This window comes from Cellulomonas uda (genome assembly GCF_006538705.1).
GTDB lineage: Bacteria > Actinomycetota > Actinomycetes > Actinomycetales > Cellulomonadaceae > Cellulomonas > Cellulomonas uda.
The window spans coordinates 1-57671 of sequence record NZ_BJLP01000012.1; the positions used below are offsets into that span (position 1 = coordinate 1).

Annotated in this window: 52 protein-coding genes, 4 tRNA genes and 2 pseudogenes (1 of these 58 running past the window's edge); 41 read left to right on the forward strand and 17 right to left on the reverse strand. The window is 74.2% G+C overall.

Going from position 1 to position 57671, the window contains the following annotated elements; translation table 11 throughout:
- Window positions 1–155: 155 nt before the first annotated feature.
- The 4 genes from treZ to CUD01_RS04805 form a co-directional block, all read right to left on the reverse strand.
- Window positions 156–1958 carry a malto-oligosyltrehalose trehalohydrolase gene (gene treZ / locus CUD01_RS04790; protein ID WP_141319171.1) on the reverse strand — a complete coding sequence of 601 codons (1803 nt, stop codon included), beginning with the start codon at window positions 1956–1958 and terminating at the stop codon, window positions 156–158.
- 1 nt (window position 1959) lies between these two features.
- Window positions 1960–4467 carry a malto-oligosyltrehalose synthase gene (gene treY / locus CUD01_RS04795; protein ID WP_141319173.1) on the reverse strand — a complete coding sequence of 836 codons (2508 nt, stop codon included), beginning with the start codon at window positions 4465–4467 and terminating at the stop codon, window positions 1960–1962.
- On the reverse strand, window positions 4464–6728 hold the full coding sequence (gene glgX, locus CUD01_RS04800; RefSeq protein ID WP_141319175.1) for a glycogen debranching protein GlgX: 2265 nt from the start codon (window positions 6726–6728) through the stop codon (window positions 4464–4466). Before glgX ends, treY begins: the two co-directional genes overlap by 4 nt.
- A gap of 115 nt (window positions 6729–6843) precedes the next feature.
- A complete protein-coding gene (locus CUD01_RS04805) occupies window positions 6844–7941 on the reverse strand; it encodes a carboxylate-amine ligase (protein WP_141319248.1) in 1098 nt (365 codons plus the stop codon).
- A gap of 345 nt (window positions 7942–8286) precedes the next feature.
- On the opposite strand from CUD01_RS04805, the gene CUD01_RS04810 reads away from it, so the two are divergent.
- Genes CUD01_RS04810 through CUD01_RS04820 form a run of 3 tightly spaced genes read left to right on the forward strand, consistent with a single transcriptional unit; the run spans window position 8287 to window position 12763 of the window.
- On the forward strand, window positions 8287–9993 hold the full coding sequence (locus CUD01_RS04810) for a glycosyltransferase family 2 protein (RefSeq protein WP_141319177.1): 1707 nt from the start codon (window positions 8287–8289) through the stop codon (window positions 9991–9993).
- On the forward strand, window positions 9990–10721 hold the full coding sequence (locus CUD01_RS04815; RefSeq protein WP_141319179.1) for an HlyD family efflux transporter periplasmic adaptor subunit: 732 nt from the start codon (window positions 9990–9992) through the stop codon (window positions 10719–10721). The genes CUD01_RS04810 and CUD01_RS04815 overlap by 4 nt, the downstream gene beginning before the upstream one ends.
- On the forward strand, window positions 10718–12763 hold the full coding sequence (locus CUD01_RS04820) for a glycosyl hydrolase (RefSeq protein ID WP_141319181.1): 2046 nt from the start codon (window positions 10718–10720) through the stop codon (window positions 12761–12763). The genes CUD01_RS04815 and CUD01_RS04820 overlap by 4 nt, the downstream gene beginning before the upstream one ends.
- On the opposite strand, the gene CUD01_RS04825 is transcribed toward CUD01_RS04820, so the two are convergent.
- The 7 genes from CUD01_RS04825 to CUD01_RS04855 are packed head-to-tail and all read right to left on the reverse strand — an operon-like array spanning window position 12722 to window position 18553.
- Window positions 12722–13249: a pyrimidine dimer DNA glycosylase/endonuclease V gene (locus tag CUD01_RS04825; protein WP_244937655.1), complete on the reverse strand. Its 528-nt coding sequence runs from the start codon at window positions 13247–13249 to the stop codon at window positions 12722–12724. The genes CUD01_RS04820 and CUD01_RS04825 overlap by 42 nt on opposite strands.
- Window positions 13246–14175, reverse strand: a complete 930-nt coding sequence (locus tag CUD01_RS04830; protein WP_371860753.1) for a prenyltransferase — start codon at window positions 14173–14175, stop codon at window positions 13246–13248. The genes CUD01_RS04825 and CUD01_RS04830 overlap by 4 nt, the downstream gene beginning before the upstream one ends.
- Window positions 14172–14504, reverse strand: a complete 333-nt coding sequence (locus CUD01_RS04835) for a lycopene cyclase domain-containing protein (RefSeq protein WP_141319183.1) — start codon at window positions 14502–14504, stop codon at window positions 14172–14174. Before CUD01_RS04835 ends, CUD01_RS04830 begins: the two co-directional genes overlap by 4 nt.
- Window positions 14501–14914, reverse strand: coding sequence for a lycopene cyclase domain-containing protein (locus CUD01_RS04840; protein WP_141319185.1), 414 nt, complete (start codon window positions 14912–14914; stop codon window positions 14501–14503). Before CUD01_RS04840 ends, CUD01_RS04835 begins: the two co-directional genes overlap by 4 nt.
- On the reverse strand, window positions 14911–16512 hold the full coding sequence (gene crtI / locus CUD01_RS04845) for a phytoene desaturase family protein (RefSeq protein WP_141319187.1): 1602 nt from the start codon (window positions 16510–16512) through the stop codon (window positions 14911–14913). Before crtI ends, CUD01_RS04840 begins: the two co-directional genes overlap by 4 nt.
- Window positions 16509–17411 carry a phytoene/squalene synthase family protein gene (locus tag CUD01_RS04850; RefSeq protein ID WP_141319189.1) on the reverse strand — a complete coding sequence of 301 codons (903 nt, stop codon included), beginning with the start codon at window positions 17409–17411 and terminating at the stop codon, window positions 16509–16511. Before CUD01_RS04850 ends, crtI begins: the two co-directional genes overlap by 4 nt.
- A complete protein-coding gene (locus tag CUD01_RS04855) occupies window positions 17408–18553 on the reverse strand; it encodes a polyprenyl synthetase family protein (protein WP_176586710.1) in 1146 nt (381 codons plus the stop codon). The genes CUD01_RS04850 and CUD01_RS04855 overlap by 4 nt, the downstream gene beginning before the upstream one ends.
- 118 nt (window positions 18554–18671) lie before the next feature.
- On the opposite strand from CUD01_RS04855, the gene CUD01_RS04860 reads away from it, so the two are divergent.
- On the forward strand, window positions 18672–19202 hold the full coding sequence (locus tag CUD01_RS04860) for a MarR family winged helix-turn-helix transcriptional regulator (protein ID WP_243860752.1): 531 nt from the start codon (window positions 18672–18674) through the stop codon (window positions 19200–19202).
- Between the two features lie 33 nt (window positions 19203–19235).
- On the opposite strand, the gene CUD01_RS04865 is transcribed toward CUD01_RS04860, so the two are convergent.
- Both CUD01_RS04865 and CUD01_RS04870 read right to left on the reverse strand, forming a co-directional pair.
- Window positions 19236–20300, reverse strand: a complete 1065-nt coding sequence (locus tag CUD01_RS04865) for a LacI family DNA-binding transcriptional regulator (RefSeq protein WP_094180134.1) — start codon at window positions 20298–20300, stop codon at window positions 19236–19238.
- Window positions 20301–20374: 74 nt separating this feature from the next.
- Entirely contained in the window at window positions 20375–20623 is a 249-nt protein-coding gene (locus tag CUD01_RS04870) for a hypothetical protein (protein WP_141319193.1), read from the reverse strand.
- 305 nt (window positions 20624–20928) lie between these two features.
- Between CUD01_RS04870 and CUD01_RS04875 the strand changes: the two genes are divergently transcribed.
- From CUD01_RS04875 to CUD01_RS04925, 11 genes are all read left to right on the forward strand, one after another.
- The gene (locus tag CUD01_RS04875; RefSeq protein WP_166772001.1) at window positions 20929–21849 is read left to right on the forward strand and encodes a phosphatase PAP2 family protein; all 921 of its coding nucleotides are present in this window, start codon (window positions 20929–20931) and stop codon (window positions 21847–21849) included.
- Between the two features lie 192 nt (window positions 21850–22041).
- Window positions 22042–23253: a toxic anion resistance protein gene (locus CUD01_RS04880; RefSeq protein ID WP_141319197.1), complete on the forward strand. Its 1212-nt coding sequence runs from the start codon at window positions 22042–22044 to the stop codon at window positions 23251–23253.
- 7 nt (window positions 23254–23260) lie between these two features.
- Entirely contained in the window at window positions 23261–23785 is a 525-nt protein-coding gene (locus CUD01_RS04885; RefSeq protein WP_141319199.1) for a hypothetical protein, read from the forward strand.
- Window positions 23782–25365 carry an AAA family ATPase gene (locus CUD01_RS04890; protein WP_141319201.1) on the forward strand — a complete coding sequence of 528 codons (1584 nt, stop codon included), beginning with the start codon at window positions 23782–23784 and terminating at the stop codon, window positions 25363–25365. The genes CUD01_RS04885 and CUD01_RS04890 overlap by 4 nt, the downstream gene beginning before the upstream one ends.
- Window positions 25362–26642: a GlnX family signal transduction membrane protein gene (locus CUD01_RS04895; RefSeq protein WP_141319203.1), complete on the forward strand. Its 1281-nt coding sequence runs from the start codon at window positions 25362–25364 to the stop codon at window positions 26640–26642. The genes CUD01_RS04890 and CUD01_RS04895 overlap by 4 nt, the downstream gene beginning before the upstream one ends.
- Window positions 26642–27634, forward strand: coding sequence for a glutamate ABC transporter substrate-binding protein (locus CUD01_RS04900; RefSeq protein ID WP_141319205.1), 993 nt, complete (start codon window positions 26642–26644; stop codon window positions 27632–27634). The genes CUD01_RS04895 and CUD01_RS04900 overlap by 1 nt, the downstream gene beginning before the upstream one ends.
- Window positions 27631–28749: a hypothetical protein gene (locus CUD01_RS04905; protein WP_244937656.1), complete on the forward strand. Its 1119-nt coding sequence runs from the start codon at window positions 27631–27633 to the stop codon at window positions 28747–28749. Before CUD01_RS04900 ends, CUD01_RS04905 begins: the two co-directional genes overlap by 4 nt.
- Entirely contained in the window at window positions 28746–31073 is a 2328-nt protein-coding gene (locus CUD01_RS04910) for a serine/threonine-protein kinase (protein ID WP_141319206.1), read from the forward strand. Before CUD01_RS04905 ends, CUD01_RS04910 begins: the two co-directional genes overlap by 4 nt.
- Window positions 31070–32170, forward strand: a complete 1101-nt coding sequence (locus CUD01_RS04915; protein ID WP_244937657.1) for a PP2C family protein-serine/threonine phosphatase — start codon at window positions 31070–31072, stop codon at window positions 32168–32170. The genes CUD01_RS04910 and CUD01_RS04915 overlap by 4 nt, the downstream gene beginning before the upstream one ends.
- A gap of 64 nt (window positions 32171–32234) precedes the next feature.
- On the forward strand, window positions 32235–33512 hold the full coding sequence (locus CUD01_RS04920; protein ID WP_141319210.1) for a vWA domain-containing protein: 1278 nt from the start codon (window positions 32235–32237) through the stop codon (window positions 33510–33512).
- Window positions 33509–34324, forward strand: a complete 816-nt coding sequence (locus CUD01_RS04925; protein WP_141319212.1) for an FHA domain-containing protein — start codon at window positions 33509–33511, stop codon at window positions 34322–34324. Before CUD01_RS04920 ends, CUD01_RS04925 begins: the two co-directional genes overlap by 4 nt.
- Before the next feature lie 22 nt (window positions 34325–34346).
- On the opposite strand, the gene CUD01_RS04930 is transcribed toward CUD01_RS04925, so the two are convergent.
- Entirely contained in the window at window positions 34347–34586 is a 240-nt protein-coding gene (locus tag CUD01_RS04930) for an SGNH hydrolase domain-containing protein (protein ID WP_141319214.1), read from the reverse strand.
- Between the two features lie 12 nt (window positions 34587–34598).
- Between CUD01_RS04930 and CUD01_RS16965 the strand changes: the two genes are divergently transcribed.
- The gene (locus tag CUD01_RS16965; protein ID WP_244937658.1) at window positions 34599–34763 is read left to right on the forward strand and encodes a hypothetical protein; all 165 of its coding nucleotides are present in this window, start codon (window positions 34599–34601) and stop codon (window positions 34761–34763) included.
- Here the strand turns inward: CUD01_RS16965 and CUD01_RS04935 are convergent.
- Window positions 34703–35269: pseudogene (locus CUD01_RS04935) on the reverse strand (acyltransferase family protein); the annotation flags it as partial. The gene CUD01_RS16965 and the pseudogene CUD01_RS04935 overlap by 61 nt on opposite strands.
- A gap of 248 nt (window positions 35270–35517) precedes the next feature.
- On the opposite strand from CUD01_RS04935, the gene CUD01_RS04940 reads away from it, so the two are divergent.
- From CUD01_RS04940 to CUD01_RS04950, 3 genes are all read left to right on the forward strand, one after another.
- Window positions 35518–35589 (forward strand) — tRNA-Gly (locus CUD01_RS04940).
- A 45-nt stretch (window positions 35590–35634) separates the two neighbouring features.
- Window positions 35635–35705: transfer RNA gene (locus CUD01_RS04945), tRNA-Cys, on the forward strand.
- Window positions 35706–35722: 17 nt separating this feature from the next.
- Window positions 35723–35797 (forward strand) — tRNA-Val (locus CUD01_RS04950).
- A 14-nt stretch (window positions 35798–35811) separates the two neighbouring features.
- On the opposite strand, the gene CUD01_RS16970 is transcribed toward CUD01_RS04950, so the two are convergent.
- A complete protein-coding gene (locus CUD01_RS16970; RefSeq protein WP_244937659.1) occupies window positions 35812–36213 on the reverse strand; it encodes a glycosyl hydrolase family 65 domain-containing protein in 402 nt (133 codons plus the stop codon).
- Between the two features lie 596 nt (window positions 36214–36809).
- On the opposite strand from CUD01_RS16970, the gene CUD01_RS04960 reads away from it, so the two are divergent.
- Window positions 36810–37943 carry a chorismate-binding protein gene (locus CUD01_RS04960; protein WP_141319216.1) on the forward strand — a complete coding sequence of 378 codons (1134 nt, stop codon included), beginning with the start codon at window positions 36810–36812 and terminating at the stop codon, window positions 37941–37943.
- Window positions 37944–37947: 4 nt separating this feature from the next.
- The gene (locus CUD01_RS04965) at window positions 37948–38808 is read left to right on the forward strand and encodes an aminotransferase class IV (RefSeq protein WP_141319218.1); all 861 of its coding nucleotides are present in this window, start codon (window positions 37948–37950) and stop codon (window positions 38806–38808) included.
- A gap of 234 nt (window positions 38809–39042) precedes the next feature.
- Here the strand turns inward: CUD01_RS04965 and CUD01_RS16975 are convergent.
- Window positions 39043–39396: pseudogene (locus tag CUD01_RS16975) on the reverse strand (SsgA family sporulation/cell division regulator); the annotation flags it as partial.
- A gap of 416 nt (window positions 39397–39812) precedes the next feature.
- On the opposite strand from CUD01_RS16975, the gene CUD01_RS04975 reads away from it, so the two are divergent.
- The 20 genes from CUD01_RS04975 to CUD01_RS05070 form a co-directional block, all read left to right on the forward strand.
- A tRNA-Val gene (locus CUD01_RS04975) sits at window positions 39813–39887 on the forward strand.
- 174 nt (window positions 39888–40061) lie between these two features.
- Window positions 40062–42077 carry a threonine--tRNA ligase gene (gene thrS, locus CUD01_RS04980; protein WP_141319220.1) on the forward strand — a complete coding sequence of 672 codons (2016 nt, stop codon included), beginning with the start codon at window positions 40062–40064 and terminating at the stop codon, window positions 42075–42077.
- A 36-nt stretch (window positions 42078–42113) separates the two neighbouring features.
- Window positions 42114–42683: an HIT family protein gene (locus CUD01_RS04985; protein WP_244937664.1), complete on the forward strand. Its 570-nt coding sequence runs from the start codon at window positions 42114–42116 to the stop codon at window positions 42681–42683.
- A gap of 4 nt (window positions 42684–42687) precedes the next feature.
- The gene (gene pgsA, locus CUD01_RS04990) at window positions 42688–43332 is read left to right on the forward strand and encodes a phosphatidylinositol phosphate synthase (protein ID WP_094180117.1); all 645 of its coding nucleotides are present in this window, start codon (window positions 42688–42690) and stop codon (window positions 43330–43332) included.
- On the forward strand, window positions 43329–44309 hold the full coding sequence (locus tag CUD01_RS04995) for a phosphatidylinositol mannoside acyltransferase (protein WP_141319222.1): 981 nt from the start codon (window positions 43329–43331) through the stop codon (window positions 44307–44309). The genes pgsA and CUD01_RS04995 overlap by 4 nt, the downstream gene beginning before the upstream one ends.
- A 20-nt stretch (window positions 44310–44329) precedes the next feature.
- Window positions 44330–45526 carry a glycosyltransferase family 4 protein gene (locus CUD01_RS05000; protein WP_166772028.1) on the forward strand — a complete coding sequence of 399 codons (1197 nt, stop codon included), beginning with the start codon at window positions 44330–44332 and terminating at the stop codon, window positions 45524–45526.
- Window positions 45523–46200: a hypothetical protein gene (locus tag CUD01_RS05005; RefSeq protein WP_094180114.1), complete on the forward strand. Its 678-nt coding sequence runs from the start codon at window positions 45523–45525 to the stop codon at window positions 46198–46200. Before CUD01_RS05000 ends, CUD01_RS05005 begins: the two co-directional genes overlap by 4 nt.
- 183 nt (window positions 46201–46383) lie before the next feature.
- On the forward strand, window positions 46384–47310 hold the full coding sequence (gene pdxS, locus CUD01_RS05010) for a pyridoxal 5'-phosphate synthase lyase subunit PdxS (protein ID WP_094180113.1): 927 nt from the start codon (window positions 46384–46386) through the stop codon (window positions 47308–47310).
- On the forward strand, window positions 47307–47960 hold the full coding sequence (locus CUD01_RS05015) for an NUDIX hydrolase (RefSeq protein ID WP_244937660.1): 654 nt from the start codon (window positions 47307–47309) through the stop codon (window positions 47958–47960). Before pdxS ends, CUD01_RS05015 begins: the two co-directional genes overlap by 4 nt.
- Window positions 47961–48029: 69 nt before the next feature.
- Entirely contained in the window at window positions 48030–49214 is a 1185-nt protein-coding gene (locus tag CUD01_RS05020; protein WP_141319226.1) for a pyridoxal phosphate-dependent aminotransferase, read from the forward strand.
- Window positions 49215–49302: 88 nt separating this feature from the next.
- Window positions 49303–49908: a pyridoxal 5'-phosphate synthase glutaminase subunit PdxT gene (gene pdxT / locus CUD01_RS05025; protein ID WP_094180111.1), complete on the forward strand. Its 606-nt coding sequence runs from the start codon at window positions 49303–49305 to the stop codon at window positions 49906–49908.
- Window positions 49909–49915: 7 nt separating this feature from the next.
- Window positions 49916–50671 carry a YebC/PmpR family DNA-binding transcriptional regulator gene (locus CUD01_RS05030; RefSeq protein ID WP_141319228.1) on the forward strand — a complete coding sequence of 252 codons (756 nt, stop codon included), beginning with the start codon at window positions 49916–49918 and terminating at the stop codon, window positions 50669–50671.
- 167 nt (window positions 50672–50838) lie between these two features.
- Window positions 50839–51399: a crossover junction endodeoxyribonuclease RuvC gene (gene ruvC / locus CUD01_RS05035; RefSeq protein ID WP_141319230.1), complete on the forward strand. Its 561-nt coding sequence runs from the start codon at window positions 50839–50841 to the stop codon at window positions 51397–51399.
- A gap of 95 nt (window positions 51400–51494) precedes the next feature.
- Window positions 51495–52118 carry a Holliday junction branch migration protein RuvA gene (gene ruvA / locus CUD01_RS05040; RefSeq protein ID WP_141319232.1) on the forward strand — a complete coding sequence of 208 codons (624 nt, stop codon included), beginning with the start codon at window positions 51495–51497 and terminating at the stop codon, window positions 52116–52118.
- Entirely contained in the window at window positions 52111–53184 is a 1074-nt protein-coding gene (gene ruvB, locus CUD01_RS05045; RefSeq protein WP_094182182.1) for a Holliday junction branch migration DNA helicase RuvB, read from the forward strand. Before ruvA ends, ruvB begins: the two co-directional genes overlap by 8 nt.
- 157 nt (window positions 53185–53341) lie before the next feature.
- On the forward strand, window positions 53342–53797 hold the full coding sequence (gene yajC, locus CUD01_RS05050) for a preprotein translocase subunit YajC (RefSeq protein WP_244937661.1): 456 nt from the start codon (window positions 53342–53344) through the stop codon (window positions 53795–53797).
- Window positions 53798–53941: 144 nt separating this feature from the next.
- Window positions 53942–55891 (forward strand): protein translocase subunit SecD, encoded by a 1950-nt coding sequence (gene secD, locus CUD01_RS05055; RefSeq protein ID WP_141319260.1) that lies wholly within the window; start codon window positions 53942–53944, stop codon window positions 55889–55891.
- A complete protein-coding gene (gene secF, locus CUD01_RS05060; protein ID WP_141319234.1) occupies window positions 55891–56985 on the forward strand; it encodes a protein translocase subunit SecF in 1095 nt (364 codons plus the stop codon). Before secD ends, secF begins: the two co-directional genes overlap by 1 nt.
- Window positions 56982–57536, forward strand: coding sequence for an adenine phosphoribosyltransferase (locus CUD01_RS05065; protein WP_094180107.1), 555 nt, complete (start codon window positions 56982–56984; stop codon window positions 57534–57536). The genes secF and CUD01_RS05065 overlap by 4 nt, the downstream gene beginning before the upstream one ends.
- A 120-nt stretch (window positions 57537–57656) precedes the next feature.
- A protein-coding gene (locus CUD01_RS05070; protein WP_244937662.1) for a RelA/SpoT family protein crosses the window boundary here: on the forward strand, window positions 57657–57671 show its start. It continues 2373 nt past the right edge of the window; the window shows 15 of its 2388 coding nt (coding positions 1–15); its start codon is at window positions 57657–57659; its stop codon lies off the right edge, out of view.

A 57671-nucleotide genomic window follows, 5' to 3' on the forward strand; every position in this document is an offset into this window, starting at 1 on the left:
GGCGGGGTTGCGCCGGCCGTAGCGGGTTTCGTGCTCGGCCGGTGAGGTTGGTCGGGCATCGCCCTGGGGCGTCGGTGGTCGGACCCGCCGACGGGATCGGCGACGGCGGTCTCGCGGTCGTCGGTGTTCGCCCGCGTAGCACGAGGAGCGGAGGGTCACGCGCTGCGCTGTTCGTCGCGCGGGAGGAGGACCGTTGCCGAGGCGGCGGGGACGACGAGGGTGTCGGGGCCGTCGTAGCGGACGGGGTCCCATGCCGCGGCGACGACGAGGGGGACGTCGGGCGCGAGGGGGACGGCGTGCTCGGTGGTGTCGAGGTTGACCAGGACGTGCGCGTCGCCGCGGCGCAGGTCGAGCAGTCCGTGCCAGGGTCCGTCGGCGTCGTCGGGTCCGGACCAGGTGAGGACGGTGTCGGCGAGGTCGCCGGAGGCGAGGTCGGGTGACGAGCGGCGCAGCGCGATGAGGGTGCGGTACCACTCGAGCAGCCGGGCGTGGTCGTCGTGCGTGCGCTCGGTGCGGTCCAGCACGGCGGCGTCGCGGGTCGCCGGGTCCTGCGGGTCCGGGACCTCGATGTCGTGCCCGTACAGCGCGGCCCAGCCGTGGCCCGCGAACTCGCGGCGCCGGCCCTCGCGGACCGCGTCGCCGAGGTCGTGGTCGGTGTACGAGGTGAAGAAGGGGAACGGGCGGCGTGTGCCCCACTCCTCGCCCATGAACAGCATGGGGGTGAACGGCGAGAGCAGCAGGAGCGCGGCCTCGCACGCGAGGAGGCCGGGACTCAGCCAGGCGGACGGGCGGTCGCCGATCGCGCGGTTGCCGACCTGGTCGTGGTCCTGGACGAACACCACGAACCGGTGGCCGTCGGTGCCGTCGGGGACGGGGCGGCCCCAGTCGCGGTCCCGGAAGGTGGAGTAGCCGCCGTCGTGGACGAACACGCGCGTGAGCGCCTGGCGCAGCGTCGCGGGGGAGCCGAAGTCCACGTAGTAGCCGTGCCGCTCGCCGGTGACGAGCGCGTGGATCGCGTGGTGCACGTCGTCGGCCCACTGTGCCGTCATGCCCCAGCCGCCCTCGCTGGTCGGCGTGACCGAGACGACGTCGTTGAGGTCCGTCTCGGCGACGAGGGACAGCGGCCGGCCGAGCTCGGTGGCGAGCGCCGCGACCTCGTCGGACAGCTCGGACAGCAGGTGCCGGTCCGAGTCGTCGCGCAGCTCGTGGACCGCGTCGAGGCGCAGCGCGTCGACGTGGAAGTCGCGCAGCCAGCGCAGCGCCGACCCGATCAGCCAGGCTCGCACCTCGGCGGACCCGGGCTGGTCGAGGTTGATCGCGGAGCCCCACGGCGTGTGGTGCGCGTCCGTCCAGTACGGCCCGAACTCGCCCACGTACGCACCGGCGGGGCCGAGGTGGTTGTGCACGACGTCGAGGCAGACCGCGAGGCCGTGCGCGTGCGCCGCGTCGACGAAGCGCTGCAGTGCCGCCGGCCCTCCGTACGCCTCGTGCACCGCCCAGGGGCCCACGCCGTCGTAGCCCCAGCCGCGGTCCCCGTCGAACGGTGCGACCGGCATGAGCTCCACGACGTCGACGCCGAGGGAGACGAGGTCCTCGAGGTGCTCGCACGCCGCGTCGAGCGTGCCCTCGTCGGTGAACGTCCCGACGTGCAGTTCGTACAGCACGCGACCGCGAACGTCGACGCCGGCCCAGCCGTCGTCGGTCCAGGTGAACCGCGCGGTGTCGAACACGCGGCTCGGCCCGTGCACGCCTGCGGGCTGCCACGCGCTGCGCGGGTCGGGGCGCGCCGGGCCGCCGTCGAGCGAGAACGCGTAGTCGGTGCCGTGCGGGAGGTCCCGGTCGTCGTGCCACCAGCCGTCGGGGGACCGCGTGAGCGCCCGGACCTCGCGCGGCGTGTCGTCAGGTCCGACGAGCACGTCGACCCGGGCGGCATCGGGCGCCCATACCGCCGCGCGCACGTCAGTCCTCCCGCACCAGCAGTGCGACGGGCAGCCGCTCGAGGACGCCCGCGACCGGTGTCACCCCGCCCTCGGTGGTGCGCCCGGTGAGCACGTCACGCCACGTGCCCGGCGGGACCGCGACCGTGTGGTCCGCCCAGCCGCCGAGCCGGTCGACGGACGCCGCGAGCCGCGTCGCGACGACCGTCACGCGCGGCTCGTCGGCGACCGTGCGCGCGTACGTCACGGTGTGGCCCGACGAGTGCGCGAGCGGCACGTACCCGGCCTCGGGTCCGACGAACGCCTCGGGCAGGTCCCGGCGCACTCGCAGGGCCCGCGACGTGACGAGCAGCTTCTCGTCGGACAGGTCACGGGGCCCGGCGCCCGAGTCGAGCCGCTCGAGACGTTCGACCAGCGGTTCGAGCTCGACGAAGCGTCGGTTGTCCGGGTCGACGAGCGTGGGGGAGTCGACCTCGGTGCCCTGGTACACGTCCGGGACGCCCGGGAGCGTGAGCTGCACGAGCTTGGTCCCGAGCACGGCCGCACGCACCGCCGCGCGCGAGCGCTGCTCCCAGTCGGTGAGCAGCGCGACGACCTCCGGGTCGCCCAGCGCGCGCGTCGCGAGGTCGACGATCGCGGCCTCGTACGCCTCGTCGGGCGCGGTCCACCACGTGTGCGTCTTCGCCTCGCGCAGCGACTTCGTGAGGTACTCCACGAGGCGCTCGCGCGCGATCGGTCCGTCGGGGGTCCACGTGCCTGCGAGCGTCTGCCACACCCACTGCTCGGCGCGCCCGTCGACGCGTGCGCTGCGCGCGGACGCCGTCGCGCCCCGCACCGCGAGGACCAGCCGCGACCACTCCGCGGGCAGCTCGCTCAGCACGCCGAGCCGCGCGCGGGTGTCCTCGCTGCGCTTCGTGTCGTGCGTCGACAACGTCGTCATGGCGAGCGGCGCGGCGACCTGCTGCCGCGCGGCCCACGCCGCGAGGTCGGTGGGGGTGAGCGCGAACCGCGACGGCTCGCCGCCCACCTCGCACAGCCCGACGAGCTGCGTCCAGCGGTAGTACGCGGTGTCCTCCACGCCCTTGGCCGTGACCGCACCGCACGTCTGCTGGAACCGCACGACGAGCTCGTCGCGCCGCTCGCCGCGCGTGCGTCCCGCACTACCGACCTCGCGCCCGAGCAGGAGGTCGACCAGCACGTCCATGGTGGCGTGCCGCTCGGTCGACATGCGTCCGCGCGCGACGGTGGCGGCGCGCTCGAGCGCGGTGACCGAGTCGGACGGGACGACCTCGCCCGGCACGACGTACGCGCGGTACCGGTCGAACGCGACGAGCAGCTCGACGAGACACTCGTGCAGCGCACGCCACGTGTGGTCGCGCAGGCGCAGGTCGTCCGCGCAGATGCTCGCCGCGAGCGTCGTGAGGCGGTACACCTCGGCGTAGAGCGGGCCGTCGACCACCTCGCGCTTGGCCTGCTCGACCACGCGCTCGTAGTCGTCGGACGCCTCGCCCGTGAGCCGGTGCATGAGCGCGCCGAGCGGGGCCGCGCCGCCCGGGTCGACGAACGTCTGCTGGATGCGCCACAGCGCGTCGTAGCCCGTGGTCCCCGCGGTGTCCCAGTCGGCGGGCAGCTCCTCGTCGCCCTCGAGGATCTTCTCGACGACGACCCACGCGCCCCCGCTCGCCTCACGCAGCCGCGCGAGGTACCCCGCGGGGTCGGCGAGGCCGTCGGGGTGGTCGACGCGCAGACCGTCGAGCACACCCTCCTCGAGCAGGTCGAGCACCAGCCGGTGCGTCGCGTAGAACACGTCCGGGTCCTCGACCCGCACCGCGACGAGCGTGCCGACGTCGAAGAACCGGCGGTAGTTGAGCTCCTCGTCGGCCACGCGCCAGTACGCGAGCCGGTAGTGCTGGCGCTCGAGCAGCTCGGTGAGCGGCAGCTGCTCGGTGCCTGCTCGGACCGGGAACACGTGGTCGTGGTACCGCAGCACGGTGCTCGGCCCGCGTCCCGGCACGTCGGCCGTCGTGAGCTCGAGCTCACCGCGTGCGAGCACCGCGCCGATCCGGTCGCCGAGCACGGGCATGAGCACCGCTCCGTCGCCCGCGGACCAGTCCACGTCGAACCACGCCGCGTACGGCGACCGGGCGCCGTCCTCGAGCACCGACCACAGGGCGGCGTTGTGCCACACGGGCGTCGGCACCGCCATGTGGTTCGGCACGATGTCCAGCACGAGGCCCAACCCGGCGGCGTGCGCGGTGTCCGCGAGCCGACGCAGCCCGTCGATCCCGCCCAGGACGGGAGAGACCTCGTCGTGCGCGACGACGTCGTAGCCGTGCGTCGAGCCCGGGGCGGCCGTCAGGACCGGCGACAGGTACACGTGCGACACCCCGAGCGACGCGAGGTACGGGACCCGCTCCGCGACGTCGTCGAACGTGAGGTCCGCGCCGAGCTGGACGCGGTACGTCGAGACCGGCACAGGTCGGCCGGGTGCGACCAACCGGCGCGCGGGCGTCTGCCGCGTGTCCGTCACGCGTCGCCCTCGTGCGCGGTGCCCGACGACGAGCGCGCCGAGGGACGCCGCGTGCTGCGGCGCTTCGGCTCGGTCCGCGTCGGGGTGACCTTCGCCGACTCGCGCGCGGCCTCCGCGATCGCACCCGAGCCGGACGCCGCCGGGATCGGGGTGACCGGCGGGCGCGTGAGCACGACCATCGAGTGCCGCGCGAGCGCGAGCTCCTCGCCCGGCGCCGCGGTGTCGCCCGGGTCCACCTGCGAGTCCGTGTCCAGCACCGCGGTCCACTGCTCGCCGTACTCGGAGTCGGGGATCGTGAACGACGTGGGCTCGGGCGACCCGTTGAACAGGATGAGGAACGAGTCGTCGACGATCTGCTCACCGCGCACGTCCGGCTCGGCGATCGCGTCGCCGTTGAGGAAGACCATCACCGCACGTGCGCTCGAGCTGTTCCACTCCTCGTCGGCCATGTGCTCGCCCGAGGGTGAGAGCCACGCGATGTCCCGCAGCTCCGACTCGCCGCCGTGGTCGGGTGCCCCCGCGAAGAACCGGCGACGCCGGAACACGGGGTGCTCCTGGCGCAGCTGTACGACGCGACGGGCGAACGCCAGGAGCGCGGTCCGCTCCTCGTCCAGGTCCCAGTCCACCCACGACAGCTCGTTGTCCTGGCAGTACACGTTGTTGTTGCCCTGCTGCGTGCGCCCGAGCTCGTCGCCGTGCGCGAGCATCGGGATGCCCTGCGACAGCAGGAGCGTCGCGAGGAAGTTGCGCTGCTGGCGGCCGCGGAGCTTGTTCACCGCGTCGTCGTCGGTCGGACCCTCGACCCCGCAGTTCCACGACCGGTTCCAACCCTCGCCGTCCCGGTTGTCCTCGCCGTTCGCCTCGTTGTGCTTCTCGTTGTAGGAGACGAGGTCGCGCAGCGTGAAGCCGTCGTGCGCGGTGACGAAGTTGACGCTCGCGATCGGCCGGCGGCCGGTGTGCTCGTACAGGTCCGACGAGCCCGACAGGCGGCTCGCGAACTCGCCGAGCGTCGACGGCTCACCCCGCCAGAAGTCACGCACCGTGTCGCGGTACTTGCCGTTCCACTCCGACCACAGCGGAGGGAACCCGCCCACCTGGTAGCCGCCGTCGCCGACGTCCCACGGCTCCGCGATGAGCTTGACGCGCGAGATCACCGGGTCCTGGTGCACCAGGTCGAAGAACGCCGACAGGCGGTCGACCTCGTGGAACTGGCGGGCCAGGGTCGCCGCGAGGTCGAACCGGAACCCGTCGACGTGCATCTCCGTCACCCAGTACCGCAGCGAGTCCATGATCAGCTGGAGCACGTGCGGCGAGCGCATGAGCAGGGAGTTGCCCGTGCCCGTCGTGTCGAAGTAGTGCTCCTTGGCGTCGTCGACGAGCCGGTAGTAGTTGGCGTTGTCGATCCCGCGGAAGCTCAGCGTGGGGCCCAGGTGGTTGCCCTCGGCGGTGTGGTTGTAGACGACGTCGAGGATGACCTCGATGTTCGCGGCGTGCAGCTCGCGGACCATCGCCTTGAACTCCTGGACCTGCTGACCGGGCTGCCCGAACGCCGCGTACGCGTTGTGCGGCGCGAAGAAGCCGATCGTGTTGTAGCCCCAGTAGTTCGACAGCCCCTTGGCCTGCAGCGAGGGGTCGTTGACGAACTGGTGCACCGGCATCAGCTCGATGGCGGTCACGCCGAGCTGCGTGAGGTGCTCGATGACCGCCGGGTGCCCGAGCGCGGCGTACGTCCCGCGCAGCTCCTCCGGGACCGCGGGGTGCTGCTTGGTCAGCCCGCGCACGTGCGCCTCGTAGATCACCGACTCGTGGTACTCGTGCTGCGGCGGGCGGTCGTGCCCCCAGTCGAAGAACGGGTTGACGACCACCGACAGCATCGTGTGCGCGGCCGAGTCGTCCTCGTTGCGCTGCGCGGGGTCGTCGAACCGGTACGAGTACAGCGACGCGTCGCCGTCGACCTGGCCGTGGATCGCCTTGGCGTACGGGTCGAGCAGCAGCTTCGACGGGTCGCAGCGGTGGCCGTTCTCCGGGTCGTACGGTCCGTGCACGCGGTAGCCGTACAGCTGACCGGGTTGCACGGCGGGCAGGTAGCCGTGCCACACGAACGCGTCGACCTCCACGAGGTCGACGCGGCGTTCCGTGCCGTCGGGGTCGATCAGGCAGAGCTCGACACGCTCCGCGACCTCCGAGAACAGCGCGAAGTTCGTGCCAGCCCCGTTGTAGGTGGCGCCGAGGGGGTAGGGGCGTCCGGGCCAGATGAGCATGCGACCCAGCGTGCCAGCGTCGGCGCAGGTCGGCGCGGTGAAACAGCGGGAGGCACGTCACACCTGCGCGTCCCGGAGTCCCCGGTGCCCCGCCGTGCCGACTGAACGCCCGCGCTCAGTGCACGAGCGCGGGTGCGCCGAGCGTGCGCTCGACCGCCCGACGCACCACCGCGGCGTCGTCGTCGCCGCGCGCGCGCCAGCCCATCTGCTCGACCGCGCCGTTGCCGCGCCGCCGCACGTGCGCGAGCTGGCGCTCGACCGCCTCGAGGTCGCCGTTCTCGACGAGCGCGTCCCGCACGTGGTCGACGAGCTGGTCCACGACGTCCATCGCGGGCGCCGGACGCCACGTCAGCGGGCTCACGAGGTCGCCGGACAGCCCCGAGCGCGCCGCGCGCCACGCCGCCGTGCGCAACAGCTCGGCGCGCACCGGGTGCTCGTCGCGCGGGCTGCGCACCGCCGTGTCCGCGAGCGCGCGCACGAGCGCGGCCTGCAGCGCCGCGTCACCCGCGTCCAGGCACACGTCCGCGATGCGCACCTCGACGGTGGGGTAGCGCTGGGACAGGCGGGCGTCGAAGTACAGCATGCCGTCGTCGAGGATCGTGCCGGACGCGAGCAGCGACTCGACGACCTCGCGGTACGTCGCCGCGTCGCCGAACGGGGCGGTCGGGCCCGCGGTGGGCCAGCGACCCCACACCTGCGAGCGGTACGACGCGTACCCGCTCGCCACGCCCTGCCAGGACGGGCTGTTCGCCGAGAGCGCCAGGAGCACCGACGTCCACGGGCGCAGGTGGTCCAGCACGACCACGCCCTCGTCGTCGTCGGACACGCTCACGTGCACGTGGCACCCGCACGTGAGCTGCTCACGTGCCGTCAGCCCGAACCGTGCGCGGATCTCCTGCGCGCGCCGGTCGGGGATCACGGTGGGGTCGACCGCCTGCGGCGCGGTGCCGAGCGCGGCGATCCGCACACCGGCGGCCTGCGCGACGGAGTCGACGCGCTCACGTCCCGCCCGGACCTGGTCGAGCAGCTCGTCCAGGTCCGTGCACGGGTGCGTGGACGTCTCGACCTGCTCGCTCTTGAACTCCTTCTCGACGTCGCCGCCGGGCACCGCGGTGCTCGTGAGCTCGCGGGCGGCGATGCCGAGCACCGCCGGCGACTGCGCTGCCGGCTCGCCCTCGGGCGTGACCAGCAGGTACTCCTCCTCGACTCCCATGGTTCGCACGCGGCAAGTCTCGGGTCAGATCGTCGTCGCGGCGACCCGAACGGCCGCATGCGGGCGGGTGACGGGCGCGTCCACCTGACGGGCGACACGCGCGAGCGCGACCACGGCACGCATACGCGCTGACCAGGCACGTCGCACAGTGTGACGTGGGCCACACCGTCGTGCGGTGGACAGGTTGCCCGAAGTGTCCGTTAGCGTCACATGTGTTCCGCACGGGGCCGGCAGGACGACCACGGTCACCCGCCCGCCCCCGTGCACCGGCGCCACCGCTGCCGTCGAACGGCACCGGTGGGCCACCCTCCGGTCGTCGTGCCAGACCGACGGAGGGGGCCCCACATGACCACCACGTTCGACCGGCTCGTGCTCGAGCCACGGCGCACCGACGAACCGCTCGCGCGCCCGACGCGCTCCACCGAGACGCAGGCGGCCCAGAGCCCCTCGCTCGTCCTCATGGTCCTGCTCGCGAGCGCGGGCATCGTCGTCTACGCCGTCTTCCTGCTCAACCCGGACAACCGCGGCGACTGGCTGCCCTACAGCATGGTCATCGCCGCCGAGACGGTGCTCGTCGTCCACGCGCTCCTCGCGATGTGGACCGTCCTGTCCGCGGGCCACGACCCGCGCGGCTTCACGTTCCACCACGCGCAGGACCGCCTGTACGACGTCGCCGAGATCATGCGCGACCGGGTCGAGAACCGACCGCAGGACTGGCAGGTGTACCTCGCCGACCGGCCCGTCACCATCGACGTGCTCATCACGACGTACGGCGAGGACCTCGACACGATCCGCAGGACCGTGACCGCCGCGGTGGCCATGCAGGGCCGCCACCGCACCTGGGTGCTCGACGACGGCCGGTCCGACGAGGTGCGGGACCTGGCCGCCGAGCTCGGCGCGCGCTACGTGCGCCGGCTGTCCAGCAACGGCGCCAAGGCCGGGAACATCAACCACGCGCTGTCCATCGCGCGCGGTGACCTGTTCGCCGTGCTCGACGCCGACTTCGTCCCGCACCCGACGTTCCTGCACGAGACCGTGCCGTTCTTCGCCGACGACCAGGTCGCGTTCGTCCAGACGCCGCAGACGTACGGCAACCTGCACACCGTCATCTCGAAGGGCGCCGCGTACATGCAGGCGGTCTTCTACCGGTACATCCAGCCCGGCCGGAACCGGTTCAACGCCGCGTTCTGCGTCGGCACCAACGTGGTGTTCCGGCGCGCGGCGATCGACTCGGTCGGGGGGATCTACTCCGACTCCAAGTCCGAGGACGTGTGGACCTCGCTCATGCTCCACGAGAAGGGCTGGCGCACGGTGTACATCCCGGACGCGCTCGCGGTCGGCGACACCCCCGAGACCATCGAGGCGTACTCCAAGCAGCAGCTGCGCTGGGCGACCGGTGGATTCGAGATCATGCTCACGCACAACCCGCTCTCGCGGCGTCACCCGCTCACCCTCGACCAGCGCCTGCAGTACACCGTGACCGCGACGCACTACCTCACGGGCATCGCACCGCTGCTCCTGCTGCTCGTCCCACCGCTGCAGATCTACTTCGACCTGACCCCGATGAACCTCACCATCACGCCGCTGACCTGGGTGCTGTACTACGCGGGCTTCTACGTGATGCAGATCTTCCTGGCGTTCTACACGCTCGGGTCGTTCCGCTGGCAGGTCCTGCTGCTCGCCTCGGTGTCGTTCCCCATCTACACGCGCGCGCTGGTCAACGCGCTGCTGCGCCGCGACCAGGCATGGCACGTCACCGGGTCGAAGGGCGCGTACCGCTCGCCCTTCGCGTTCATCACCACGCAGGTGCTGTTCTTCGAGCTCCTCGCCATCACGACCGCCGTGGGGATCTGGAAGGACGTCTCCAACGGGTACCCGAGCCTCGCGGTCGCGTGGAACGCGACCAACACGCTCATCCTCGGCGGGTTCGTCGTGACCGCGTGGCGCGAGGGACGCGCCGGACGGCGGGCCGCGCGCGAGCACGCGGCGGCCGAGCGAGACATGCACGTGCGCGAGGGCTCCCTCGCGCTGACGACGGGAGGTGCGGCATGACCTGGCGCGTGCGGTTCAAGCTCTTCGCGGGGACGGTCCTCGTGCTGCTCGTGGCGGCCTACGCCACGTACCACGTGAACGAGACGCGCGGCACGGCCGTCAGCGACTCGGCGCAGATCCTCGGGGAGACGTACGTCGTCGGCACCCCGTACGCCGGCCTCGTCGTCGCGCAGAAGGTCGCCGTCGGCGACGTCGTGTCCGAGGGCGACCCGCTGTTCGTCATCGACTCCGCCGCGCTCGACCGCGACCTGTCGCTCGGCACGGTGAGCACCGCGGGGCAGGCGACCACGATCGACGTCGACGGCAACCTCGTCGTCCTCGCGACGCAGGACGGCACCGTCACGGACGTCGCCGCGCAGTCCGGCACGTTCGTCTCCGCCGCGGACCACCTGGCGACCGTGCAGATCGCCGGGTCGCTGTACGTGCAGGCCGAGTACACGCTCACGCCCAAGGAGTACGCCCGCGTCCCGGAGGACGCCGCGGTGACGATCGAGCTTCCCAGCACCGCGACCCTGCGCGGCACCGTCGAGCGGGTGCAGGTCACCACGGTCGGCGGCAAGGCGCTCGCGCTCGTCACGGTCGGGTCCGACGAGCTGGTCGACGGCGAGGAGAACGGCCTGGTCGGGTCCGGGACCCCCGTGACCGCGAGCATCTCCCTGCGCAACGACGGGGTGGTGACGACCGTCTCGCACGCCGTGACCACCTACGTCCGGGGGGTGTTCGGGTGACGCGGCGCTGGTGGCTCGTCCTCGCGCTCGTCGCCCTGGTCGCGGTCGTCACGGGGGGTGTCGCGGCCCTCGTGAGCGACCGGGACCGCGCCGCGGCGACCAGCGGCGGCGCACCCGGCCCGCCGGACGCGCGCGTCCCCGCGCTCGACACTGCGGCGCTCGTCGCCGACGTCCCCGCGCGTGACGTGGCACGGCTCCCCACCGCGCGCGTCGCGGACGGGGTGCTGCCGCAGACGAACCGCTGGTACAGCGGCCTGGTGTTCGGCGACGAGCCCGTGTTCGCCCAGCCCCTGTCGTTCCAGCTCACCGACGCGGGCTTCACGCTCGGGCTGCCGAAGCCCGTCGCGACGGAGAAGACGATCGCGGGACCGCACGTCCCCGCGCTCACCGTCGACGTCGGCGCGGCGTCCGCCGTCGTCAGCGCGGCCGACCCCGTCGCGGTGACGATCGACCTGCTGGACGAGGCGGGTGAGGTGCTCGGGCACGTCGCGCTCGCGGAGGGCTCGCCCGTCGTGACGTTCACGGCCGCACGCGACGTCACCGTCCGGACCGACGGCGGACTGACGGCGACGCCCGACGGCCCGGCCGCCGCGCAGGGCGACGTGGCGGGAGCGGTGTGGGCGCTCGCGGCGCCCGGCTTCGACGCGGGTGCCACCACGCTCGCCCGCGGGGAGGTCGCGGGCTGGTACGCCCTGCCGGACGGGGCGAGCGCGGCGGCGCAGGACGCGTTGGCGGCCGCAGCCCGGCACCCGGTGGAGTCCGTCGACGTGACCTACGGCGTCGACGACGAGCACGCCCGCACCACCCTCACGTACCGGACCCGCGGCGGGGCCGGCGCCTACGTGCTGTCCCCGCACCACCGCGCGGGTGACCAGCCCGCGCGCACCGGATGCGGGCTGGGGGAGTACGCGTCCGTCGGCGGGCCGCTCGAGCTGTGCGCGGGCTCGGTGCTGTCCGCGTACGCGCCGACGGTCGCCCCCGCGGGTGTCCCGGACGTCCGCGGGGCGTCCGACGAGCAGCGCAGCGCGATCCTGGCCGCACTCGAGCAGGACGTCGCCGCCACGCCCGCCTTCCCGTCCGACACCTACTTCGGTGGCAAGGCGCTGTTCCGTGCCGCCACGCTCGTCGTGCTGGGCGAGCAGCTCGGCGCGGACGACGTGGTCGCCGACCTGCGGGCCACGACGGCCGACGCGCTGCGCGAGTGGGCGCAGTCCGACGGCTGCACGCAGCGCGACGCGCGCTGCTTCGTCTACGACCCGACGGCCCGCGCCGCCGTCGGCCTGCAGGCGTCGTTCGGCTCCGACGAGCTCAACGATCACCACTTCCACCACGGCTACCTCCTGGCGGCCGCGGGCCTGCTCGCGGCCGACGACCCCGCGCTCGCCGACGACCTCGGTGTGCTCGACCTGCTCGCGGCCGACGTCGCCAACCCCACGGCGAGCGACGAGCTCCCGCAGCTGCGCTCGTTCGACCCGTACGCGGGTCACTCCTGGGCCTCGGGACCCTCGCAGTTCGCCGACGGCAACAACCAGGAGTCCAGCTCCGAGGCGGTCAACGCGTGGAACGGCCTCGGGCTGTGGGCCCGCGCGACGGGTCAGGACGCGCTGCTGGTGGAGGCGACGTGGCTCGCCTCGACCGAGTCCCTGGCGGCGCGTACCTACTGGACCGCGCCGGACCTGGCGTGGGCGCCGGGGTTCACGCACCAGGTCGTCTCGCTCGTGTGGGGCGGCAAGCGTGACTACGCCACCTGGTTCAGCCCCGAGCCGGCCGCGATCCTCGGTATCCAGCTCATCCCGATGGGCCCGGCACAGCGGGCGCTCGCCACCGACGTGGACCCGCAGCGGATCCGCGCGGCCGTGGACGAGGGGGGTGCGGACGGGACGGCGACCACGTTCGGCGGCTACCTGCTCGCGTACCTCGCGCTCGCAGGTCCCGACGACGCCGCCACGGCGTGGGAGCGCCTGCGCGCGGTCCCCGACGACGCGATCGACGACGGCACGTCACGCGCTGCGCTGCTCGCCTTCGTCGCCGCGCTCGGCTGACGGCTCGACCTCTGCCTCGACCGACGGTGGTCCACTCGGCGGACCCTTCTCCCAGGACGCGACCGGACCCGGCACGACGACGAAGGAGGGGTGGGCGCGCAGTCGGGCGGCGCGCAGCGCGTGCGCGGCCGCGGGGTCCCGCACGTCGAGCTTGGCGAGCAGGTGCGCGCGCTCGTACGCGAGCTGGCCCTCGGTCACGACGAGCAGCGTCGCCACGTCGCGCGGCAGCTCGGCGTGCCGGCGCACGGCGATCCGCGTCCGGTCGAACCGGTAGCCGCGCGCGTCCGCCTCGTCGGCCAGCGCCTCGAGGTACGTCCCGACCGCGGCCAGCGGCACCGGGGCGGCGCGGAACCGCTCGAGCTGCGGGTGGCGGCCGTAACCGCCCTCGGGCCGCCGCAGGGCCGCCTGCGCGAGGAGACCCTCGCGCCAGCAGGCGACCAGGCCCACGCGGTCGAGGTGCTCGGGGTGCACCGACCAGAGCCTCACGACCCGCCCCCGACCACGTGCGCGAGGATCAGGCCCTGCGTGACCGCGAAACCCGCGACCAGGTTGAGCCACAGGAAGCGCCGCCAGCCGCGGTTGGCGCTCTCGCACTCCTCGTCGGTCACGTCCCGGAACGGCGCGACGGACACGAGGTAGGCGACGGGCACCGCGGCCGCCAGCGCGGTGGGCCAGCCCGCGGTGAGCAGGAGCACCGCGGCGAGCCCGTAGCCCGCCATGGCGAGGCGCACCGTGCGGCGTGCCCCCAGGACGGTCGCGACCGAGCCGATCCCCGCCCCGCGGTCGGCGCGCACGTCCTGCACCGCACCGAAGGCGTGCGACGCGCAGCCCCACGCGGTGAACGCCAGGAGCGTCGCGACGACGGGCCACGTCCAGGCCCCGCCGGCCGCGGCGACGCCCACCACCGCGGGTCCGACGAAGTGGCTCGCGGACGTCACCGAGTCGACGCCCGGCCGTTCCTTGAACCGCAGCCGCGGTGCGGAGTAGGCGACGACCGTGAACACGCACACAGCGAGCGGGACGAGCGCCCACGGATGCCCCGCGACGACGGCCAGCACGGCGAGCGCGACGAGGAACGGCGCGTTGCTCGCGACCGCGGCGACCACCGTCGTGCGGTGCCACCGCGTGTCCAGCACGACGCCCTCGACCCCACCCTTGCGGGGGTTCGCGAGGTCCGACTCGTGGTCCCACACGTCGTTCAGCCCGTACATCAGCAGGTTGTACGGCACCAGGAAGTACAGCGTCCCGACGACGAGCAGGGCGTCGACCGCGCCGCCCGCGAGCAGGTACCCGGCGGCGAACGGGTACGCGGTGTTGATCCAGCTCAGCGGACGCGAGGACCCCAGCACCTGGCGGAGCCCGGCGAGCGCCTCGCTCCCGGGGGTGGTGGCGCGGGGGGTCACGGCGGTCACGCGCGGGCCTCCGTGGTCCGTCGGTCGGTGGTGAGCGCGAGCAGGGACGGCAGCGCGAGCGCCGCCGCGAGCGGCCAGGCGAGGTCCTCGACCGGGGCGCGGCCCACGCGGGGCCCGAGCAGCGCGGCCTCGTCGTAGCGGAACAGGTCGGCGGCGATCATCAGCGAGTCGAACACCACGGTCAGCAGGCACAGCGCGGCCGCGGTCAGTCCCAGCACCGCGAGCAGCCGCGCGGGGCGTCGGCCGCGGCGCGGCTCGGTCGCCACCGCCCACGCGGCGACGGCGGCGCACGCCACGACCACGCCGACCCCGAGCCCCGCGTACGTCATGACGCGACCTCGCGCGGACGGGCGTCGTCGGACGGCACGTGCGCACCCGCGTCGGTGAGCGGCCCGTCGTCGTCGCGGCGCGAGCGCCGGGGTGCGCCGCCGACGAGCCGCTCGGCCCCGCCGGCCGCGACGAGCGTGACGTACGCGAAGAACACGACGAACACCACCTCCTCGAGCGGCAGGTGCGGCGCGAGCCACACACCGAGCAGAGCGGGGGAGTCACCCCGCCCGTAGAACCCGGCCCGGATCGCGACGACGTCCCACAGCAGCAGCAGCGCCGCGGCGGCCGACCCGACGGCGACCGTACGCGCGCGCGACCGCGGGTGCCACAGCGCGAGCCGCCAGCGTCGGTCGAGGAGCGCGACACCGGCGCCGGCCGCGAGCAGGCACAGCAGGTACGCACCCCTCATGCGGCGACCTCGCGCAGCCGCGCGGGGACCGGCAGAGGTCCCGTGGACGTGTCGCCGCGCAGCCGCTTGACGACGAGCTCGGCGCTGATGAGGCACATCGGCAGCCCGATCCCGGGCACCGTCGACCCGCCCGCGTACAGCAGCCCCGCGACCCGGCGGGACGCGTTGCGCCCGCGGAAGAACGCGCTCTGGCGCAGCGTGTGTGCCGGCCCGAGCGCGCTGCCGCTCCACGACGAGAGGTCGCGTGCGAAGTCGGCGGGCCCGACCGTCCGGCGCACGACGACGCGCGAGGCGAGGTCCGGCACCTGCGCCCAGTCGGCGAGCGTGGCGATCGCGGCGTCCGCGACGGCCTCGACGGCCGCGTCGCCCGAGCCCGCGATCCCGCCGGCGCCGATGGTCGGGTCGGCGGGCACGGGGACGAGCAGGAACAGGGTCTCGTGGTCGTCGGGGGCGACGCCGGGGTCGGTGCGCGAGGGGGTGCAGACGTAGAACGAGGCCGGGTCGGGCACGCGACGGCCCGCGCCGAAGATCGCGTCGAAGTTCGCGTGCCAGTCCCGGGTGAAGGCGAGCGTGTGGTGCGCGAGGGCCGGGAGACGACCGCGCACGCCCAGGTGCACGAGGACGGTGCCGAAGCCGGGGTCGCGCGAGTCCCACCACCGCTCGGGGTACGTCGCGAGCTCGGGCGGCAGGATCCGCGTCTCGAGGTCGTGCAGGTCGCCCGCACCGACGACGACGTCCGCGGCGAGCCGCTCACCGTCGGCGAGGTCCACGCCGACCACCCGGGCCCGGACCCCGCGGCGACCGCGCTCCGGGACGGTGGCGACGCCGGTGACCCGCGTGCCGGTGCGGACGCGCACGCCGGCGGCGGTCGCGGTGCGCACGAGCGCGTCGACGACCGCGCCGAAGCCCCCGCGCGGGTACAGCACGCCTGCCTCGAGGTCGGCGTGGCTCATGAGGTGGTACAGCGACGGTGCGCGGTCGGGCGACGTGCCCAGGAACACGGCCGGGTAGCCGAGCACCTGACGGGCGCGATCGTCGGCGAAGCGCGCGGCGACGAACCGTTCGAGCGACGTGCCGAGGAGCCGGGCCAGCCGGGGGGCGCGTCGGACGACGTCACGCCCGACGAGCCCGCGCGGGCTCGCGAACGTCGTGTACAGGAAGTGCCGCAACGCGAGGTCGTACGCCTCGCGCGACGAGCGCAGGTACGCGTCGAGCCGCGCGCTCGAACCGGGCTCGAGTGCCTCGAACGCCTCGTGCGCGCGGCCCGTGCGCACGTCGACGGCCGGGGCACCGCCCTCGCCCTCGCGCGGCTCGAACAGGACCCGGTAGGCCGGGTCCAGGCGGACCAGGTCGAGCTCGTCCTCGGCGCTCGTGCCGCACAGCCGGAAGAAGTGGTCGAAGACCTCGGGCATGAGGTACCACGACGGCCCGAGGTCGAACGTGAACCCCTCGTGCTGCCACGTCGCCGCGCGCCCACCCACGTGGTGCTGCTGCTCGACCACCTCGACGTCGTAGCCCTCGCGCGCGAGCAGCGCCGCGGTCGCGAGCCCCGCGACACCGGCGCCGATCACCACCGCGCGCCGGCCGGCCCCGCTCATCGCCACCCCGCGGGCAGCAGCGTGCGGGCGACCACGAGCGCCTTGGTCGGTGCGGGCACACGGACCCGCTCGGCCGCGATCCGCTCCGCGGGGGTCGCGCGCAGGCGGGCCGACAGCGCGGCGAACAGGTCGTGCGCAGCCCGCACCCCGCGCCGGCTGGACCGGGGGAGCGCGGCGACTCCCGCGGCGGCGGCGGCCAGGTCGGCGTCGACGTCGTCGAGGAGCGCGTCGCGCTGCGCGTCCGTCAGCGCGTGGGGGTCCAGCCCGGGCACGTACGCGCGCCCGAGGTCGTCCCGGTCGGCGGCGAGGTCACGCAGGAAGTTGACCTTCTGGAACGCGGCGCCCAGGCGGCTCGCGGCCGGCGCCAGGCGCTCGTAGCCGTGCGCGCGCGTGTCGTCGTCAGCGTCGGGGGCGGCGACGAACACCCGCAGGCACATGAGCCCCACCACCTCGGCGGACCCGTGCACGTATGTCGCGTAGGAACGCTCGTCGTGACGCGAGGCGTGCAGGTCGGTGCGCATCGAGGCGAAGAAGGGGCGCACGAGGTCCGGCCCGATGCCGTGCTCGCGGGCCGTGCGGGCGAACGCGTGCACGACGAGGTCGGTCGAGAAGCCGGTGCGCAGCGCCGTCAGCGTCTGCTCCTCGAGCGCGTCGAGGTAGGCGGCACGCTCCTCGACCGTGAGCGCCAGGTCGGGGGCGTCGACGATCTCGTCGGCCACGCGCACGAGCGCGTAGATGACGCGGACGTGACCCCGCACGGGCTCGCGCAGCAGGCGCGTGGCACGGCCGAACGACGTCGAGTACTCGCCGACGACCGTCGACGCGGCGGTCGCGGCGGCGTGCGCGTAGCGCTCCGCCCCGCCGTGCGGGACCTGCGCTCGAGCCGAGCCGCGCGTCATGCCGCGACCCGCGGGTCGTCGACGACGAGGGCGAGCAGGGCCGCGAGGACGTCGTCGGGCAGCCCGGCGTCGCGCGCGACCTCGCGCGCGGCCTCCAGGTGCTGGGCCGCGAGGTCCTCGACGAACGCGCGCGACCCGCACCGCACCAACGCGACGCGTGCGGCGAGCGCGCGCTCGGCGGTCAGCGCGGGGTCTCCCAGGGCGGCCGCGACCACAGGCCAGGAGTCGGTCGTGCGGGCGTGGGCGATCAGCGCGGTCACCTTGCCCTCGCGCAGATCGCCGATCGCGCTCTTGCCCGTCACGTGCTCGTCGCCGAAGACGCCGAGCAGGTCGTCGTGGAGCTGGAACGCCACCCCGACGAGGCGGCCGGCACGGTCGAGCGCCGCGACGACGTCGGCATCCGCCCCCGCGAGCAGGGCGCCCGCGCGCAGGGGCAGCGCGAAGGAGTATGCGGCGGTCTTGAGCTCGGCGACCTGGAGCGCGTCCCCGACGGTCGGCCGGTCCACGCGCAGCGCGAGCCGCACGTCCGCGAGCTCGCCCGCCGCGGACAGCGCGACCGTCTCGTCGAGCAGGTCGAGCAGAGCCGTGACCACCCGGGTCGGGGCGGGCGCGGTGGCGAACGCGCGGGTCGCCGCGACGAGCGCGAGGTCACCCGCGAGGATCGCCGCGGCGCGCCCGTACCCGTGGGCCGCGCCCCCGTCGGCGCCGGCGGACCGGGCGCGGGCCGTGAACGTCCCGGCCACGTTGGGCCGCCCGCGGCGCACGTCGTCGCCGTCGATGACGTCGTCGTGCACGACGAAGGCGGCGTGCAGCAGCTCCACGGCGTCGGCGACGTGCGTGGCGGCGCGGACGTCGGTGCCGCCGAACGCGCGGTACGCCGCGTGCACGAGGTGGGGGCGCACGCCGCGCCCGCCGCGGGTCGCGTCGCCCGCGGCCGTCCAGAGTGCCTGTGCGTGACCGTCGTGAGCGAGCACGCCGGGGCCCGCACGGAAGGCGTCGAGCGGTCGCCGCTCGGTCGTGGTGGGCGCGCTCGCCGCAGGTGCGGGGGAGGCCGGGACCGTGCTGGGCGCCGTGCTCGTCGCCGGGCTCGCTGCCGTGGAGCTCGGTGCGGTCGCCGTCGTCGCGACCGTCGTCGCGCTCATGACGGGGCCGGTACGTGGTGCGGGCGCGCGCGGCGCGCGAGGTGTGGCGTCACGTCGACTCCGTCCCGAGGCGATCTCGCTAGCCTCGCTAGTTACTTGAGAGACTAGTATGACTGCCATGCCCGAGACCGCAACCCCAGAGCACTACTGGTACGGCGAGGACCCCTCGCCCGCCGAGATGCTCGAGGCGTTGCGCGCGTTCCGCCGGGCCGACGCGGCCATGCGCCGCCGCACGGCCGCCGACATGGCCATGAACGAGACGGACCTGCGCGCGCTCCAGGTCGTCATCGCGCGCGAGCTCGACGGTCGCTCGACGAGCCCCCACCACCTCGCGGACGTCCTCCAGATCTCGACCGCGTCGACCACCAAGCTGGTCGACCGGCTCACGCGCTCGGGTCACCTGGTGCGCGAGGCGCACCCGACCGACCGGCGCGGGGTCGTCGTCCGCGCGACGCCGCACGCGCACGACGAGGTGCACGAGAGGCTCGCCGGGATGCATGCGCGCATGGCCGGGGTCGCCGACGACGTCCCGCGCGCCGCGCGCCCGGCAGTGGTGGCATTCCTGCGCGAGATGACGGCCGTCCTCGACGACGACGAGCCGATCGCGCCGCTCACCACCGCTCCCACGGCGGTCGACGGCGACGCCTGAGAACCGCGCGACGCGGGGCCCGGCCCGGGCTCGTCAGGCGGGCGCGGGGCCCGTCGAGGCGCGCACGACGAGCTCCGTCGGGACGACGACGTGCTCGGGCGTGCTCGGTGCGGCACCGGGTGCGGCCGCGGCGATGGCGTGCTCGATCGCACGCGCGGCCGCGCGGCCCTTGGCCGCCAGGTCCTGGCGGACCGTGGTCAGCGGCGGGACGACCGTGCGGCTCAGGGCGCTGTCGTCGTAGCCGACGACCGACACGTCGCCGGGCACGTCCAGACCGAGCTCGCCCGCCACACGCACCACCGCCCACGCCACCAGGTCGGAGAAGCAGAGCACCGCGGTCGGGCGGTCGGGGAGCGTGAGTGCGGTGCGGGCGGCCTCGAGCGCGTCCGCCTCCAGGTTGTCCTCCATGTGGACCGCCACCACGTCGGCACCTGCCGGGCCCAGGGCGCTCATCCAGCCTTCGACGCGCTCGCGCGAGACGAGCCCGACGCCGGCGGTGGCGGGGTCGGGTGCGACCCCGGGCTGCTCGCCCCACGCGGTCGTCAGGAGCGCGACCCGCCGGTGGCCCAGGTCGAGCACGTGCTGCGCGGCGGCGCGTGCTCCCGGACGGTCGTCGAGCAGGACGCTCGAGGCGCGCTCGACCGTCGGTGCCTGGTCGACGAAGACCAGGGGCAAGGACCGGCGCTCGAGCCAGTCGAACGCGGTGGTGTCCGTGACGCACGCGTACACGAGGGCGGCGTCCATGGGGACGTCGCGTGCCGCGTCCCGGATCGCTGCGCTCTTGGCGGGCAGGAGCGCGAGCGCGAGGCCGGTGGGTGCGAGCTCCTCCGCGACCGAGGCGAAGAACTCGGCGGCGATGGGGTCGCGGAACGCGTTCGCGGGCGACTGCGTGAACAGCACCCCCACGGTGCCCGACGAGCCCCGGGCGAGGATCCGGGCTGCGGGGTCCGGGCCCACGTACCCGAGCTCGTCCGCCGCCGCCAACACCTTGGCCCGTAGCTCGGCGGAGAGCTGGTCGGGCCGGGAGAACGCGTTCGAGACCGTCATGCGGCTCACGCCGACCTTGTCGGCGATCGTCTGCAGCGTGACCCGCCCCACGCTCGTCTCCTGTCGTCCCGGCCCCGCGTCCCGCGCGAGGTCCCGGACGTCAGGGTAGGCGACGCCGGCGCCGGTCAACGGACGAGCGCGGAGCGGTCCGCCGGTGCGATCGCGTCCGCGAGCCGGTGCAGCGACCGGGCGCCGCGACGGCGGACGGCGAGCACGCCGCCGTGCACGCCGGAGTCGGCGGAGCGCCGGTGCGCGACGGGGCCGGTGGTCGGTGCGTCGGGCACCACGGGGGCGTCCGGGAGGGCGCTGCGCGACTGCGTCAGGGTCGCGCGGCGCGAGTGGAGCAGGGCGAGAGGCGGCTGGCTCAGGTACACGGTCGTTCCCCTTCTGTACCGGTCAAGTGACGGCTTCGACGCTACGCCTTCGGTCTGTACCGGTCAAGAGATATCTGCGCCGAATGTCGGACCGCCTCCGCTCGGCCTCGCGTCACGGCATCGGCCCTGGTCCGGCCGGGTCCGACATCACCCGCGCGGGCGCCGCGAAGGGGATGGACGCGTTCCCGCGGGGGTCTAGGGTGGCTCGGGTGGTCCGTGCGGTGAGTGGCGTGAGTGGGCATGGCGCGAGTGGGCATGGCGTGAGTGGGCATGGCGTGAGTGGGCATGACATGAGGGGGCATGACGTGGGCGACGAGGCGACAGGCGCGGCGGGGGAGTCGGCGCGCGGTCGGCGTACCCGCCGGGACGTCATCCGCGAGGTCGTGCTCGTCGTCGGCCTCTACGTCGCGTACTCGGCCACGCGCCTGGCCGCCAGCGGGTCGTGGGACGTCGCCAAGGGGCACGCCCGAGGGATCCTGGACGTCGAGCGAAGGCTCCACATCGACGTCGAGCTCGCGCTCAACACGTGGACCTCGCAGCACCAGTGGTTCGAGATCGCGACGTCGTACTGGTACCAGTCGATGCACTACCTCGTGACGCCCACCGTGCTCGTCGTGCTCTTCCTGCGCCGTCCCTTGCTCTACCGTCCCGCGCGCACCGCCCTCATGGGGGCGACGTTCCTCGCGCTGTTCGGCTACTTCTTCTTCCCCACGGCCCCGCCGCGCCTGCTCGGCGAGTACGTCGACACGGTGTCCGAGACCTCCCGGTGGGGATGGTGGCCCTCGGCCGCCGAGCAGGCCGCGAGCGGCGCGAGCTCCGTGACCAACCAGGTGGCGGCGATGCCCTCCATGCACGTCGGCTGGGCGGTCTGGGTGAGCGCCGTGCTGTGCGTCCTCGTGCGGCCGCTGTGGGCGAAGATCGCGGTCTGGGGCTACGCGGTCACGACCACGCTCGTCGTCATGCTCACCGGCAACCACTGGATCCTCGACGCGGTCGCGGGCGCGGCGATCGTCCTCGGGTGCTGGTGGTTCGCCGGTCACCGCTACGGGCTGTGGGCGCCACGCGCGCAGGTCGACGCCGAGCTCGACGAGCTCGTCGGCGCCGCACCGGCCGTGCGGCCGCCGACCTCCGCCACCGACGACGGCCTGGCACTCGCAGGCGCGGCGGAGCCGGTGCCCCCCGCCTCGGGGCGCGACGACGGCGAGCCGGACGCTGCCCGTCCCTGACGGCGCGGTCCCTGACGGAGCGGTCCCTGACTAGTCGGCTCCCCACGGCGGACCCGGGGTCAAGTCCGGACAGGCCGCCCACAACGTCCCCGGCATGGCATAGCGTGCTGCCGGACGACGACGCAGGCCGCAGCCCCCGGGCGCACGGCCCGCGCACGCCCTGATCGCTTGCCCCCACGCGGAGGTGGACCCATGACGGAACCCGCAGCCGGTGCTCCCGCACCCCTGGCGCCGCCCCTCGAGCTCGAGGCGCCTGCCCCGCTCGCGCCCGTCGCCCAGACGCAGGCGCCGGCCATGGCGCCCCGGGTCGACGAGGCGGCGTTGCCCGGCCTGGACTCCAAGGTCGAGTCGTACCTGGCCGGCCTCGCGGCCGCGCAGGCGGGCTCGCCCGAGTTCGCCGCCAAGGCCGAGGACGTGCGGACCATGGGCGACGCGGACATCCGCGCGGCCGCCGAGACGTCGAACCGCCTGCTGCAGATGCCCGTCAAGGAGCTGCGCGACGGGGGCGTGTCCGGGACCTCCCAGGTGAGCAGGTCGCTGCTCGACCTGCGACGCACGGTCGAGGAGCTCGACCCGTCCGAGGCCAGCCTGGGCAAGAAGATCCTCGGCTTCCTGCCGTTCGGCGACAGCATCACCGACTACTTCCGGCGCTACGAGAGCGCGCAGAAGCAGATCGACGCGATCGTCAACGCGCTCTACAACGGCCAGGACGAGCTCCGCAAGGACAACGCCGCGCTCAACCTCGAGAAGCAGCACCTGTGGGCCACCATGGCGCGGCTCAACCAGTACGTCTACGTCGCGGAGAAGCTCGACGCGCAGCTGTCCGCGATGGTCGTCGAGGTCGAGCGCACCGACCCGCAGCGGGCGAAGTCCCTGCGCGAGGACGTGCTGTTCTACGTCCGTCAGAAGCACCAGGACCTGCTCACGCAGCTCGCGGTGTCGATCCAGGGCTACCTGGCGACCGACATCATCCTCAAGAACAACGGCGAGCTCATCAAGGGCGTGGACCGGGCGACGACGACGACGGTGGCGGCCCTGCGCACCGCCGTCCTCGTCGCGCAGGCGCTCAACAACCAGAAGCTCGTGCTCGACCAGATCGGCGCGCTCAACGCGACGACGACCGGGATGATCGCGTCCACCTCGAAGCTCCTGCGCGAGCAGTCGGTCGCGATCCAGGAGCAGGCCGCGAGCTCGACGCTGGGGCTGCCGCAGCTGCAGCAGTCGTTCAACGACATCTACGCGACCATGGACGCGATCGACGGCTTCAAGGTCAAGGCGCTCGACTCGATGGCCGCCACCATCGGCGTGCTCGAGACCGAGACCACCAAGGCGCGGTCGTACCTCGACCGCGTGCAGCAGTCCGACCGGACGGGTGCTGCCGGCGGCTCGCTCGACCTGGCCTGAGGCGTCGATGGGGTGGTGGGGTGACCTCGTCGGCCGGGTGCGCGGGCGTGCCGGCGACGGCCCCGAGCCCGCACCCATGCCCGCGGCGCCGACGTCCACGCAGATCGTCGAGGCGGTGCACGCGGTCGAGCGGGACGTCGAGGGCCGCGTGCCCGCCGCGGTGACCGCGCGCGTGCACCGGATCGCGCGCGTCGTGGAGGACATGGCACCCCGGCTCGACCGGCTCGGCATCGGGAGCCGCCAGGCGCACACGGTCGTCGCGACCGCGACGAGCTACCTGCCCGAGGCGGTCGGGGCCTACCTGCGGCTGCCGCGCGACTTCGCCGACCGGCGGGTGGTCGCGCAGGGCAAGACGTCGCTCATGCTCCTGTGCGACCAGCTCGACCTGCTCGGGACGACGCTGTCGCAGATCTCCGACGCGGTCTCGCGTCAGGACGCGCGCGCGCTCGTCGCGCACGGGCAGTTCCTCGCCGAGAAGTTCGGCACCTCGTCGCTCGAGGTGCCGCCCGGCGGACCGGCGGTGGCGTCATGAGCGCGGACGCGCTGCGCACCGCCCTCGACGACCTGGTCGCGGCGGGCGTGACCGCCGGGCTCGCGGTCGGGGAGGTGCGCGACGAGGGTGCGCGGCTCGCCGCGGCTGTGGCCGAGGCGGTCCCCGGGGCCCCCGAGACGTGGGCGTCGGCCGTCGGGCAGGACGGCCTGACGGCCTTCTTCACCGCGGCGTCGAGCGCGCGGCGGTGGCGGTCGTCGCCCACCGACCTGCTCGAGCGGCTCGTCGGGGACGGCTCGCCGCACGCGGCCGGGTACGCACGGGCGCTGGCCGGCGTGACGTCCGCCGCGTGCGACCTCGGGGACGCCCCGCTCGACGTCATCGCGCGCGCGTCCACCACCGCCGCCGTGCACCTGGCCGCGGCCCGGACCGCCGTCCCGGACGCACCCGCGCCGCCCACTCCCGTCCCGTCGGCCGCTCCCACTCCGTCGGCCGCACCGGACCGGTCCGCGTCGCCCGACGGTGCGCCCGCGGTCGTGGACCGAGCGCCGACCGGCGGCAGCGGGTCCGCGGCGACCGCGACCCTCGGCACGGCGGTCGCCCCCGAGCCGGAGCCGGACCCGCGCACGCTCGAGGAGCTGCTGGCGGACCTCGACGCGCTCATCGGCCTGCGGCGCGTCAAGCGCGAGATCCGTGAGCAGGCGCAGCTGCTGCGCGTCGAGAAGCTGCGCACCGACGCCGGGCTGACCGCGCCGACGATCACGCGGCACCTCGTGTTCGTCGGGAACCCGGGAACCGGCAAGACGACGGTCGCGCGCCTCGTCGCCGGCATCTACCGGGCGCTCGGGCTCCTCTCCAAGGGGCACCTCGTCGAGGTGGACCGCTCCGAGCTCGTCGGCGGCTACCTCGGCCAGACGGCGCACAAGACCTCGCAGGTCGTGGCCGACGCGGTCGGGGGAGTGCTGTTCGTCGACGAGGCGTACTCCCTCACGGGCGACCAGTACGGCGAGGAAGCCGTCAACACGCTCGTCAAGGACATGGAGGACCACCGCGACGACCTCGTGGTGATCGTCGCGGGGTACCCGGGCCCGATGGGGCGCTTCCTCGCGACGAACCCCGGGCTCGAGAGCCGGTTCTCCACGACGATCACGTTCGACGACTACTCCGACGACGAGCTCACCCGCATCTTCGAGCTCGCGGCGACCCGGTCCGACTTCGCGCCCGCGCCCGCGACGCTCGAGCGCTTCCGCGGCGTCGCGGCGGCCCAGCTGCGCGACGAGGGGTTCGGCAACGGGCGGTGGGCGCGCAACATGCTCGACAAGGCCGTGCTGCGCCACGCGTGGCGGTTGCGGGACGTGGCGGCGCCGTCGGTCGACGAGCTGCGCACGTTGCTGCCCGAGGACCTGGTCGATCGGCCCGACGACGGGCCCGACGAGGACTCGGCCGAGACGACCGGAGCCGAGAGCACGACGGTCGCGAGCGCGACGCCCGAGAGCACGACGCCCGAGAGCACGACGCCCGAGAGCACGACGGTCGAGAGCGCCGTCCTGACGCAGGAGCCGCACCCGGCGCCGCACGACGCGCCCACCGCGGGGACCGACGACGAAGAGGAGCCCGCGTGACCCCGACGCCCGCCCCGGCCCCAGCGCCGCCCGCCCGTCCCGTTCCCGCGACTCCCGCGGCGGCGTCCGCGCGGACGGGGCGCCTGCGTCGCACCCCGGCGCGACTGCGCCTCGCCGCCGCGGTCGCGGTCGTCGCGTGCGCCCTCGTCGCGGTCGGCGGGCTGCTCGTCGGCCTCGTGCAGGCCGACGCGCTGCGCTCGGCGGCGGACGACACCGCGCAGCAGGTGCGCACGCTCGACGTCCGCAACGACCTGGTCGCCGCGGACGCGACCGCGACGAACGCGTTCCTGGTCGGCGGCCGCGAGCCGGTGGCACAGCGCGAGCGGTACGACGTGTCCCTGGCGTCGGCGACGAGCGGGCTCACGGCTGTCGCGGGCGCCGACCAGCGCGACGCCGAGCGCCTGCCGGGCGTCAGCACGTCCGTCGCGACGTACAGCGGGCTCGTCGAGCAGGCCCGCGCGAACAACCGGCAGGGGTTCCCGGTGGGCGCGGCGTACCTCGAGACGGCCTCGCAGGAGCTGCGCGCCGAGGCGTTGCCGGGCCTGGACGAGGTCGTGTCCGCGAACGCCTCGAGCGTCACCGACGCGTTCCAGGTCGCCGGCCGCGCGACGCTCGTGCTGCTCGTCCTGCTGGTCGCGCTCGCCGCGCTCGTCGTCGTGCAGGTCTGGCTCGCGTCCCGCACGCACCGTCGGCTGAACCTCGGGCTCGTCCTGTCGACCGTGGTGCTGCTGGTCGCGGGCTTCCTGCTCGGGTCGAACCTGGACGGCGGGTCGCGCACAGCGAACGACGTGCAGGACGGTGCGTACGGGCAGACGGTCGCGGTCGCGCGCGCGTACTCGCTCGCGAACGACGCGAAGGCGGCGGAGTCGTTCACGCTGATCAAGCGGGGTTCGGGTCAGGCGTACGAGGAGTCGTACCAGGCGAGCGTGGACGCGGCCTCGGAGCTGCTTCGTGGCGTCGGTGGCCAGGTCCAGGCGACGTTCGACGCCTGGGCGGCCACGCACGACGAGATCCGCGGGCTCGACGACGGTGGGGACTGGGACGGCGCGGTCGCGCTCGCCACCTCGTCGGAGCCGGGCAGCCCGAACGCGCAGTTCGACGCGTTCGCCCAGGAGGCGCAGACCGCCACGGCGGACTCGAGCGCCCAGGCCCAGTCGGACCTCGAGCACGCCGCCTCGGCCTCGGAGCGCACCGCCTGGCTCGCGCTCATCGCGGGTCTGCTGGCCGCCGGGGCCGCGGTGTGGGGCTTCGCCCCGCGACTGAAGGAGTACCGCTGATGACGACGACGCGCGCACCCCGGACGACGGCTCGCCGCGCCGCGCGCAGGCTCGCGCTGCTCGCGGCGGGCGCACTGGTGCTCGCGGGCTGCACCGCCACCCCGGAGGCGGCCACCGGTGACCCCACGGTCGAGGCGGTGGCGTCGGCCGCGCCGGGGCCGCGGGCCGCTGCGGTGACGTGCGAGGACCTGACGGCGTCCTACGACCCCGGAGCGGACGGCGCGAAGATCTCGGGCAAGAAGCACGTGCAGGCGATCAAGGAGCGCGGCTCGCTGGTCGTCGGCGTCTCGGCGGACACGTTGCTCATGGGCAGCCGCAACCCCATCACGGGTGAGATCGAGGGCTTCGACATCGACATGCTGAAGGCGGTCTCGACCGCGATCTTCGGGTCGCCCGACCACCTGCAGTTCCGTGTCATCACCTCGGGTCAGCGCCTCGACGTGCTCAAGAACCACGAGGTCGACCTGGTGGCGCGCGCGTTCTCGATCACGTGCGAGCGCTGGGACGAGATCGCGTTCAGCGCGGAGTACTTCCACTCGGGGCAGAAGGTGCTGGTCCCGCTCGACTCGACGGCGCGCGGGGTCGCGGACCTCGACGGAGCGCGCGTGTGCGCACCCGAGGGGACCACGACGATCGAGCGGCTCGCGGACTTCCCCGAGGTCGAGGCCGTCGGCGCGCAGACGCACACGCAGTGCCTGGTGCTCTTCCAGCAGGGCAAGGTCGACGCGATCACCGGCGACGACACGATCCTGGCCGGCTTCGCCGCGCAGGACCCGTACGCGAAGGTCGTGGGCGAGGCGATCAGCGACGAGCCGTACGGCATCGGTGTCGCCGCGGACCAGGTCGACCTGGTCCGGTACGTCAACGCGGTGCTCGACGAGGTCAAGGCCGACGGCCGCTGGGCGCAGTCGTACGAGCGCTGGCTGGGTGCGCTCGGGGACGCGCCCGCGCCGCCCGGGTCGGTGTACGGGCGTTCGGCGGGCTCGTCGTGACACCCGCCGGGACGGTGGACCCGCCGGTCGCCCCGGGCCGCCTCGGTGAGGCGATCCCGGCCGCGGACCTGCTGACGTACCTCGCGGCGCTCGAGCGGTGGGCCGCGGACCGTCGCGCCGAGCTCGACCGGCTGGACGCGGTGTCGCGGCAGACGGACACACCCGACGCGTTCACCGGGGACGTCGTGCTCGCCATGACCATGTGGCAGGCGATCCGCGGACGGCTGGACCGGCTCGTCGAGGTCTGGGACTCCGGTCGGGCCGACGTGCTCGCGCGTGAGCAGATGTCCCAGCTCGTGTGGGGGCGGCTGGACGCGGGCGGCTCGTCCGCGCTCGTCTCGCTCGTCGAGGCGGTGACGCTGTGCGACGCGATGATCGACCAGCTGCGTGACCGCCTCGCGTTCGACCCCGGCGCCGCGGACGAGGCGGCGCGCCTGCGGGCGGTGCGCGCCGCGGTGGTGCGGTGCGAGGACCTGGCGTCCGACGAGGACGCGCTGCGCCTCGTGCGTGACCTGCGCGCGAGGGAGCAGGGCATCACGGCCCAGGCGGCGCGCGGCGCCGACGTCGCGGGTCCGCTCGCGGAGCTGGAGACCGCGGTCGCACGCGCGGAGCGCGACCTGATCGTCGACGTCTCGCAGCGGCGGACGCTCGCCCGCCAGCGCACCGACGCGGCCGCGCTGCGCGACGCGCTCGAGGACCGTGAGCCCACGCTGCACGCGCTCGCCGACCGGTGCCGGCGCGAGGTCGTCGACCCGCCGCTGCTCGCCGTGCCCGACGTCTCGCGGCTCGGCGACGTGCCGCCGACCCGCGCCGAGGTGGACGCGTTCGTCGAGCGGCTGCGGACGGTGCAGCGCGCGTTCGACGCGGTCGCCGAGGCGTACGGGCGTCCGCTGCGCGAGCGCGCCGAGCTGCGCTACCAGCTCGAGCGCCTGCGGGCGGTGGCGGACGCGAACGGCCGCAGCGCGTCGCCCACGGTCCGCTCGGGGTACGACGAGGCGCGCGACGCCGTCGAGCGCACGCCGTGCGACGTGGTGCTCGCCCGCTTCCTCGTCGAGCAGTTCGAGTTCCTCACCCGCGACCTGCCCGTGCACGGGCCGAAGGGAGCCGCGCGATGACCGCCTGCACCGAACCGGGCTGCACCGGGACGTACGAGGACGGCTACTGCGACGTCTGCGGGTCTCCGCAAGCGCCGACGGCTCCCGCCGGGACGGGGGTGACGGCGGCGCCGGTCGCCGCGGGTGCGTCCGCGACGTCGCTGCTCGGCACGGGCATCGCGGGGACCGCCACGTCGCCCCGCGGCGGCGCGGCGGCGGGCGAGGACCCCGACGCCGAGCGGTCCACGCGCACCGGCCGGACCAGCTCGAGCAGGCTCGCGACCGCGGCGCTGGGCTCGGCGCGCACCGCCGCGACCGGCTCGCGCGCCACCCGGCGCCTCGGCACGGGGTCCACCCGGCTGCGCGGCGCGCGGCTGGGTGCGGGCCTGACGACCGTCCCCTCGGCCCCGGTGCGCGACCCGCTGCAGGTCGTCATGGCCGACCCGCAGGTCCCCGAGCGCAAGCGGTTCTGCCCGTCCTGCGGCGCGCCCGTCGGCCGGGAGCGTGACGGTGTGCCGGGGCGGACCAAGGGGTTCTGCCCGCAGTGTGGGTCGGGCTTCGACTTCGACCCGCGCCTGGTGCCGGGCGACCTGGTCGGCGGGCAGTACGAGGTCGTCGGCTGCCTCGCGCACGGTGGGCTCGGCTGGATCTACCTCGCGCGGGACCAGAACGTGTCCGGACGGTGGGTCGTGCTCAAGGGCCTGCTGAACGCGGGGGACGCGGACGCCTACGCGGCCGCGATCGCCGAGCGGCAGTTCCTCGCGGAGGTCGAGCACCCGCTGATCGTCGAGATCTACAACTTCGTGATGCACGACGGCGCGGGCTACACCGTCATGGAGTACGTGGGGGGCACGTCACTCAAGGAGATGCTGACGGCACGCCGGGAGGCGAACGCCGGCGTGAACGACCCGCTGCCGGTCGCGCACGCCGTCGCCCTCGTGCTCGAGGTGCTGCCCGCGTTCGCGTACCTGCACGACGTCGGGCTGCTGTACTGCGACTTCAAGCCCGACAACGTGATCCAGCAGGGTGACGCGGTCAAGCTGATCGACATGGGCGGTGTGCGCCGCGTCGACGACCTCGACTCGGCGATCTTCGGCACGATCGGCTACCAGGCGCCCGAGGTGGGCGAGGTCGGCCCTTCGGTCGCGTCCGACGTCTACACGATCGGCCGCACGCTCGTGTCGCTCGTGATCGACTTCCGCGGCAACACGACGACCTACGCGGCCTCGCTGCCGGCCGTCGCCGACACGCCCGTGTTCGCGACGTACGACTCGTTCTACCGCCTCGTCGCGAAGGCGTGCGCCCCGGACCCGTCGGACCGGTTCGCGACCGTCGACGAGCTGCGCACGCAGCTGCTGGGCGTGCTGCGCGAGGTCGTCGCGGCCGACCGGGGACCGGGCCACCCGGCGCTGCACTCGGCGGCGTCCGTGCTGTTCGACGCGCCGACGACCGACGGTCCGCATGCTCCGCTGCGGTGGGACGAGCTGCCGACGCTCAAGGTCGACGCGTCCGACCCGGCGGCCTCCTGGCTCGCCGGTGTGAGCGTCGCGGACCCGCACCAGCGCATCGAGGCGCTCGGCGAGGCCCCCGAGGAGAGCGTCGAGGTCCGGCTCGCGCGGGCGCGCGCCGGGATCGAGGCCGGCGAGCCGGAGGTGGTCCGTGCGGCGCTCGCGCAGGTGCTCGACGCCGACCCGTGGGAGTGGCGCGCGGTCTGGCTCGACGGCCTCGCGCAGCTCGCCGCGGGTGACCCCGTCGCGGCCCGGGCGTCGTTCAACGCCGTGTACGGGCAGGTCCCGGGCGAGCTCGCGCCGAAGCTGGCGCTCGCCGTGGCGTGCGAGCTGTCCGACGAGCCCGAGATCGCCGAGCAGCTCTACGTCATCTGCGCGCGCTCGGACGCCAACTACACGGCCGTCTCCGCGTTCGGGCTGGCGCGGGTGCGGCGGGCCGCGGGCGACCTGGACGGCGCGCTCGCCGCGCTCGACCTCGTGACCGCGACCCGCAGCTCGTTCGCGGAGGCCCGCGTGCAGCGGGCGCAGCTGCTGACCACGTCGGACCGCGGCGTGCCGGCCCTCGCGGAGGCGCTCGCCGGGCTCGAGCGCGTGACGGTCGAGCCGCAGCAGCGTGTGGACCTGCGGATCGAGGTGTTCACCGCCGCGCTCGCCGAGGTCGAGCGCAGCGGCGCGAAGCCGACCCTGCGGATCGCGGACGTGCCGGTGGACGACGCGACGCTGCGCGACGCGCTCGAGGCCGCCTACCGCGAGTCCGCCGCGCTCGCGCCGTCGCGCGACGCCCGGATCGCCCTCGTCGACCGGGCCAACGCGGTGCGGCGGTGGACGGCGTGGTGAGCGGGACGACGAGCGCCGTGACGTGCACCGGCTGCGGGGGAGCGCTGCACCCCGACGACCGCTTCTGCGAGGCGTGCGGGACGCCCGTGGGCGCCGGCACCGGACGGGACCGGCCCGACGACGAGGCCGGGAGCCTGCCTCCGGTCCCGGCACCGCCCGCCGCGAAGGTCGCGGACGAGGACGGAGACGACGTGCCGCCGGCCGGCGGGGCGCCGGTGTGCCGCGCGTGCGGCGGGAGGGTCGCGACGGACGGCTACTGCGAGGAGTGCGGCACCCCGGCGGCCTCCGAGCGGGACCACTTCGCGCAGAGCCCCTCGTCCTGGGTCGGCGGCGTGTGCGACCGGGGCGTGCGGCACGCGCGCAACGAGGACGCGATGGCGCTGGCCGCGTCCGGCGGCTTCGCGGCGCTCGTGGTGTGCGACGGCGTGTCCACGGCGCCCGGCTCCGACGTCGCGAGCCTCGCGGCGGCCGGTGCGGCGCTCGACGTGCTCGTCGCGGGTGGGCCTGAGGGGGCCGCGAGAGTGACGGGGACGGTTGCGGCACGTCAGGCGGCGTGGTCGTCGCTGCTGGGACGCGCGGCGGTCGCGGCGGACGACGCGGTGGCGGCGAGCGCCCCCGGCGCGGAGCCCGAGCACGCACCCTCGTGCACGTTCGTGGCCGCGGTGGTCGACGACGCGCTGCTCGTCGTCGGCTGGCTCGGCGACTCGCGCGTGTACTGGCTCCCCGACGACGGGACACCCGAGCAGCTGACGGCCGACGACTCGGGTGCCGGCGAGCTCATGGCGCGCGGCGTCCCGCGCGCGGCGGCGGAGGCGTCACCGCAGGCGCACGCGATCACGCGCTGGCTCGGCCCGGACGCCGAGGACGTGACGGCGCGCACCACCGCGGCGACGGTCGACGGACCCGGCTGGGTGCTCGTGTGCTCCGACGGGCTGTGGAACTACTGCTCCCCGGCGCCGGACGTCGCGCTGCTCGTGCGCGAGCACGCCGCGGCGGCCGGTGCGGACCCCACCGCGACCGCGGCCGCGCTCGTCGCCTGGGCGAACGCGCAGGGCGGCCGCGACAACGTCACGGCCGCGCTGGCCCGGGTCGGCTAGCCTCGAGCCAGCGCCCGAGGCCCAGCCGCCGGCACCCCGAACGCACACCGACGAAGGATTGAGCGTGGCCGTCTTCACTGCCGAGGTCTTCCAGAACGAGTTCCTGCCCCAGGGCAGCACGGACGTGCACGCGATCGTCACGCTGACGAGCCAGGGCGCCGGGTCCGCGGACACCGCGTCGGGCGCCGTGGCCGAGATCATCATGGTCGACACGTCCGGCTCGATGAGCGGGCGCAACATGGACGCCGCGAAGCACGCGGCGCAGGTCGCGGTGGACCAGATCCCGGACGGCACGTGGTTCGCGATCGTCGGGGGCAGCCACGTCGCGCAGCGCGTGTTCCCGTACCCGAACGCGGTCCGGGACATGGTGCAGATGGAGCCGGGCGCGCGCTTCGAGGCGAAGCGGGCGATCGCGTCGTTGCAGCCGTCGGGCGGCACCGCGATGAGCACGTGGCTCGCGCTGGCCGACCGGCTCTTCGCGACGGTCCCGCACGTGCCGCAGCGGCACGCGATCCTGCTGACCGACGGCAAGAACGAGTCGGAGCCGCGGCAGGCGCTGTCGGGGGTCGTGCGCGCGGTCACGGGTCACTTCCAGTGCGACGCGCGCGGTGTGGGCGCGAACTGGCAGGTCGACGAGCTGCGCGAGATCGCCACGGCGCTGCTCGGCACGGTGGACCTCATCGCGGACCCCGACGACATCGCCGCCGACTTCCGGGACCTGGTGCAGCGCTCCATGGCGCGGGGCATCGCGGACGCGGAACTGCGGGTGTGGGCCCCCCAGGGCGCCCAGGTGCTGTTCGTCCGGCAGGTGTCGCCGACGGTCGAGGACCTCACCGCCCGCCGTCGCGAGGTCAACCCGCTCACGGGGGCGTACCCGACGGGCTCGTGGGGCGACGAGTCCCGCGACTACCACGTGGCGGTCCGCGTCCCTTCCAAGCCGGTGGGCTCGGAGCAGCTCGCGGCGCGCGTGCAGATCGCGGTGGGCGGCGAGGTGCTCTCGTCCGGCCTGGTGAAGGCACGCTGGTCCGACGACGACTCGCTCACGGCTCGGATCAGCCCGGAGGTCGCGCACTACACGGGCCAGGCGGAGCTCGCGAGCGCGATCCAGGAGGGCCTCGCGGCGAAGGCGGCCGGCGACGAGGCGACCGCGACGGTGAAGCTGGGGCGTGCGGTGCAGCTCGCCCAGGAGACGGGCAACGACGAGGCGACGAGCCGGCTGCGGCGGGTCGTCGAGATCGAGGACCCGGAGCAGGGCACCGTGCGCCTCAAGCGCAACACCGACCGGCTCGACGAGATGGCGCTCGACACGGCGTCGACCAAGACGACCCGGGTGCGCCGGTGAGCACGGTCCGTTGCCCCGAGGGGCACCCGTCGACGTCGACCGACTACTGCGACGTGTGCGGCGCCCCGATCTCTTCCGCCGGTGCGTCCACACCGGCCGCGGCGGGCCCGTCGCCCTCCGCCGGGCCGACGACGTGCCCGCACTGCCAGTCGCCCGCGGCGGCGGGTGCGCTGTTCTGCGAGAACTGCGGCTACGACTTCACGACGGGCGCGACCCCCGCGCCCCTGGTCCCGCCCGCGGGCGTGGCCTCGACGTCCTCGCCCTCGGCCGCGACGGGTGAGCAGCCCGCGGTGGAGGCGACCGAGGCCCGGGCGCAGGAGCCCGCGACCGACCCCGCGACCGGTGCCTCTCCGGGGCCCGGCCCGGCGTCCGCGGGCGGCGGGCTGCCGACTCCGGCACCGGACGGCCCCGACTCGTGGGTGGCCGAGGTCTGGATCGACCCCGACTGGTACGCGCTCCAGTCGCCCGAGGACCCGATGCCGTCCGCGGGGCTGCCCGTGCTCGTCCCGCTGCGCACGCGCAGCGCGCTCGTCGGACGTCCGTCGGTGTCGCGCAACATCCACCCGACGATCGACTGCGGCGCGGACTCGGGGGTGTCGCGCCGGCACTGCCAGCTCAACACCGACGGCACGCGCTGGTGGGTCGAGGACCTGCAGTCCTCGAACGGCACGTACGTGGCGCGCGTGGGTGAGCCGCTTCCGCAGGCCCCGATCCCGGTGGGTCAGCGCTACGAGCTGGCGGACGGCGACCGCGTGTACGTCGGCGCGTGGACGCGGATCGTCGTGCGGCTCGCGCTGCCGGGCGAGGTCTGAGCCGCAGCGCTCGGGCGTCGACCTAGCCGCGGTCCGAGCCGCGGATGCGGTCGGCCACGGCCGCCTCGACCTCGGGGCGCAGCGACTGCGCGAACGTGCGCGTGAGGTGGCCGTGGTCGAAGTACACGATCGCGCCGCCGACGACGTCGTGGCACCGGCCGTCCCAGCAGAGCACGTGGTCGAGGTCGAGCACCGAGACGAGGCCGCTCGCGTCGTCGGCCGCGGCCTCGGCGAGCGGGTCCGGCTCGATCGCGACGTCCACACGCGCGTCGTCGTGACGAAGTACGCACGCGCCGGGTCGGCGGCGGTGAGCGACGCGCTCCACCACAGCGACGCGAGCGTCACGGCCGCGACGACGACGCCCGCGACGGCCCGGCGTCGACCGGTGCGGCGCGCGACGAGCGCGGCGGCGGCCAGCAGCAGCGGCCACACGACGTAGAACTGCTCCTCGACGCCGAGCGACCAGAAGTGCTGCGCCGGGCTGGGGGTGGCGTCCGCCGCCAGGTAGTCCGTGGCCTGCTCGGCGAGCTGCCAGTTCTCCTGGATCAGGGTCGCGGCGAGCAGCTCGCGGGCGGCCTGCGTCAGCAGGTGGCTCGGCAGGAGCACGACGCTCGCGACGGTGGTCACCGCCAGGACCGTCGCGGCCGCGGGCAGCAGGCGCCGCACGCGGCGGGCCCAGAACGCCGCCAGACCGCGCAGGTCGGTCGGTGGGTGGCGCAGCAGGTGCGAGGTGATGAGGAAGCCCGACACGACGAAGAACACGTCGACGCCCACGTACCCGCCGGGCAGCGCCTGCGGCCAGGCGTGGAAGACGACGACCGCCGCGACCGCGACCGCGCGCAGCACCTGGATGTCGCGCCGCGCGGGCGCGGCACGGCGCTCGCGCGGCGTCCGGTCGGAGCCGGCGGCCGCGGGCGGCCGGGGGAGCGTGGTCGTCGAGGTCATGAGCTCGGCTCGCGGGGAAGGGGACGGCTTGCGGGGCCGGTGCCGGGTGTCGGCGACGGACCAGGGTAGGCGGACGGGCGCGTCCAGCGCGCCGCGGGCGCCGCACGCGCGCGGCGACACGCCGGGAGATCCGCGTGATCCTGCGGATCGGGCCCGGGCGCCGGGAGCCAGTTGGACTCTGACGCGAAGACTCGGATAAAGTCTGGGACGCACACGGAACGCCGGTGAGAAACCGGGGGACGTGCAGCGCGGACGTGGCTCAGTGGTAGAGCATCACCTTGCCAAGGTGAGGGTCGCGGGTTCGAATCCCGTCGTCCGCTCGGAGACATCCTTTCGGCTCAGGCCGCTGAGGACTGCGGTCTCAGGGTGGAGTGGCCGAGAGGCGAGGCAGCGGCCTGCAAAGCCGTATACGTGGGTTCGAATCCCATCTCCACCTCGCAGCAACACACCCCCGGGCGATTGGCGCAGCGGTAGCGCGCTTCCCTGACACGGAAGAGGTCACTGGTTCGATCCCAGTATCGCCCACCAGCCAAGGCCCCAGGTCATCGACCTGGGGCCTTCGTCGTACCCGGGCTCGTGGCACCCAGGCTCGTCGTGCTCGAGCCCGTCGTGCCGGCTGAGGCAGCCGGTGCCGACGCCCCGTCGTCGGTCGGTGCGCCGTCGCTCGTCTGGAAGACGCCGGTGAACGAGACCGGTGAGCCCTGCGCCGCGGTGAACGGCACGTCGCGGTGGTCTCCCGAGACCGGGGGACCGCTCAGCACGGCGTACGTGACGCGCCGCGGCTCGATGCTCACCTCGAGGACCGAGCCGCGGATCCGCAGCGGGAACCGCAGCCGCCGACCACGCGTCGGGAGCATCGGGTTGAAGCGCGTGCCGCGCCACCGGTAGCCGGCGAAGCCCTGGACGAGCGCCATCCACGTCCCGCCCGCCGACGCGACGTGCACGCCGTCGCCCAGGTTGCCGGCGGTCCGACCTCGCGCTCGTGCTCCGCGACGACCACCGCGCGACCCACCGTGCGTGCCTGGTGGAGCGTGAGGCTCGCGCGGTCCGCGAGGAGGGAGCACTCCTGCGCGCCGTAGTGGTACGCGAGCCACTTCGTGAGCCGCCCGGGCGGGAGCGTGATGCCGCGGGACGCGAGGAAGTCGTGGACGCCGGTCTCGCGTGTCTTGCCGTCCACCGCCGACGCGTAGTCGGCGCGCTCGTCGAAGCGCGGCAGGTCCGTGCCGTGGTCCGTGTCCCACTCGGCGAGGAGCTCGTCGAACATGGACTTCCACGCCGCCGCGTGCACGGTGCGTGTGGTCGTGAGGACCCCGTCGAGGTCGAGGAGCACCGCGTCGAAGTCGCGAGGGGTGACGGGCGAGGGTATCGATCCTCCGCGGCCGGCGCCCAGCACACCCGGCTGGCCGTTCAGCCGGCTCGGGGCGCCGCTCGCTCCGAGCGTTCTCTCGCGAGCCGCAGGCGTCAACCGGGCGCCCGACCAGCCGCTCGACGCTCCCGGACGCCCCGACCCGGGCGTGAGTGCGGCGGTTACCGTGTGCGCGTGCCCGAGTCCGCAGCCCACGCCCGGTTCGCCGGCCTGCGGCTGCGCGGGCTCGTCGAGTGCGTCGACGTGCGCCTGCAGCCCGAGCGGCTCGCGGAGCCCGGCTGGTGGGCGCTCGTCGGCGAGTTCGAGGGGCGCGTGCGCGCATGGCGGTTCGAGGAGGCGGACACCGCGCCCGCGGGCGGTGGCGCGGGGTGGGTCGGCCCGCGTGCGGCGGACTGGGTGAGCTCGCTCACGCGGGAGGAGTACGTGCGGGCCGTCGAGTCCGTCCGCGCGCATGTCCGTGAGGGCGACGTCTACCAGGCGAACGTCTGCCGGGTGCTCTGCGCCGAGCTCGGGTCCGCCGACGACGAGCCTGACGCGGCCGCTCTCGCGGACGTCCTGGCGGCCGGCAACCCGGCGCCGTACGCCGGCTACGTGCACGTCCCGCGGGGGAGTGTCGGGGACGGGGGCACGGACCGCTTGGACGGGCACCGGGACGACGAGGGGGTGTGGGTCGTGACCGCGTCACCCGAGCTGTTCCTGAGGGTCGAGGACGGCGTCGTGACCTCCGCGCCGATCAAGGGCACCGCGACGACCCGCGACGGGCTGACCCCCAAGGACGTCGCGGAGAACGTCATGATCACCGACCTCGTCCGCAACGACCTGCAGCGGGTCTGCGAGCCGGGGACGGTCGAGGTCACGACGCTCCTGGGGGTCGAGGAGCACCCGGGCCTCGTGCACCTCGTGTCGACCGTGCGCGGGACGCTCGCGGCACCGCACCGCGGGTCCGGCGCGCTGTGGCCCGCGCTGCTGGAGGCGACGTTCCCGCCCGGCTCGGTGGCGGGCGCGCCCAAGTCGTCGGCGCTGCGCGTCATCGACGAGGTGGAGCCCGTGGCGCGCGGGCCGTACTGCGGTTTCGTCGGGTGGGTGCACGTGGCGCCGGACGGTGGGGTCCGCGCGGAGCTGGCGGTGGGGATCCGGACGTTCTGGTGGGAGCCGGACGCCGACGGGCGAGGCCGGTTGCGGTTCGGCACGGGCGCGGGCATCACGTGGGGGAGCGACGCGCGCGCCGAGTGGGCCGAGACCGAGCTCAAGGCCGCGCGGCTCGTCGCACTCGCGTCCCGGGACGCAGGTCCGGGGATGTCAGACTGACGCCATGAGCGTCGTGATCTGGGCGGACGGTCGACTGCACGCACCCACGGACCGCATCCTCACGGGCGTGGACCACGGCGTGACCGTGGGCGACGGCGTGTTCGAGACGTGCGCGGTCTACGGCGGTCGCGCGTTCGCGCTCACCCGCCACCTGCGGCGTCTCGCCCGCTCCGCGACGGGGCTGGGCCTGCCCGTGCCCGACGAGGACGCCGTGCGCGAGGCCGTCGCCGCGGTGCTGGCCGCCGCGCCCGACGCCGGTCGCCTGCGGCTGACCTACACCGGCGGTCCGGGTCCGCTCGGGTCGCACCGCGACGAGCCCGACGCGCAGCGCCCGACCCTCGTCGCGCTCGCCGGGCCGGCCACACGCGCCGCGACCAGCCGGGTGGTGCGGGTGCCGTGGGTGCGCAACGAGCGGTCGGCGGTCGCCGGGCTGAAGACGACGTCGTACGCGGAGAACGTCGTGGCGCTCGCCGAGGCGCACCGCCGCGGCGCCGACGAGGCGGTTCTCGCCAACACCGTCGGCCTGCTGTGCGAGGGGACGGGGTCGAACGTCGTCGTGGAGCGCGACGGCGAGCTCGTGACGCCGCCGCTGTCGAGCGGGTGCCTCGCCGGGATCACGCGCGAGCTGCTGCTCGAGTGGGCCGGCGAGGCCGGTCTGCCGGTGCGGGAGGCCGTCGACGGCGAGCTGCGCTACGAGATCCTCGACGAGGTGCTGGCCGGCCGGGCGCACCTGACGCTGACGGGTTCGATCCGCAACGTGTCGCCCGTGGTCGCGCTCGACGAGCGGGACGTCACCGCGGGGCCGCTCTCGCTCGCGGCCGCCGACCTGTTCCAGGCACGCGCGCTCGACGACCTCGACCCGTGACCGTGGGGCCGGCCCGCGACCGGCGTCGGCACGGCCCCGGACAGCACGAGAGCCGGCCCCGTCGACGGCGACGGGACCGGCGTGATGCTCGGGATGGTCAGGCGGTGAGCAGCGCGGCGATGAACGCCGAGATCTCCGCCTCCATGCCGAGATCTCCGCCTCCATGCGGTCGCTCTCCGCACCCAGCGGCACCAGCTCCTCGGTGCGGGCGAGGAACCGGACGATGGGGTCGCTCGGGGCGGCGAGCAGCGCGCTGCCCTCCACCCCGCTCAACGACACGAGCGCGTAGTCGGGATCCTCGTCCCGCCACACCTGGACGTCGCCACTTCCGGCAGGCGCCTCGGACGACGCGTGCATGCCCATGGAGAGCAGCTCGCGGCCGATGAGCCAGGTCGACATGGTGTGCGGGCCGGTGAAGACCGCGCGCACCGTGTACGGGTCCGTGGTCCGGAAGGAGAGCTCAGCGCTCACCGGGATGACGCTCGCGTCACTCCCGATCAGCTGCATGGCGACGACCTCGACGACGTCATACGACGAATGCGTCATCGGGTCCCCTCTTCTCGTTACGTGGGCTGTTCGTCCCATCATGGCAGTGCGATTGCCCGATTGGACCTGAAGTGCACCCAGGTTCACCCGGTGGGACGTGTGGTGAACGTGCTCACCGGGTCCGAGGATGCCCCCGACACCTCGCGTTCGGCCACCCCTTCGTGTGGTCGCGTCCTTGTTCCCTGCACGATCGGTCGGTCCGGGCGCGGACTTGAGGCCCGGGCGCACACTTTTTCGGTCGATTTCTGCCGGGCCGTCCCGGTGTGCGTGGCGGGGACCGTCGGCGCGGCGCCGTCCGGGCCGTGCGGCGGTCCCGCATCACCCGTCCGGGGGGTCGAGGACGTGCCCGACCCGCGGGTGGGACCCTGCGCCGGGCCCGGTTCGGAATCTGTGCGCATCCCGGGTAGCATTCCGTCTGCGCCGCTCACGGGTGGTGCACGTCGGCCCTGCCGGCGGACGGGCGATTGGCTCAGTGGTAGAGCGCCTCGTTCACACCGAGGAGGTCACTGGTTCGAACCCAGTATCGCCCACCACCACATCGACGAAGGCCGCCGCGAGGCGGCCTTCGTCGTCCCTGGCCGCTGTCGCGCCGTGGCGATGCGCGCGAGGTCGGCGACCTGCGCAGGTAGCATCGACGGGTCCGCTGCCCGGCGGAGTCCCACGTCGCGCGGGTGACCGCGCGAGCTCCCGAGGAAGGCCACCACCCCGTGCCTGATCAGATCGCCCTCACCGTCGACGGAACCGCGACCACGGTGCAGGCGGGCACGACGGGCACGGACCTCTTCGGTGACCGCAAGGACGTCGTCGTCGTACGCGTGGACGGCGAGCTGCGCGACCTGCACCTGCCGCTGCCCGAGGGCGCGAAGGTCGTCGAGCCGGTGAGCGTGCACGAGCCCGACGGGCTGGCCGTGCTGCGGCACAGCGCGGCGCACGTGCTCGCGCAGGCCGTCCAGGAGGTCAACCCGACCGCCAAGCTGGGCATCGGCCCGCCGATCACCGACGGCTTCTACTACGACTTCGACGTCGAGACCCCGTTCACCCCCGAGGACCTGCGCGCGCTCGAGAAGGTCATGTCGCGCATCGTCAAGGAGGGGCAGACCTTCCGTCGCTGGGACGTGACCGAGGAGCAGGCCCGCGAGGTGCTCGCGGACGAGCCGTTCAAGCTCGAGCTCATCGGCCTCAAGGGCGACCCGGGCGCGGCGGACGGTGCGAGCGTCGAGGTCGGCCTCGGCGGGCTGTCGATCTACCAGAACGTGCGCGGCGCCGGCCGGGAGAGCGAGACGGTCGTCTGGCAGGACCTGTGCCGCGGCCCGCACCTGCCGAGCACCCGGCTGATCGGCAACGGCTTCCAGCTCATGCGGTCGGCCGCGGCCTACTGGCGCGGCAGCGAGAAGAACCCGCAGCTGCAGCGCGTGTACGGCACCGCGTGGCCCAGCAAGGACGAGCTCAAGGCGCACCTGGACCGGCTCGCCGAGGCGGAGCGACGCGACCACCGCCGGCTCGGCAACGAGCTCGACCTGTTCTCGTTCCCCGACGAGATCGGCTCGGGCCTGGCCGTGTTCCACCCCAAGGGCGGGATCGTGCGCATGGAGATGGAGGAGTACTCGCGCCGTCGGCACGTCGAGGCGGGCTACTCGTTCGTCAACAGCCCGCACATCACCAAGGCCAAGCTGTTCCACACCTCGCGTCACCTCGAGTGGTACGCGGACGGCATGTACCCCCCGATGAAGCTCGACACCGAGTTCCACGAGGACGGCACGGTCAAGCGTGAGGGCCAGGACTACTACCTCAAGCCCATGAACTGCCCGATGCACAACCTCGTGTACCGCTCGCGCGGGCGCTCGTACCGAGAGCTGCCGCTGCGGCTGTTCGAGTTCGGGACCGTGTACCGCTACGAGAAGTCCGGCGTCGTGCACGGCCTGACCCGCGCGCGCGGCTTCACCCAGGACGACGCGCACATCTACACCACGCGTGAGCAGATGCGCGAGGAGCTCGGCTCGCTGCTGACCTTCGTGCTCGAGCTGCTGCGCGACTACGGCCTCGACGACTTCTACCTCGAGCTGTCGACCCGCGACCCCGAGAAGTCGGTGGGCGACGACGCGACCTGGCACGAGGCGACCGAGACCCTGCGCGAGGTCGCCACGGCGTCCGGGCTGCACCTGGTCGACGACCCGGGCGGCGCCGCGTTCTACGGCCCGAAGATCTCGGTGCAGGTCAAGGACGCGATCGGCCGCACCTGGCAGCTCTCGACCATCCAGCTCGACTTCTTCGAGCCGGAGCTGTTCGAGCTCGAGTACACGGCTCCCGACGGGTCGCGCCAGCGTCCCGTGATGATCCACCGCGCGCTGTTCGGCTCGATCGAGCGCTTCTTCGGCATCCTCGTCGAGCACTACGCGGGCGCGTTCCCGGCGTGGCTCGCACCCGTCCAGGTGCTCGCGGTGCCGGTCGCGGAGCCGTTCGAGGGCTACCTCGACGACCTCGTCGCGCAGCTGCGCGCGCAGGGGATCCGCGCGGAGGTGGACCGTTCCGACGACCGCTTCGGCAAGAAGATCCGCAACGCGAGCACGCAGAAGATCCCGTTCGTGCTCATCGCGGGCGGCGAGGACGTCGAGGCGGGTGCGGTCTCGTTCCGCTACCGCGACGGCCGCCAGGAGAACGGGGTGCCGGTGGCCGAGGCGGTCGAGCGGATCGTCGCCGCGGTCCGCGACCACACGCAGGTCTGAGCCGTGGCTGACGACCGGCACCGTCCGGACGCCGGCGTGACGGGTCCCGAGCTCGTCGACGCGCGCGATCTCGCCGGCGAGCCGGACGGCTTCCAGCGGCTGTGGACCCCGCACCGCATGGCGTACATCGGCGGGGAGAACAAGCCCGTCGACGCCGCCGCGGGGCCCGGCTGCCCGTTCTGCCGCATCCCCACGCAGGACGACGAGCAGGGTCTCGTCGTCGCGCGCGGGCAGCGGGCGTACGTGGTCATGAACCTGTACCCGTACAACCCGGGCCACGTGCTCGTGTGCCCGTACCGCCACGTGCCGGACTACACCGACCTCACGGACGACGAGCTCGCGGAGGTCGGGTCGCTCACGCAGACGGCGATGCGCGTGCTGCGCGCGGTGATGTCGCCCAGCGGGTTCAACCTGGGGATGAACCAGGGCGACGTCGCGGGGGCCGGCATCGCGGCGCACCTGCACCAGCACGTCGTGCCGCGGTGGGACGGCGACTCGAACTTCCTGCCCGTCGTGGGCCGCAGCCGGGCCCTGCCCGAGCTGCTCGCCGACACGCGGGCGCGGCTCGCCGCCGCGTGGCCCCAGCCGTCCACCACCGGGAGATGACCGCGTGCTGAACCGACTCCGCGGGGCCATGACCCGCCTGTTCACGCCCGTCGCGCGGGTGCTGCTGCGCGCGGGAGTCTCGCCCGACGCCGTGACGGTCACGGGCACGCTCGTCGTCGTGGTCACCGCCCTGTGGGCGTTCCCCACCGGCCACTTCCTCGCCGGGTCGCTCGTCATCGCGGTGTTCGCGCTGACCGACTCGCTCGACGGCGTCATGGCCCGGCAGGCGGGTCGATCGGGTCCGTGGGGTGCGTTCCTCGACTCGACGCTCGACCGGTTCGGGGACGCCGCGATCTTCGGCGGGATCGTGCTGTGGGGCTTCGGGGTCGGTGACGACGAGCTGACCGCCACGCTCGCGCTCGCCGCGCTCGTGCTCGGGTCCGTCGTGCCCTACGCCCGGGCGCGGGCCGAGGGGCTGGGCATGAACGGCTCGGGCGGCATCGCCGAGCGCGCGGACCGGTTGCTGCTCGTGCTCGGCGCGACCGGCCTGGTCGGGTTCGGTCTGCCCGTCGTCGTCCTCACCGTGGTGCTCGGCCTCCTCACGGTCGCCTCCGCCGTGACCGTGGTGCAGCGCATGGCCAAGGTGCGCCGGCAGGCGCGCGCGCTCGAGGTCGCGCCGTCCGACGGCGCCGCGGGGGCCGGCGCGTGAGGCTCGACGTCGGGGCGCTCTACGCGTTCGCGTGGCGGCACGCGCACCGCGTGCCGGGACCGGTGCTGCGGGGCGCCGCGAACCTGGGCGCCGACGTCACCTGGTGGCGGCACGGTGACGGGGTGCGGCGGCTGGAGAAGAACCTCGCGCGCGTGCGCCCCGAGCTCGACGCGGCACAGCTGCGCCGGCTGTCGCGCGCCGCGATGCGGTCCTACCTGCGCTACTTCGTCGAGGCGTTCTCGCTGGGCGGCTCCACCGGCGACCAGATCGACGCGCGCGTGCGCGCGGTCGGGCTCGACGCGATCCGGGACCACGTCGCGCAGGGGCGCGCCGTGGTGCTCGCGCTCGGGCACCTGGGGAACTGGGACCTCGCGGGGGCGTGGGCGACGCGCAACGTCGCGCACGTCACGACCGTCGCCGAGCGGCTCGAGCCGCCGCAGGTCTACGAGGAGTTCCTGCGGTTCCGCGAGGGCCTCGGTATGAGGATCCTCGCGCTGGGTGACGGCGACGTGTTCCGCGAGCTGCTGCGCGTCGCGCGCGCGCCGCAGGGCGGCATCGTCCCGCTGCTCGCGGACCGTGACCTGACGCACCGCGGCGTCGAGGTCGACCTGTTCGGCCACCGGGCGCGCGTCGCGGCCGGACCGGCCGCGCTGTCGCTCGCGTCCGGGGCGCCGCTGTTCGCGACGGCGATCACGTACGAGCGGCTGCGCGGTGAGCGCCGACGGCGCGCCGGGACCCCGTGGGGTCTGCGCATCGACTTCGTGCCCGTGGAGCCCGTGAGCCGCGACGTGCCGCGCGCCGAGCAGGTGCGGGTCCTGACGCAGGCGTGGGTGGACCGCCTCGCGGAGTGCCTGCACCGGCGCCCGCAGGACTGGCACATGCTCCAGCGCGTGTTCGTCGAGGACCTCGACCCCGAGCGGTACGCGGCCACGCGGCGGCGGGCCGGGGAGCTCGACGAGCGGGTGGAGGCGTCATGACCGCGCCCGCGACGCGCGCGCTGCGCGTGGGCATCGTCTGCCCCTACTCGTACGACGTGCCCGGCGGGGTGCAGTTCCACGTCCGGGACCTCGCGGAGGCGCTGCTCTCGCGGGGTCACGCGGTCGAGGTGCTCGCTCCTGCCGACGACGACACCCCGGTGCCCGACTACCTCACGGCCGCGGGCCGGGCCGTCCCCGTCCGCTACAACGGCTCCGTCGCGCGCCTCACGTTCGGCCCCGTGACCGCCGCACGCACCCGCAAGTGGCTCGAGCAGGGCCGGTTCGACGTGCTGCACCTGCACGAGCCGGTGACGCCGAGCCTGTCGATGCTGGCGCTGTGGATCGCGGACGGCCCCGTCGTCGCGACGTTCCACACCTCGACCGTGCGCTCGCGCTCGCTGCAGGTGGCGTTCCCGCTCGTGCGGCAGTCGCTCGAGAAGATCTCCGCGCGCATCGCGGTCTCGGAGGACGCGCGCCGCACGCTCGTCGACCACCTCGGCGGTGACGCCGTGGTCATCCCGAACGGCGTGTACGTGGACACGTTCGAAGCGGCCGAGCCCGACCCGCGCTGGACCGGGTCGCCGCAGGCGCCCACGATCGCGTTCCTCGGCCGGCTCGACGAGCCGCGCAAGGGCCTGGGCGTCCTGCTCGGCGCGGTGCGGGAGGTCCTCGCGCACGTGCCCGGTGCGCGGTTCCTCGTCGCGGGCCGCGGTGAGACGGGGCAGGAGCAGGCGCGCGAGGTGCTGGGGGACCGGGCCGGTGCGGTCGAGTTCCTCGGCGGGGTGTCCGACGACGACAAGGCCAGGCTGCTCGCGTCGGTCGACGTGTACGTCGCCCCGCAGACCGGGGGGGAGAGCTTCGGTATCGTGCTGGTCGAGGCGATGAGCGCGGGCGCCACCGTCGTCGCGAGCGACCTGGGCGCGTTCTCGCGCGTGCTCGACGACGGGGCGGCCGGCGTGCTGTTCCGGACGGGCGACAGCGACGACCTGGCCCGCACGCTCGTGCGGGTGCTCGCGGACGCGGACCTGCGCACGCTCGTCGAGGCGCACGCGCGTGCCGTGGTCCGCCGGTACGACTGGTCCGCGGTGACGGACCAGGTGCTCGCCGTGTACGAGATGGCCGTCGCCGGAGGGCATGCGCCCGTGGGCGAGGACCCGTCCTCGCTGCGCGGCGCGCGGCTCATGGAGCTGCGCCGCAACCGGGGTGAGGCCCGATGAGGTGGTCCGAGGTCGCGGGCGTCGTCGTCGTGGTGCTCGCCGTGCTGGTGTGGTCGGTGTGGGTCGCGGCGTCCCGGCTCGACCGGCTGCACCGCAAGGTGGGTGCGTCGCGCAGCGTCGTGCAGGCGCAGCTCGTCCGGCGCGCGACGGTGGCCGCCGAGCTCGCGACGTCGGGCCTGCTGGACCCGGTCTCGTCGGTCCTCGTGGGGGAGGCCGCGTGGTCGGCGCTCGCCGCGGACAGCGCGGTCGCGCGCCCCGACGCACCGCCCGAGCTGCTCGCGCTGCTGCTGTCGGACCCGCGGTCGAGCGGTGAGCGTGCCCTGTCGTCGCCCACGGAGGGCGCCCTGGCGACGGTCGAGGAGCTGCGCGACGAGCGCGGCGAGGTGGAGAGCGAGCTGAGCGCGACGCTGCGCGCGGTGCTCGACGACCCGGACGAGATCGCCGCGATGCGCGCCGTCCCGGGCGGTGACGAGCTCCTCGACGCCCTGAGCTCGGCCTGGTACCGGGCGGAGATCGCTCGTCGGTTCCACAACGAGGCGGTGCTGCAGGCGCAGCGCGTGCGCCGGGGGCGGTTCGTGCGGCTCCTGCGGCTCGCGGGGCACGCGCCCGAGCCGCGCACGCTGGAGCTCGACGACGCGTGGCCGGAGGCGCTCGCGCGGCCCGGCGTCGGCTGACCACGCAGCGGCGCCGGGGCGTACCGCGCGTGAGACGTGCGGGCGGGTGCCGGTGCGCCACGCACTAGGATGGCCGGGTCGGTCCGTCGTGGTGCCCGTCCTCGTGTGGACGTCCCGCCCACGCGCGACGGCACCCCCCGACCGCACACCCCGTGACCGCACTTTCCACCTGCGAGGCTCGACGTGACCAGCGACACCAGCCAGCCCACCCCCACGAGCGACGCGGCCGGCGTCGTCGGCACCGCGCGCGTCAAGCGCGGCATGGCCGAGATGCTCAAGGGCGGCGTCATCATGGACGTCGTCACCGCGGAGCAGGCGAAGATCGCCGAGGACGCGGGCGCCGTCGCCGTCATGGCGCTCGAGCGCGTGCCGGCGGACATCCGCGCGCAGGGTGGCGTGGCGCGCATGAGCGACCCGGACCTGATCGACGGCATCATCGAGGCCGTCTCGATCCCGGTCATGGCCAAGGCGCGCATCGGGCACTTCGTCGAGGCGCAGGTGCTGCAGAGCCTCGGAGTCGACTACGTCGACGAGTCCGAGGTCCTCACACCCGCGGACTACGCCCACCACATCGACAAGTGGGCGTTCACGGTGCCGTTCGTGTGCGGTGCGACCAACCTGGGCGAGGCGCTGCGCCGCATCACCGAGGGCGCGGCGATGATCCGCTCCAAGGGCGAGGCGGGCACGGGCGACGTGTCCAACGCGACGACCCACATGCGCACGCTGCGCGACGAGATCCGCCGCCTCACCTCGCTGCCCGAGGACGAGCTGTACCTCGCCGCCAAGGAGCTGCAGGCCCCGTACGAGCTCGTCAAGGAGGTCGCGACCGCGGGCAAGCTCCCGGTGGTGCTGTTCACCGCGGGTGGCATCGCGACGCCCGCGGACGCGGCCATGATGATGCAGCTCGGTGCTGAGGGCGTGTTCGTCGGCTCGGGCATCTTCAAGTCGGGCAACCCGGCCGAGCGCGCCGCGGCGATCGTCAAGGCGACGACGTTCTACGACGACCCGGACGTCATCGCGAAGGTCTCGCGCGGCCTCGGCGAGGCGATGGTCGGCATCAACGTCGACGACGTGCCGGTGCCGCACCGCCTGGCCGAGCGGGGCTGGTGACCTCACCGGGTTCGACGAGGGCCGCGGGCGACGAGGAGCCCGCGGCCCTCGTCGTGCCCGCCGGCCCGCCGGCCGACGACGCCGGGGACCCGGACGGCGGCGGCACCGGACCGGACCACGCGCTCGGTCCGGAGTGGACCCGCGGTGCGGACGGGATGCTGTCGCGCACCGCGGCGCGTGTGATCCTGCTCGACGAGCACGACCGCGTGCTGCTGATCCGGGGGCACGACGCGGACCAGCCGGAGCGGTCGTGGTGGTTCACGGTCGGTGGCGGGATCGACGCGGGGGAGTCCGCGCGCGAGGCGGCGGTGCGCGAGGTGCGCGAGGAGACGGGCATCGTGCTGGCCGACGACGCGCTCGTCGGTCCGGTGCTGACGCGCTCGGCGATCTTCGACTTCTTCTTCGAGCACTGCCGGCAGGACGAGGAGATCTTCCTCGCGCGCGTGCCGGCGTCGTCGTTCGTCGCGGAGGACCGCTCGGGCTGGACCGCGCTCGAGCAGGACGTGATCGACGAGCTGCGGTGGTGGTCGCTGGCCGACCTGGCCGCCGTCGAGATCGAGGTGTTCCCCGAGGGGCTCGCGACGCTCGTCGCGGGCCTGCTGCCGCAGTGGGACGGCGAGACGCGCCACCTGGGCCTCGCGCGGGAGTGAGGGTCGCCCGTGCGGGTGACCGTACTGGTCGGTAACCTGCGCGTGACCTGAACCGCCTACCGTCGGAGCATGCCGACCCTCTCGCCGACCTCGCCCGCGCGCGCGATCCCGCGCAGCGGCATCCGGACGCTCATGGAGCTCGCGCTGCGCGACCCCGACGCGCTCCACCTCGAGATCGGCGAACCCGACGCGACACCCCCCGCGCACGTCCTCGACGCGGTCGCGCGGGCCGGCCGCGACGGGCGGCTCGGCTACACCTCGAGCCTGGGACTCGACGAGCTGCGGGAGGCCGGCGCGGAGCGGATCGCCCGACGGTCCGGCGCGCGCGCCGACGCGTCCTCGGTCGTCGTGACGCACGGCGCGATGAACGGGCTCGCGACCGTGATGACCGCGCTGCTCGGGCCGGGCGACGAGGTGCTGCTGCCCGACCCCACGTTCCCGAACTGGGCGATGGCGGCGCGCGCGTGCGCGGCGGTGCCGACGACCTACCCGGCGCACGCCCGGGAGGGCTTCGTCCCGCGGGTCGAGGACGTCGAGGCTGCGATCACGCCCCGCACGCGGGCGCTCGTCGTCTGCTCGCCCAACAACCCGACGGGCGCGGTCTACCCGGCCGCGACGCTCGAGGCGCTCGTCGAGCTCGCACGCCGGCACGACCTGTGGGTCCTGTCCGACGAGTGCTACGAGGCGATCACCTTCGACACCCCGCACGTGAGCCCCGCGGCGTTCGACACCGACGGGCGCGTGCTCGTCTTCCACTCGATGTCGAAGACGTACGCCATGACGGGATGGCGGATCGGTCTCGCGCACCTGCCCGACCCGGAGCTCGTCGAGATCGTCGGGCACGTCGCGGAGGCGACGCTCGCGTGCCCGTCGGCGGGCGGGCAGCACGCCGCGCTCGCCGCCCTCACCGGCTCCCAGGAGTGGGTGCACGACGCGGTCGAGTCGTACTGGGACCGGCGCGACGCCGCGGTGCGGCTGCTGACCGCGCGCGGGCTGCGGTTCAGCGAGCCCGACGGCGCGTTCTACCTCATGGTCGACGTGGGCACGCCCGACACCGACGCGTTCGCGACCCGCCTGCTCGCTCGACGGCACGTCGCGGTCGCGCCCGGTTCCACGTTCGGCCGCGGCGCGCAGCGCATGGTGCGCGTGAGCCTGGCGGCGCCGCGCGACCGCATGCTCGAGGGCCTGTCCCGGCTCGCGGACGAGGTGCGCCCGGCGGCCGGCAGCGCGGTGCGTGCCGCAGCGGCCCGCTGACGGCGCGACCCCAGGGCCGCCGCGCGGTGGAGGCGGCGGGCGTGAGCGCACGCGCCGAGCGGCGCCGGGGGCGACCTAGGATCGCCGGGTGACTGTCACCGTCGGTGTCCTGGCCCTGCAGGGGGACGTGCGCGAGCACGCGCACGCGCTCGAGTCCGAGGGCGCACGTGCGGTCCCCGTGCGTCGCACCTGCGAGCTCGACGCGGTCGACGCGCTCGTCATCCCCGGTGGGGAGTCGACGACGATCGACAAGCTCCTGCGCGCGTTCGACCTGTTCGAGCCGGTGCGTGCGCGGCTGCGCGGCGGGATGCCCGCGTACGGCTCGTGCGCGGGCATGATCCTGCTCGCCGACCGGGTGCTCGGCGGGATCGAGGGGCAGCAGACGCTCGGTGGCGTGGACATCACGGTGCGGCGCAACGCGTTCGGGCGTCAGGTCGACTCGTTCGAGACCGACCTCGCGATCGAGGGCGTCGAGGACGGTCCGCTGCACGCGGTCTTCATCCGCGCGCCGTGGGTCGAGGAGGTCGGCCCGGCGGCCTCGGTGGTCGGGCGCGTCGAGTCGGGGCCGGCCGCCGGTAGGATCGTCGCGGTCCGCCAGGGACCGCTGCTCGTGACCTCCTTCCATCCCGAGGTGACCGGCGACACCCGGGTGCACCGTCTCTTCGTCCAGATCGTCCTCGACACCCAGGGGTAACGAGCGCATGTCGGGTCACTCCAAGTGGGCCACCACGAAGCACAAGAAGGCCGTGATCGACGCGAAGCGCGGCAAGCTCTTCGCGAAGCTGATCAAGAACATCGAGGTGGCCGCCCGCACGGGCGGTGGTGACCCCGCGGGCAACCCCACGCTGTTCGACGCCATCCAGAAGGCCAAGAAGTCGTCCGTCCCGAACGACAACATCGACCGGGCGGTCAAGCGCGGCTCGGGCCAGGAGGCCGGCGGCGCGGACTACCAGACGATCATGTACGAGGGCTACGGCCCCGGTGGGGTCGCGGTGCTCGTCGAGTGCCTCACCGACAACCGCAACCGCGCGGCGTCCGACGTCCGCGTGGCGTTCACCCGCAACGGCGGCCAGATGGCCGACCCGGGCTCGGTCGCGTACATCTTCAGCCGCAAGGGCGTCGTCGTCGTGCCCCAGGAGGGCACCGACGAGGAGGCGGTCATGGAGGCGGTCCTCGAGGCGGGCGGCGAGGAGGTCAACGACCTCGGCGAGTCCTTCGAGGTGCTGAGCGAGGCGACCGACCTCGTGCCCGTGCGGACGGCGCTGCAGGAGGCGGGCATCGACTACGACTCCGCCGACGTGGTGTGGTGGCCGTCGACGCAGATCGAGGTCGACGCCGAGGGTGCGCGCAAGATCCTGCGCCTGATCGACGCGCTCGAGGACTCCGACGACGTGCAGAACGTCTACGCGAACTTCGACGCCTCCGACGAGGTCATGGCCGAGCTCGAGGACGACTGAGCCGGCCGGACGCGGACCGTCCGAGCACGCGACGAGGGGCGCGTCACCTGCGGGTGACGCGCCCCTCGCGCGTCCCGGGCGGGCACCGACGCGTCGCGGCGAGCGGCGTGGGCGACTCGCGGTCGCGGGTGCCGGGGGAGCCCGCGGCGGGGTGCGACGATGCGCTCGTGCGAGTCCTCGGTGTCGACCCCGGCCTGACGCGGTGCGGCCTCGGCGTGGTCGACGGCCTGCCGGGGCGCCGCGTGCAGCTCGTCGCGGTGGGCGTGGCGACGTCCGCGCCGACGCTCGACGTGGACCAGCGGCTGCTCGTGATCGAGCGGCGGATCGAGGAGTGGCTCGAGGAGCACGCGCCCGACACGGTCGCCGTCGAGCGGGTGTTCGCGCAGCACAACGTCCGGACGGTCATGGGCACCGCGCAGGTCGCCGGGCTCGCGATGGTCGCCGCCGCGCGTCGGCGCATCCCCGTCGCGCTGCACACACCGTCCGAGGTGAAGGCCGCGGTGACGGGCAGCGGTCGTGCGGACAAGCCGCAGGTGCAGACGATGGTCGCGCGTCTCCTGCGGCTCGAGGCGGTGCCCCGGCCCGCGGACGCGGCGGACGCGCTGGCGCTCGCGATCTGCCACCTGTGGCGGCCGGCCGGCGCGCTGGGCGCGCCGGAGCGCCCCGGGTCGGCCCTGACCCCGGCGCAGCGCGCCTGGGCCGCGGCGGAGCAGGCGGCGCGGCGCTAGCGTGTCGTTCGTACAGATGTTCGCCCCTGTGGGAGAGTGGCCCGGGCAGGCCGTCCCGACGACCAGCGGACGGCCGTGACGACGAGGGAGGGCGCGTGATCGCCTCGGTGCGCGGGACGGTGCTCGCGGTGCGGCTGGACTCGGCGGTGGTCGAGGTCGGGGGCGTCGGGATGCTCGTGCAGGCGACCCCCGCCACGCTCGCGCAGCTGCGTGTCGGGCAGGAGTCGACGTTGCACACCTCGCTCGTCGTGCGGGAGGACTCGCTCACCCTGTTCGGCTTCGCGGACGACGACGAGCGCGAGGTGTTCGAGACGGTGCAGACGGTCAGCGGGGTCGGCCCGCGCCTGGCGCTGGCGATGCTCGCGGTGCACACGCCGGACGGGTTGCGCCGGGCGGTCGCCGACGAGGACCTCAAGGCGCTCGAGCGCGTGCCCGGCATCGGCCGCAAGGGCGCGCAGCGCATCGTGCTCGAGCTCAAGGACCGGCTCGGCGCCCCGGCCCCGGCCGTGGTGGGCGGGCAGCCGCAGGCCACCGTGCCCACCGGGGACGACCGGCGCCAGCAGGTCGTCGACGCGCTCGTCGGCCTCGGCTGGAACGCCAAGGTCGCCGAGCAGGCCGTCGAGTCCGTGCTCGAGGATGTCGAGGGCCCGCTGCGCGCCGACGAGGTGCCGGGGGTGCTGCGGGCGGCGCTGCGGAGCCTGGGTGGTGGCCGTGGCTGACCGGGACGACGAGCGCTCCGACGTCGAGCTCGTCACGGAGCGGTTCCCCGCGGAGTCGCTCGTGCACGCGGGCGCGGACGACCTGGAGCGGGCCGCGGAGGCGGCCCTGCGCCCGAGGCGACTCGCGGAGTTCGTCGGGCAGCGGGTGGTGCGCGAGCAGCTGTCCGTGGTGCTCGACGCCGCCCGGGGACGGGGGAGGGCACCCGACCACGTTCTCCTGTCCGGTCCGCCCGGGCTGGGCAAGACGACGCTCGCGATGATCGTCGCCGCCGAGCTCGGCGCGTCGCTGCGGGTCACGAGCGGCCCGGCGATCCAGCACGCGGGCGACCTGGCGGCCGTGCTGTCCTCGCTCGAGGAGGGCGAGGTGCTGTTCCTCGACGAGATCCACCGCATCGCGCGGCCCGCGGAGGAGCTGCTGTACGTCGCGATGGAGGACTTCCGGGTGGACGTGGTCGTCGGCAAGGGTGCGGGCGCGTCCGCGATCCCCCTGTCGCTCCCGCCGTTCACGGTGGTCGGCGCGACGACGCGTGCGGGTCTCCTGCCCGCACCGCTGCGCGACCGGTTCGGCTTCACGGGCCACCTCGACTTCTACGACGCCGACGAGCTCGAGCAGGTGCTGCTGCGCTCGGCCGGGCTGCTGGGCGTGCAGCTCGCGGGCGCCGCGGCACGCGAGATCGCGTCGCGCTCGCGTGGCACCCCCCGCATCGCGAACCGGCTCCTGCGCCGCGTGCGCGACTGGGCCGAGGTGCGCGGCGACGGGACGCTGAGCCTGGCGGCGGCGCGCGCGGCGCTCGAGGTGTACGAGGTCGACGAGCGCGGCCTGGACCGGCTGGACCGCTCGGTGCTCGAGGCGCTGTGCCTGCGGTTCGGCGGCGGACCGGTCGGGCTGACGACGCTGGCCGTCGCCGTGGGCGAGGAGCCCGAGACGGTCGAGACGGTCGCCGAGCCGTTCCTGGTGCGTGAGGGCCTCGTGGGCCGGACGCCGCGCGGCCGGGTCGCGCTGCCGGCAGCCTGGTCCCACCTGGGCCTGACGCCACCGCAGGACCCGGGGACGCTGTTCGCGTGACGGTCGGCGTGGGCAGTTCGTCCCAGCCGTGCCCGGATGACGGCCGCGTGTGAGAGGCTCCCCGCGGTGCGGGAACGCCCGCACCTGGACGTGCGTTGGAGCGCTGGGCGGCTACGCCTAGACTGCCCCGGACACGATCGAACGTGAGGACCCCGCTGTGACTCTGCTCAACGCCGCGCCTGCCGCCGATACCGCGGCCGCCACCACCGGTGGTGGCGGCTACTCGATGTTCCTGCTCCTCGCCCTCCTGGTGGGCGCGTTCTGGTTCATGTCCCGCAAGAGCCGCAAGCAGCAGCGCGCGCAGCAGGAGTTCCGCAGCACCCTCCAGCCCGGCGACGAGGTCATGACCGCGTCCGGGATGATGGGCGTCGTCGTCGAGGTCGAGGACGATACGATCACGCTGGAGTCGACCCCGGGCAGCCGCACGCGCTGGGTCCGCGCCGCGATCGCCAAGAAGGTCGAGGCGCCCGTCGCCGACGACCAGCCGTCCGACGAGGACGGCACCGAGGACGACGAGCCCGCCGACCGACTCGACGACGAGCCGATCGACGTGCCCGACGACCTGTCGTCGCTGCCGCCGTCCCGCGGCGACGACGACACCGACCGGAAGTAGTCCCGCGGTCCGACGAGCGGTTCGTCGGACCCAGTCCCCACCGGTCGCACGCGCGACCGGTGCGCGCACGAGAGAAGAACTCCGTTGGCCCCACCCACACGCCGCCGCCGGCCGGTCCGCACGCTGATCACGCTCGTGGTCCTCATGCTCCTGCCGTTCATCGCGGTCTTCATCGGAACGAAGACGTCCGACGCGACCTGGACGCCCAAGCTCGCCCTCGACCTCGAGGGCGGTACGCAGATCATCCTGACCCCGGTGACCACCGACGGCCGGCAGCCGACCTCGGAGGACATCACCCAGGCGATCAACGTCATCCGGCAGCGCGTCGACGGCTCCGGTGTCGCCGAGGCGGAGATCTCCAGCCAGGGCGGCAACAACATCGTCGTCGCGATCCCCGGCAAGGCGTCCGAGGAGACCATCGCGGCCGTGAGCCGGTCGTCGCACATGGAGTTCCGCCCGGTGCTCGTCGAGGACTACGCGATCACCGCGCAGCCGTCGGCCGACCCGAGCGTCGACCCGAGTGCCGGTCCCAGCGCCGACCCGAGCGCCGAGCCGACATCGGCGCCCACCGCGGGCGAGTCCGCCGAGCCGTCGCCGACGCAGTCGAGCGACACGACGGCCGACGCGACCGACGACGAGAGCGCGCCCGCCACGGCCGAGCCCACCGAGCAGCCGACCGCGCAGCCGAGCGACGCCGCCTCGCAGGAGCCGTCGCCGGCCGCGACCGCGCCGAGCGAGCCGACGTCGGCGAGCGACAAGGCGTACTGGGTCACGGACGAGGTCCAGGCCCAGTTCGACGCGCTCGACTGCACGGACCCGGCGAACCTCGCCGGCGGTGTCTCGGGCGACCCGGACAAGGCGTTCGTCGCGTGCGGCGTCGACTCCGACGGCAACAGCTCGATGCTGAAGTACATCCTCGGCCCGGTCGAGATCGACGGTTCCGAGATCTCGTCCGCGGGCTCCGGCCTCGAGACCCTCGCGAACGGCGCCATCGGCAGCCGCTGGATCGTGAACATGGAGTTCACGTCCAAGGGCGCCAAGGAGTTCTCGGACGTCACGACGCGACTGGCGTCGCTCACGACGCCGCAGAACCAGTTCGCGATGGTGCTGGACGGCCTCGTGATCTCGGCACCGAGCGTCGACAAGACGATCCCGAACGGCAAGGCGCAGATCTCGGGCAGCTTCAACCAGACGACCGCCGCGTCGCTCGCGAACCGCCTGAGCTTCGGCTCGCTGCCGCTCAACTTCGAGGTGCAGTCGGAGCAGCAGATCTCCGCGACGCTCGGCACCGAGCAGCTCCAGAAGGGTCTGCTCGCGGGTGTCATCGGCCTGCTGCTCGTCGTCGTGTACTCGCTGATCCAGTACCGCGCGCTCGGCCTGCTGACCGTCGCGTCGCTGATCGTCGCCGCGACGCTGACGTTCGGTGTGATCGCGTTGCTCTCGTGGACGCAGGGTTACCGCCTGTCGCTCCCCGGCGTCGCGGGTCTGATCGTGGCGATCGGTATCACCGCGGACTCGTTCATCGTGTACTTCGAGCGCATCCGTGACGAGCTGCGTGAGGGCCGCACGCTCGGTGCCGCGGTCGAGCGGGGCTGGGCGCGTGCCCGCCGCACGATCCTGGCGTCCGACGCGGTGAACCTCATCGCGGCGATCGTCCTGTACTTCCTCGCCGTCGGTGGCGTGCGAGGGTTCGCGTTCACGCTGGGCCTGACCACGGTCATCGACGTCATCGTCGTGTTCCTGTTCACGCACCCGGTGATGGAGCTCATCGCCAAGACGAGGTTCTTCAACGAGGGCCACGCGGCATCCGGCCTCGACCCGCGCCGCCTCGGTGTGCCGGGGACGCGTTACGTCGGCCGCGGCAAGGTCGCGATGGGCCGGCGCGAGGACACCGAGCCCGGCGAGGGCTCGCTGGCCGCCGAGGTCCGGACGCCTGTCGCGTCCGGTGTCGGTGGCCGCGGGGACGGGCTGACGATCGCGCAGCGCAAGGCGGCCGAGCGTGCGGCGCAGCAGCGCCTCGCGCAGGACCCGGTCGCTGACGCACCGACCGACGACGCGACCGGCGACGCGCCGGCCGAGGGGAGCGAGCGCTGATGGCCGTCGGATTCGCCCAGTGGGGCAACGACCTGTACACGGGCCGCCGTTCGTACGACATCGTCGGCCACCGCCGGGCCTTCTACCTGGCGTCGGCGATCCTCGTGCTGATCTCGGGGTTCCTGCTCGTGAAGCCGGGGCTCAACCCCGGGATCGAGTTCCGCGGGGGCTCGGAGTTCGTCGTCTCGGGCATCGAGGGCGAGCGCGACCAGCAGCTCGCGATCGACACCGTGCTCGCGGTCGCGTCGCAGGAGTCGCCCGAGGTGACCAACCTCGGAGGGGATTCGCTGCGCATCCAGGTCGCCGAGCTCACGGACGCCGAGCTCAAGGAGGTCGCCTCGGCGCTGCAGGCCGCGTTCGACGTCTCGCAGGACGAGATCACGACGCAGTTCGTCGGCCCGACCTGGGGCGCTGACGTGTCCAGCAAGGCCATCAGCGGCATCGTCGTGTTCCTGGTGTTCGTCTCGGTCGTGATGACGGCGTACTTCCGGAACTGGCGCATGGCGCTGGCCGCGCTCATCGCGCTCATCCACGACCTGGTGATCACGGTCGGCCTGTACGCGGGTGTCGGCTGGGAGGTCACGCCCGCGACGGTGATCGGCTTCCTGACGATCCTCGGGTACTCGATCTACGACACCGTCGTGGTGTTCGACAAGGTGCGGGAGAACACCGCCGACACGCTCGACCAGACGCGGTTCACGTACGCGGAGAAGGCCAACCTCGCGGTCAACCAGACGCTGGTGCGGTCGATCAACACCTCCGTCGTCGCGCTGCTGCCGGTGTCCGCGATCCTCTTCGTCGGCGCGTTCATCCTCGGTGCGGGCACGCTGCGCGACATCGCGCTCGCGCTCTTCGTCGGCATGCTCGTCGGCGCGTACTCGTCGATCTTCCTCGCGACGCCGCTCGAGGTGAGCCTGCGCGAGCGCGAGCCGCGCATCAAGGCGCACACCGCCAAGGTCCTCGCCTCGCGCGTCCCCGGAGCGGAGGGTGAGGCCGTCGCGGCGGCGTCGACCGTCCGTGCCGTGGGCCAGCTCCGGGCGGGCGCGCACCAGGGACAGGCCGCGCAGCCGAAGCGGCGCAAGCGCTCGCGATGAGTGATCTCGTCACCGGTGACCCGGCCCGCGACGCCGTCGCGCGCCGGGTCACCGAGCTCGTCCGGCTCGTCCCCGACTACCCGCAGCCGGGAGTGCTGTTCCGCGACATCACGCCGTTGCTCGCCGACGCGCGCGCGTTCGCGGACGTCGTGGCGGCCATGGCGTCGGTGGCGGGTCAGGTCGACCTCGTGGCGGGCATGGAGGCTCGCGGCTTCCTGCTCGCCGGTCCGGTCGCGACCGCGCTCGGCGCGGGCCTCGTGCCTGTCCGCAAGGCCGGTAAGCTGCCCGGCCCGACCGCGTCGGCCACGTACGCGCTCGAGTACGGCGAGGCCGAGATCGAGATCCACCCGGCGACCATCACCCCCGGTGCGCGGGTGCTCGTCGTGGACGACGTGCTCGCCACGGGCGGCACGGCCGCCGCGACGGTCGGGCTGCTGCGCTCCTGCGGCGCGGACGTCGTCGGCCTGTCGTTCCTCGTGGAGCTCGCGGGTCTGGGCGGGCGTGCGCACCTGCCCGGGCTGTCCGTCGACACGGTGCTCACCGTCGACTGAGACGACGTCCGGGCTCACCGCGGGCACGCGAGCGCACACGGTGAGCCCGCCGGCACGGGTCCCTCGGCGGGCCCTCGCGCGGACGACCCGTCGTGCGGACGTAGACTCGTGCGATCCAGCGTGAGCAGCACGGAG

Bases quoted from the DNA above. Each gene is read 5' to 3' on its own strand.
- CUD01_RS05065 (WP_094180107.1), top strand. From the start codon at position 56,982: ATGAGTGATCTCGTCACCGGTGACCCGGCCCGCGACGCCGTCGCGCGC.
- CUD01_RS05030 (WP_141319228.1), top strand. From the start codon at position 49,916: ATGTCGGGTCACTCCAAGTGGGCCACCACGAAGCACAAGAAGGCCGTG.
- secD (WP_141319260.1), top strand. From the start codon at position 53,942: ATGCTCCTGCCGTTCATCGCGGTCTTCATCGGAACGAAGACGTCCGAC.
- CUD01_RS04810 (WP_141319177.1), top strand. From the start codon at position 8,287: ATGACCACCACGTTCGACCGGCTCGTGCTCGAGCCACGGCGCACCGAC.
- CUD01_RS04890 (WP_141319201.1), top strand. From the start codon at position 23,782: ATGAGCGCGGACGCGCTGCGCACCGCCCTCGACGACCTGGTCGCGGCG.
- CUD01_RS04815 (WP_141319179.1), top strand. From the start codon at position 9,990: ATGACCTGGCGCGTGCGGTTCAAGCTCTTCGCGGGGACGGTCCTCGTG.
- CUD01_RS05005 (WP_094180114.1), top strand. From the start codon at position 45,523: ATGAGGTGGTCCGAGGTCGCGGGCGTCGTCGTCGTGGTGCTCGCCGTG.
- CUD01_RS04910 (WP_141319206.1), top strand. From the start codon at position 28,746: ATGACCGCCTGCACCGAACCGGGCTGCACCGGGACGTACGAGGACGGC.
- CUD01_RS05020 (WP_141319226.1), top strand. From the start codon at position 48,030: ATGCCGACCCTCTCGCCGACCTCGCCCGCGCGCGCGATCCCGCGCAGC.
- CUD01_RS04965 (WP_141319218.1), top strand. From the start codon at position 37,948: ATGAGCGTCGTGATCTGGGCGGACGGTCGACTGCACGCACCCACGGAC.
- CUD01_RS04880 (WP_141319197.1), top strand. From the start codon at position 22,042: ATGACGGAACCCGCAGCCGGTGCTCCCGCACCCCTGGCGCCGCCCCTC.
- CUD01_RS04840 (WP_141319185.1), bottom strand. From the start codon at position 14,914: ATGAGGGGTGCGTACCTGCTGTGCCTGCTCGCGGCCGGCGCCGGTGTC.
- CUD01_RS04835 (WP_141319183.1), bottom strand. From the start codon at position 14,504: ATGACGTACGCGGGGCTCGGGGTCGGCGTGGTCGTGGCGTGCGCCGCC.
- crtI (WP_141319187.1), bottom strand. From the start codon at position 16,512: ATGAGCGGGGCCGGCCGGCGCGCGGTGGTGATCGGCGCCGGTGTCGCG.
- CUD01_RS04885 (WP_141319199.1), top strand. From the start codon at position 23,261: ATGGGGTGGTGGGGTGACCTCGTCGGCCGGGTGCGCGGGCGTGCCGGC.
- CUD01_RS04855 (WP_176586710.1), bottom strand. From the start codon at position 18,553: ATGAGCGCGACGACGGTCGCGACGACGGCGACCGCACCGAGCTCCACG.
- CUD01_RS04850 (WP_141319189.1), bottom strand. From the start codon at position 17,411: ATGACGCGCGGCTCGGCTCGAGCGCAGGTCCCGCACGGCGGGGCGGAG.
- glgX (WP_141319175.1), bottom strand. From the start codon at position 6,728: ATGCTCATCTGGCCCGGACGCCCCTACCCCCTCGGCGCCACCTACAAC.
- CUD01_RS04805 (WP_141319248.1), bottom strand. From the start codon at position 7,941: ATGGGAGTCGAGGAGGAGTACCTGCTGGTCACGCCCGAGGGCGAGCCG.
- CUD01_RS04900 (WP_141319205.1), top strand. From the start codon at position 26,642: ATGACGACGACGCGCGCACCCCGGACGACGGCTCGCCGCGCCGCGCGC.
- CUD01_RS04860 (WP_243860752.1), top strand. From the start codon at position 18,672: ATGCCCGAGACCGCAACCCCAGAGCACTACTGGTACGGCGAGGACCCC.
- secF (WP_141319234.1), top strand. From the start codon at position 55,891: ATGGCCGTCGGATTCGCCCAGTGGGGCAACGACCTGTACACGGGCCGC.